This is a genomic window from Syntrophorhabdaceae bacterium, from assembly GCA_035541755.1.
In the GTDB taxonomy this organism is placed as follows: Bacteria; Desulfobacterota; Syntrophorhabdia; order Syntrophorhabdales; family Syntrophorhabdaceae; genus PNOF01.
This window is the reverse complement of record DATKMQ010000096.1, coordinates 1-57072: the sequence shown is the minus strand read 5'-3', so window position 1 is coordinate 57072 and position 57072 is coordinate 1. Positions and strand designations below refer to the sequence as shown.

Annotated in this window: 59 protein-coding genes and 1 tRNA gene (1 of these 60 only partly in view); 20 read left to right on the top strand and 40 right to left on the bottom strand. The window is 51.5% G+C overall.

Going from position 1 to position 57072, the window contains the following annotated elements; genetic code table 11:
* Positions 1-161, bottom strand: partial view of a bacteriohemerythrin gene (locus tag VMT62_09730; GenBank protein HVN96697.1) — the 5' portion only. The gene continues 253 nt to the left of window position 1, outside the view; only the first 161 of its 414 coding nucleotides appear in the window; the start codon lies at positions 159-161; the stop codon falls past the left edge of the window.
* A gap of 190 nt (positions 162-351) precedes the next feature.
* A complete protein-coding gene (locus tag VMT62_09725) occupies positions 352-1158 on the bottom strand; it encodes a hypothetical protein (protein ID HVN96696.1) in 807 nt (268 codons plus the stop codon).
* A 437-nt stretch (positions 1159-1595) separates the two neighbouring features.
* On the opposite strand from VMT62_09725, the gene VMT62_09720 reads away from it, so the two are divergent.
* Together VMT62_09720 and VMT62_09715 are read left to right on the top strand one after the other, a co-directional pair.
* On the top strand, positions 1596-2222 hold the full coding sequence (locus VMT62_09720; protein ID HVN96695.1) for a PEP-CTERM sorting domain-containing protein: 627 nt from the start codon (positions 1596-1598) through the stop codon (positions 2220-2222).
* A gap of 239 nt (positions 2223-2461) precedes the next feature.
* Positions 2462-2872, top strand: a complete 411-nt coding sequence (locus tag VMT62_09715; protein ID HVN96694.1) for a hypothetical protein — start codon at positions 2462-2464, stop codon at positions 2870-2872.
* A 57-nt stretch (positions 2873-2929) separates the two neighbouring features.
* Here VMT62_09715 and VMT62_09710 read toward each other — a convergent pair whose 3' ends face one another.
* From VMT62_09710 to VMT62_09700, 3 genes are all read right to left on the bottom strand, one after another.
* Positions 2930-3127, bottom strand: a complete 198-nt coding sequence (locus VMT62_09710) for a hypothetical protein (protein HVN96693.1) — start codon at positions 3125-3127, stop codon at positions 2930-2932.
* 514 nt (positions 3128-3641) lie between these two features.
* Positions 3642-4481, bottom strand: a complete 840-nt coding sequence (locus VMT62_09705; protein ID HVN96692.1) for a hypothetical protein — start codon at positions 4479-4481, stop codon at positions 3642-3644.
* A gap of 20 nt (positions 4482-4501) precedes the next feature.
* Positions 4502-5401 (bottom strand): IS1595 family transposase, encoded by a 900-nt coding sequence (locus VMT62_09700; protein ID HVN96691.1) that lies wholly within the window; start codon positions 5399-5401, stop codon positions 4502-4504.
* Positions 5402-5412: 11 nt separating this feature from the next.
* Here VMT62_09700 and VMT62_09695 point away from each other — a divergent pair, with 11 nt between their 5' ends.
* From VMT62_09695 to VMT62_09685, 3 genes are all read left to right on the top strand, one after another.
* Positions 5413-5556: a hypothetical protein gene (locus VMT62_09695; protein HVN96690.1), complete on the top strand. Its 144-nt coding sequence runs from the start codon at positions 5413-5415 to the stop codon at positions 5554-5556.
* A 256-nt stretch (positions 5557-5812) separates the two neighbouring features.
* Positions 5813-6580 (top strand): tetratricopeptide repeat protein, encoded by a 768-nt coding sequence (locus VMT62_09690; GenBank protein HVN96689.1) that lies wholly within the window; start codon positions 5813-5815, stop codon positions 6578-6580.
* 10 nt (positions 6581-6590) lie between these two features.
* Entirely contained in the window at positions 6591-6836 is a 246-nt protein-coding gene (locus tag VMT62_09685; protein HVN96688.1) for a hypothetical protein, read from the top strand.
* Positions 6837-6905: 69 nt separating this feature from the next.
* Here VMT62_09685 and VMT62_09680 read toward each other — a convergent pair whose 3' ends face one another.
* A complete protein-coding gene (locus VMT62_09680; GenBank protein ID HVN96687.1) occupies positions 6906-7220 on the bottom strand; it encodes a hypothetical protein in 315 nt (104 codons plus the stop codon).
* A gap of 45 nt (positions 7221-7265) precedes the next feature.
* On the opposite strand from VMT62_09680, the gene VMT62_09675 reads away from it, so the two are divergent.
* Positions 7266-7904 carry a site-specific integrase gene (locus tag VMT62_09675; protein ID HVN96686.1) on the top strand — a complete coding sequence of 213 codons (639 nt, stop codon included), beginning with the start codon at positions 7266-7268 and terminating at the stop codon, positions 7902-7904.
* Positions 7905-7931: 27 nt separating this feature from the next.
* On the opposite strand, the gene VMT62_09670 is transcribed toward VMT62_09675, so the two are convergent.
* The 17 genes from VMT62_09670 to VMT62_09590 all read right to left on the bottom strand — a co-directional run bounded on the left by VMT62_09670 (position 7932) and on the right by VMT62_09590 (position 26888).
* Positions 7932-8008, bottom strand: a tRNA-Arg gene (locus VMT62_09670).
* A 185-nt stretch (positions 8009-8193) separates the two neighbouring features.
* Positions 8194-9045 carry a prenyltransferase/squalene oxidase repeat-containing protein gene (locus VMT62_09665; protein HVN96685.1) on the bottom strand — a complete coding sequence of 284 codons (852 nt, stop codon included), beginning with the start codon at positions 9043-9045 and terminating at the stop codon, positions 8194-8196.
* Positions 9046-9087: 42 nt separating this feature from the next.
* Positions 9088-10653, bottom strand: coding sequence for a radical SAM protein (locus VMT62_09660; GenBank protein ID HVN96684.1), 1566 nt, complete (start codon positions 10651-10653; stop codon positions 9088-9090).
* A gap of 52 nt (positions 10654-10705) precedes the next feature.
* Entirely contained in the window at positions 10706-11650 is a 945-nt protein-coding gene (locus VMT62_09655) for a transposase (GenBank protein HVN96683.1), read from the bottom strand.
* A gap of 85 nt (positions 11651-11735) precedes the next feature.
* The gene (locus VMT62_09650) at positions 11736-12416 is read right to left on the bottom strand and encodes an ABC transporter ATP-binding protein (protein HVN96682.1); all 681 of its coding nucleotides are present in this window, start codon (positions 12414-12416) and stop codon (positions 11736-11738) included.
* On the bottom strand, positions 12409-13608 hold the full coding sequence (locus VMT62_09645; GenBank protein HVN96681.1) for a lipoprotein-releasing ABC transporter permease subunit: 1200 nt from the start codon (positions 13606-13608) through the stop codon (positions 12409-12411). The genes VMT62_09650 and VMT62_09645 overlap by 8 nt, the downstream gene beginning before the upstream one ends.
* Before the next feature lie 240 nt (positions 13609-13848).
* Entirely contained in the window at positions 13849-14325 is a 477-nt protein-coding gene (locus tag VMT62_09640; GenBank protein HVN96680.1) for a GNAT family N-acetyltransferase, read from the bottom strand.
* 155 nt (positions 14326-14480) lie between these two features.
* Positions 14481-15956, bottom strand: coding sequence for a lysine--tRNA ligase (gene lysS, locus VMT62_09635; GenBank protein ID HVN96679.1), 1476 nt, complete (start codon positions 15954-15956; stop codon positions 14481-14483).
* Between the two features lie 64 nt (positions 15957-16020).
* On the bottom strand, positions 16021-17286 hold the full coding sequence (gene rimO / locus VMT62_09630; protein HVN96678.1) for a 30S ribosomal protein S12 methylthiotransferase RimO: 1266 nt from the start codon (positions 17284-17286) through the stop codon (positions 16021-16023).
* Entirely contained in the window at positions 17276-18109 is an 834-nt protein-coding gene (locus tag VMT62_09625; GenBank protein ID HVN96677.1) for a TIGR02757 family protein, read from the bottom strand. Before VMT62_09625 ends, rimO begins: the two co-directional genes overlap by 11 nt.
* 200 nt (positions 18110-18309) lie before the next feature.
* Entirely contained in the window at positions 18310-19557 is a 1248-nt protein-coding gene (locus VMT62_09620) for an ABC transporter substrate-binding protein (protein ID HVN96676.1), read from the bottom strand.
* Between the two features lie 83 nt (positions 19558-19640).
* On the bottom strand, positions 19641-20690 hold the full coding sequence (locus VMT62_09615) for a branched-chain amino acid ABC transporter permease (GenBank protein HVN96675.1): 1050 nt from the start codon (positions 20688-20690) through the stop codon (positions 19641-19643).
* 3 nt (positions 20691-20693) lie between these two features.
* Positions 20694-21581, bottom strand: coding sequence for a branched-chain amino acid ABC transporter permease (locus VMT62_09610; GenBank protein ID HVN96674.1), 888 nt, complete (start codon positions 21579-21581; stop codon positions 20694-20696).
* A complete protein-coding gene (locus VMT62_09605) occupies positions 21578-23515 on the bottom strand; it encodes an AMP-binding protein (protein ID HVN96673.1) in 1938 nt (645 codons plus the stop codon). Before VMT62_09605 ends, VMT62_09610 begins: the two co-directional genes overlap by 4 nt.
* Before the next feature lie 17 nt (positions 23516-23532).
* Positions 23533-24327: an ABC transporter ATP-binding protein gene (locus VMT62_09600; protein HVN96672.1), complete on the bottom strand. Its 795-nt coding sequence runs from the start codon at positions 24325-24327 to the stop codon at positions 23533-23535.
* Positions 24328-24498: 171 nt separating this feature from the next.
* Entirely contained in the window at positions 24499-25323 is an 825-nt protein-coding gene (locus VMT62_09595; GenBank protein ID HVN96671.1) for an ABC transporter ATP-binding protein, read from the bottom strand.
* 26 nt (positions 25324-25349) lie between these two features.
* A complete protein-coding gene (locus tag VMT62_09590; protein ID HVN96670.1) occupies positions 25350-26888 on the bottom strand; it encodes an AMP-binding protein in 1539 nt (512 codons plus the stop codon).
* A gap of 323 nt (positions 26889-27211) precedes the next feature.
* On the opposite strand from VMT62_09590, the gene VMT62_09585 reads away from it, so the two are divergent.
* The 7 genes from VMT62_09585 to VMT62_09555 all read left to right on the top strand — a co-directional run bounded on the left by VMT62_09585 (position 27212) and on the right by VMT62_09555 (position 34455).
* On the top strand, positions 27212-28657 hold the full coding sequence (locus VMT62_09585) for a sigma 54-interacting transcriptional regulator (protein HVN96669.1): 1446 nt from the start codon (positions 27212-27214) through the stop codon (positions 28655-28657).
* A gap of 299 nt (positions 28658-28956) precedes the next feature.
* Positions 28957-30111: an ABC transporter substrate-binding protein gene (locus VMT62_09580; protein HVN96668.1), complete on the top strand. Its 1155-nt coding sequence runs from the start codon at positions 28957-28959 to the stop codon at positions 30109-30111.
* 217 nt (positions 30112-30328) lie between these two features.
* Entirely contained in the window at positions 30329-31210 is an 882-nt protein-coding gene (locus tag VMT62_09575) for a branched-chain amino acid ABC transporter permease (protein ID HVN96667.1), read from the top strand.
* Complete coding sequence (locus VMT62_09570) at positions 31207-32196, top strand: branched-chain amino acid ABC transporter permease (GenBank protein ID HVN96666.1); 990 nt, start codon at positions 31207-31209, stop codon at positions 32194-32196. The genes VMT62_09575 and VMT62_09570 overlap by 4 nt, the downstream gene beginning before the upstream one ends.
* A gap of 5 nt (positions 32197-32201) precedes the next feature.
* Entirely contained in the window at positions 32202-33011 is an 810-nt protein-coding gene (locus VMT62_09565) for an ABC transporter ATP-binding protein (GenBank protein HVN96665.1), read from the top strand.
* Complete coding sequence (locus tag VMT62_09560) at positions 33008-33718, top strand: ABC transporter ATP-binding protein (GenBank protein ID HVN96664.1); 711 nt, start codon at positions 33008-33010, stop codon at positions 33716-33718. The genes VMT62_09565 and VMT62_09560 overlap by 4 nt, the downstream gene beginning before the upstream one ends.
* Before the next feature lie 83 nt (positions 33719-33801).
* Positions 33802-34455 (top strand): flavin reductase family protein, encoded by a 654-nt coding sequence (locus VMT62_09555; GenBank protein HVN96663.1) that lies wholly within the window; start codon positions 33802-33804, stop codon positions 34453-34455.
* Between the two features lie 73 nt (positions 34456-34528).
* Here the strand turns inward: VMT62_09555 and VMT62_09550 are convergent, their stop codons facing one another.
* From VMT62_09550 to VMT62_09515, 8 genes are all read right to left on the bottom strand, one after another.
* Positions 34529-35128: a cytochrome b/b6 domain-containing protein gene (locus VMT62_09550; protein HVN96662.1), complete on the bottom strand. Its 600-nt coding sequence runs from the start codon at positions 35126-35128 to the stop codon at positions 34529-34531.
* Positions 35125-36807 carry a cytochrome c3 family protein gene (locus tag VMT62_09545; GenBank protein ID HVN96661.1) on the bottom strand — a complete coding sequence of 561 codons (1683 nt, stop codon included), beginning with the start codon at positions 36805-36807 and terminating at the stop codon, positions 35125-35127. The genes VMT62_09550 and VMT62_09545 overlap by 4 nt, the downstream gene beginning before the upstream one ends.
* A gap of 45 nt (positions 36808-36852) precedes the next feature.
* Entirely contained in the window at positions 36853-37497 is a 645-nt protein-coding gene (gene queE / locus VMT62_09540; protein HVN96660.1) for a 7-carboxy-7-deazaguanine synthase, read from the bottom strand.
* A gap of 10 nt (positions 37498-37507) precedes the next feature.
* Entirely contained in the window at positions 37508-38206 is a 699-nt protein-coding gene (gene queC, locus VMT62_09535; GenBank protein ID HVN96659.1) for a 7-cyano-7-deazaguanine synthase QueC, read from the bottom strand.
* A 9-nt stretch (positions 38207-38215) separates the two neighbouring features.
* On the bottom strand, positions 38216-38419 hold the full coding sequence (locus tag VMT62_09530) for a DUF2905 domain-containing protein (GenBank protein ID HVN96658.1): 204 nt from the start codon (positions 38417-38419) through the stop codon (positions 38216-38218).
* Complete coding sequence (locus VMT62_09525) at positions 38412-39086, bottom strand: epoxyqueuosine reductase QueH (protein HVN96657.1); 675 nt, start codon at positions 39084-39086, stop codon at positions 38412-38414. The genes VMT62_09530 and VMT62_09525 overlap by 8 nt, the downstream gene beginning before the upstream one ends.
* An 84-nt stretch (positions 39087-39170) precedes the next feature.
* Positions 39171-41249 carry an acetate--CoA ligase family protein gene (locus VMT62_09520; protein ID HVN96656.1) on the bottom strand — a complete coding sequence of 693 codons (2079 nt, stop codon included), beginning with the start codon at positions 41247-41249 and terminating at the stop codon, positions 39171-39173.
* 448 nt (positions 41250-41697) lie between these two features.
* Entirely contained in the window at positions 41698-42504 is an 807-nt protein-coding gene (locus VMT62_09515; protein ID HVN96655.1) for a DnaJ domain-containing protein, read from the bottom strand.
* A 191-nt stretch (positions 42505-42695) separates the two neighbouring features.
* Here VMT62_09515 and VMT62_09510 point away from each other — a divergent pair, with 191 nt between their 5' ends.
* Together VMT62_09510 and VMT62_09505 are read left to right on the top strand one after the other, a co-directional pair.
* Positions 42696-44387: a glutamine--tRNA ligase/YqeY domain fusion protein gene (locus VMT62_09510; protein HVN96654.1), complete on the top strand. Its 1692-nt coding sequence runs from the start codon at positions 42696-42698 to the stop codon at positions 44385-44387.
* A 242-nt stretch (positions 44388-44629) separates the two neighbouring features.
* Positions 44630-44902 (top strand): hypothetical protein, encoded by a 273-nt coding sequence (locus VMT62_09505; protein ID HVN96653.1) that lies wholly within the window; start codon positions 44630-44632, stop codon positions 44900-44902.
* 49 nt (positions 44903-44951) lie between these two features.
* Here VMT62_09505 and VMT62_09500 read toward each other — a convergent pair whose 3' ends face one another.
* On the bottom strand, positions 44952-45221 hold the full coding sequence (locus VMT62_09500; protein HVN96652.1) for a hypothetical protein: 270 nt from the start codon (positions 45219-45221) through the stop codon (positions 44952-44954).
* A 310-nt stretch (positions 45222-45531) separates the two neighbouring features.
* Positions 45532-45759: a hypothetical protein gene (locus VMT62_09495; GenBank protein ID HVN96651.1), complete on the bottom strand. Its 228-nt coding sequence runs from the start codon at positions 45757-45759 to the stop codon at positions 45532-45534.
* A 338-nt stretch (positions 45760-46097) separates the two neighbouring features.
* Between VMT62_09495 and VMT62_09490 the strand changes: the two genes are divergently transcribed.
* Positions 46098-46817 (top strand): FAD-dependent oxidoreductase, encoded by a 720-nt coding sequence (locus VMT62_09490; protein ID HVN96650.1) that lies wholly within the window; start codon positions 46098-46100, stop codon positions 46815-46817.
* Here VMT62_09490 and VMT62_09485 read toward each other — a convergent pair.
* Positions 46814-47062 (bottom strand): hypothetical protein, encoded by a 249-nt coding sequence (locus VMT62_09485; GenBank protein ID HVN96649.1) that lies wholly within the window; start codon positions 47060-47062, stop codon positions 46814-46816. The two genes, VMT62_09490 and VMT62_09485, sit on opposite strands and share 4 nt — an antisense overlap.
* A 358-nt stretch (positions 47063-47420) precedes the next feature.
* On the opposite strand from VMT62_09485, the gene dctP reads away from it, so the two are divergent.
* The 4 genes from dctP to VMT62_09465 all read left to right on the top strand — a co-directional run bounded on the left by dctP (position 47421) and on the right by VMT62_09465 (position 51345).
* Positions 47421-48455 carry a TRAP transporter substrate-binding protein DctP gene (dctP, locus tag VMT62_09480; GenBank protein HVN96648.1) on the top strand — a complete coding sequence of 345 codons (1035 nt, stop codon included), beginning with the start codon at positions 47421-47423 and terminating at the stop codon, positions 48453-48455.
* A gap of 20 nt (positions 48456-48475) precedes the next feature.
* Positions 48476-48964, top strand: a complete 489-nt coding sequence (locus tag VMT62_09475) for a TRAP transporter small permease (protein ID HVN96647.1) — start codon at positions 48476-48478, stop codon at positions 48962-48964.
* Positions 48961-50262, top strand: a complete 1302-nt coding sequence (locus tag VMT62_09470; GenBank protein ID HVN96646.1) for a TRAP transporter large permease — start codon at positions 48961-48963, stop codon at positions 50260-50262. Before VMT62_09475 ends, VMT62_09470 begins: the two co-directional genes overlap by 4 nt.
* 276 nt (positions 50263-50538) lie before the next feature.
* Positions 50539-51345: an enoyl-CoA hydratase-related protein gene (locus VMT62_09465; protein HVN96645.1), complete on the top strand. Its 807-nt coding sequence runs from the start codon at positions 50539-50541 to the stop codon at positions 51343-51345.
* Positions 51346-51426: 81 nt separating this feature from the next.
* Here VMT62_09465 and VMT62_09460 read toward each other — a convergent pair whose 3' ends face one another.
* The 6 genes from VMT62_09460 to VMT62_09435 form a co-directional block, all read right to left on the bottom strand.
* Positions 51427-52017: a VPLPA-CTERM sorting domain-containing protein gene (locus tag VMT62_09460; protein HVN96644.1), complete on the bottom strand. Its 591-nt coding sequence runs from the start codon at positions 52015-52017 to the stop codon at positions 51427-51429.
* Between the two features lie 421 nt (positions 52018-52438).
* Entirely contained in the window at positions 52439-53101 is a 663-nt protein-coding gene (locus tag VMT62_09455) for an alpha/beta fold hydrolase (GenBank protein HVN96643.1), read from the bottom strand.
* A gap of 54 nt (positions 53102-53155) precedes the next feature.
* On the bottom strand, positions 53156-53386 hold the full coding sequence (locus VMT62_09450; protein HVN96642.1) for a hypothetical protein: 231 nt from the start codon (positions 53384-53386) through the stop codon (positions 53156-53158).
* Between the two features lie 237 nt (positions 53387-53623).
* Positions 53624-55186: an ABC transporter substrate-binding protein gene (locus tag VMT62_09445; GenBank protein HVN96641.1), complete on the bottom strand. Its 1563-nt coding sequence runs from the start codon at positions 55184-55186 to the stop codon at positions 53624-53626.
* A 109-nt stretch (positions 55187-55295) separates the two neighbouring features.
* Positions 55296-55796, bottom strand: a complete 501-nt coding sequence (locus VMT62_09440; GenBank protein HVN96640.1) for a pyridoxamine 5'-phosphate oxidase family protein — start codon at positions 55794-55796, stop codon at positions 55296-55298.
* 349 nt (positions 55797-56145) lie between these two features.
* On the bottom strand, positions 56146-57072 hold a 927-nt coding region (locus VMT62_09435), incomplete at its 5' end, for an autotransporter outer membrane beta-barrel domain-containing protein (protein HVN96639.1).

Below are 57072 nucleotides of genomic sequence, written 5' to 3'. Positions count from 1 at the left end.
ACGAGCTTGATGAGTAATTGCGCAAGAATATTATTTTCCTGTTTGGCTTGAACGGCTTCAAGCAGCTCATTGATCATGTCGATCATCTTTTTGTGCTGCTTGTCGATCATCTCGATATTTACGGAAAACTTTTCGTCGCTCCATACTATTACCGGCATCATGAACCCTCCACGGTTTTGATGATGTGTGATAATTAATTATCGGAACAAAGTTTCATTTGATTAACAGAAGGTCAGGGGGGAGGCGTAAAATAGCGGGTAATAATTAAGGCTTTGAGTAGAGAATTTGTTTGAGCGAGGTTAAGCGTCGGGGCCCCGTTCATTAAGATCAGCGGGGCCCCTTAAAGAAATCCTACCCTCTGAAATCCTTAGGTATGGGGGCAAAGCCCTGGCCCTCGGGCCAGAGTCTGTTCTTGGGGCCGCACTGAATCACTCCTTTCTTGCAGAGTTCGGTACGCCATTCATATTTGAGGACTATCCTTTCAGCGAGTGTGCGCTCTGGTTCAAATCTGACCACACGGGACGGGGAATAGGTGGTTTCCCCGAAACCGGTACCCGCCTGTTCGCTCTTATCCCTCGTCTCGTAGGAGCGCTTGGCCGCCTCCGCGTGCTGGGAGGGCGCTGCTGTCGCCTGGTCAGGGGCCTTACTCATCCCCTGGTAATGCATGATTTCGGGAAGCTTTTCCTTGTAAACGGCGATGGCGATAGTTCCCATGGCCGAGGCGTCCGAAAAGACCTTCTCGGCGTAAGAATCGGACTGCTCTGTGAAGTAAAACCTGTTCGTGCGCTCCATGCCGGTACGCCAGCCTTCAAAGGTATTTGTGGTGTATGGTTCGATGATGTACATCCGCTCGCCGGCCCCAAGGTCTGATTTGGCGCCGCTAATGATGTTTCTTCCGTCAACTGCTACGACCACTCCCACGCGCCTGTCGCATCTGTTTGCCACCTCGATTGAGTATCGTTCACCCTTTACCGCCTCCATAAAGAAGTATTTGCCCTGCTCGCGTACACGCGGATATGTCCTGTAGCTCGCGAACTCATCGCCGGCGTCCGAGATGATCCGCACGTTGACGACGCCTGCATCGGCCACGTAGGCGCGTGCCGCATGAGGCTCGACCAATGCCAAAAACAACATAATGCATAATGCTTTCCTTACCATGATGTTACCTCCTTTTATTTGAACTCTATTCTTTTGACAACCGGAGGTATAAAAAAGTTCCCATGTTATGGAAAAAAAGCGCTCGGTAACGCAGCGGGACTCACGCGTTCATCGGATACATCGCCAGCTGTGTCCGGTTTCAAATAGTGTGGGGCTCACCCGCCTCATGGATTCACTCGTCTGCCAGACTATCCTCTTCTGGCTTAAGCCGCGCTGCCTCTTCATTTCCCAAACCGATCATTTCCACATATTCATTCTCGGCAAGCACCATTGGTACGGATTATGAGCGCAAAACTTCAATTTCCATAGACTGCCCTACGCTATTTGTAGTTATGGGAACGTATGCAATGCCCGATTCTTATCCGTAACACATCAATAATATTGGTTTTTAATGTCAGGTTGGGTCATGGCACGGTGGATGCATAAGTAATGATAGAATGAAACACGAACCAACATATACGAGAGAAATTGAATCCGGTGTCACAGGGATTTTGAAAACCGCTGGCTCGCCCGGGACCAGGATAATCATCTGCCTCGTGGCGGTTCTCTTTGTGTGCCTCACTGCCGCCACATCCTTCGCCTCGTGGTCTGTGCAGTTCTCCCAGGACCAGGTATGGGGCAACCATTCCGACAAATTAGACAAGATCGAGATATTCGATGTCTCGAGCACCGGCGGCAACATGGAAAACCCCGGCATGGGCCAATTCTCAAAGGGTTCATGGACGGTTGACATGCCCAATAGTAACTATTCGGTCGCTACCGAATCGGGCGTTAACAATTTCAGCTGGAACGTTTACCTTTCTGGAACCTCAACCAGTCCAACCTCCAATCCGATCACACTCGCTGCTCTGGCCTACATCAAAAACCAGGGCGGCTACTACGGGACCTGGATGACATACACCGCCTCAACGCAAACCTGGACCTTCGCGACTATACAGAACCTGAACCTCAACGATCCGCGTTTCAACAGAACCGCTTCCGCCGTGCCCGTTCCTTCGACGGTCCTTCTGCTCGTGACGGGCTTTTTAAGCCTTGCCGGATTACGGAAGAAATTAAAAGAGTAACCAATAGCAACTCCCATAATACCCCCCCCCACACAGGCAGGGTTTCGCGACCCTGCCCTTTTTATTTTCTCGCTGATCTCAAGCGACAGGCCCTTTGAACCCGTATTCATTCAAACGGTGTTTGATGTGTCCGGGGGAAGAAAGCGACACCCGATGTTGCGTTTTTCGGGACGCAACGATATGATATCGAAAGAGGCGGAAATCAGCGGTTCATATATCAATTGCTGGAGGGTGAACGTATGAAGGCCTGTCGAGAATGTCAGCATGAAGTATCGGAGCAGGCGGTTGTCTGCCCCCAGTGTGGCGCGCCATTTCCCGCACGCGAGAAGTGGGATGGGTACGGATTCGAATACAAGTCGGCGACCACTGTTCTCGGACTGCCGCTCATTCATGTCTCGTTCAAGTATCATCCGAACCGCGTTCCCGTACCAGCGAGAGGTGTGATTGCTATCGGGCAGTTTGCCTGCGGCATCCTGACCATCTCACAATTTGGAATCGGCCTCGTGAGCGTAAGCCAGTTCACCATTGCCGGCTGGGCACTCGCCCAGTTTGCCTTTGCCTACTCGTTGATTTCCCAGTTCGGCATCTTTATTCATGAGGGCCACGGCCAAATTGTCAAAAGCTTAATGAAACTGGTAGGACTATTCTAATAGAGCCCTTGAGCGAACGGTTCGCCAGCGAAATTGCACGTTCGCGATAAAAATTATCTATTCTTCGTCACGCAACATCTGCTGGTAAAAACCATTTCCGTCGAGTTCGCTTTCGTCAACTTCCAGGCACGACTCTTCGATTATTTCGCCCCCCAGTGCTTCAATGGCGCCCACCGTTGCTGGATGCACAGACGCTATCCCGATGTCAGTCCCGGGGAAATATTCGATGAAGTAATAAACTTTAACCTTCGCCATGGCTTAAGGCCTTCGCTTACGATCTACCCGCGATGCCGCCAACTCCTCATTTTCGCGACATATAGATGTTACACCCGTCCGTTCATCATGTCAATCAATGACGCGCCCGAGATCCGTGCTCTTTTCAAGAATTTTGTTATCCATGAAGTGGCGACAAGCTATTCCATGCCCGGCCGCCCAAGCCAAGAAGAAAGTCACCGAACTCCTGATTATGAATTATTGAACAAAAATGGGCCGGACAAACCGGCCCCTTGTTTCCTTCCTTTAAGAGGCACCCCAGCAACATAGTGATTTCACAGCGCCTTCAAATAGTATCGCTTTTTGACTGAAATCGTTACACGGCAAATCTTCCGAGACTAGGAAGATTTCAGATGGTATTCCATTGTCAGATTCGTGGGTTTCTGCCATACATTTTTGGTGATTGTTGCTTTCACGAAGGGACAGACCTATCGAGGGGTAACCCTCGATGAAGAAGTATGTCTTGGTCGTGGTGTTATATTTTTTTCTTGCGATTTTACTTCATATCGTTTCCAGTGGGGCAGAAGCGGAAGGATACCCCAAACTCATTCATGAGACAGAAATTCGTAGTATATTGCTTGTTCCCTTCTGCGCCATAGTATGTGATTTTTCCAACGGCATAATAGATTTGTCTTTGTGTCATAGAAGCAAAACCTCTTTTACCGCTGAAGCTGGCCATGATAGGCAACACTCGATTCGCATTGGGGGGCAATGCTGTTTTTGCGGGTTCGTTCAGTCGCTTCAGGGCCTCCATTTCTTTGAGAAGGGCTGGCGGAAGGTTGTTTTGTTTTGGTGGCGGAGGAGTGCTGCGCTGGACACTATCATAATCGGGAATGGGTTGAATGGCCTTCCGATTAGTCCAAGCAGAGTTGATTACCATCCGTATAGCGGGAGTTTTGCCCGAATTTTCTATTACACCAAACATCTGCCCAATTGTGATCGTTTCCGTGTCACCAGTACACCCTTCACAACGAACATCTTTCAGCCCCACCCAGGGTCTCCGATCTTGGCGTGCGGATTCGATTTGGGCAGCGAGAGCACCTTGGGCTGTGTTGGCAGCCTTATTAGCGATACCAGTAGCTTCTTGCATAGTTTGCCATTGAAGATAAGCAATAATGGCGTAAGCGACTATTGCGAGAAGGGTAAAAACCTCTATTCTAAGCTTCCACTTTTCAATGCGATTCTTCTTCTCTTGGTCGGCGCGATATGCGTTTATTACGGAGCTTGGAATTTGAAGTTTGGGCCGGAAAATTGGATGGGCACCATGATGCTTATTGCTGGCATCATTATTTGGGGTTTGGGTGTCCGGTTCTTTCTCCTCTGGAGTGTCAGCCATAACATTTATTGTACCGAAGTTCAAGCCGTCTTGTCTATCAATTCCTTAAACTCCATCTGTGGGGTATTCAAAAGCCTTATCATGGTGTCTTCAAACAGGTACGGATTCTCCCTGTTATTGAATCTCCAATCAAACTCATCAAGGTATGCATCCATATGCTTAGAACTAATCTGATGGTAAGAACCTACGATAGAACGATTGAAAAGCGACCATGCGCTTTCTACGCCGTTGGTGTAAGCGTTGCCCCTTCTCCATTCTTCGTTTCTGTGTTTAACAGATTCGTGCTTGTATTCGCCGTCAATCCTTTTGTATCCCCTGGCCTCGTCCGTCATAACCGTAGCGGTCTTATCTACGCGATCCTTGATGATCCCCACAAGGATTCTGGCCCCATTAGTGGGAATGGTCTTAGATTCAAACTTACCCTTTCTTTCAAGCAACCCTATTACTGCCTGTTTATCGTGTCTCGCTCTCTTTCTTCTCGGATCATAATTGCCGCCAACATAAGTTTCGTCTACCTCAACAACACCCTTCAGTTTTGGTTTGCTTTCTGTTGCCTCTTGCATAGCCTTTCTGATCCTATGGCAAAGATACCAAGCTGTCTTGTAGCTCACGCCAAGAGTCCTTTTCAATTGGTTGGCCGACATTCCCTTCTTGCTCTCTGTCATAAGATAAATGGCAAGAAACCATTTCCAGATAGGCAAATGAGAATCATGGAAGATTGTATTAGCAGTAGCCGTGAACTGATACCTACAGGCTTCACAATCAAATTTATGGCCGCTCTTAGCCGTTCTATAGACTTTAGGCGAGCCGCAACGAGGACATATGACACCATTAGGCCACTTTAGAGATTCGATATACGAGCGGCATTTAGATTCATCACCCTTGTATTGCTCAACGAGATCAATTAAATTAATATTCATAAGGAGCCTCCATGAAGAAAAAAGAGGAAGTCAAAAAACCACCAAAAAGGATGACGGCAGACGAAGTAATGTCCCACGTCTTCCATCCCGAAGTGGCAAAGCACTTGCGGAAACACATCGAAGACCACGACCAGAAAGCCAAACCCAAGAAGTAACTCACCATACTTTTAACTATAGCACAGATAGTTACCGTCGTCAAGTAAATAATCACCACATTTTTCTCTTGTCAGTAATGTTTATATTTGGTATAAACGATCATCCACATCATAGATAAACGCAAACGGACGCCTTGGGAAAAACTATTTGTTGGTTAATGGCGTACGATGGTCTGCCTGATAACAACGAGAGAAGCAAGGCGGCCGTTAACTTGATACGAATTCCTCTGATTGAATGCTGAGGAGGGTACGCGAAATGAACACGACAGCGCTTCCTGGGTTTTTGGTTCTTACCGTGTCTGTTCTGCTGATTTCGTCTTGTGCCGTTGCCCCATATAAAGCTTACACGGGCCCGGATTTACCACCAGACGAAACCGCACTGATCGAACGAGCCTCTATAGATATAGCTATTAAAAGCTGTGATGGCACAGAGGTAACCTCGGATGCAGTCACAGTCTTACCCGGAGATCATACCCTTGAGATGTCTTTTAACGAGGTAGGAAGATATTACGCGAGGAACACCTGTTTTCTGAAATTCACCGTTGAAGCAGGACACACGTACCGTATAGATAAGAGGTTTTCGTCCATCCCTGAAACGTATGAAGGATTTGTTGTTGATCAAAACACCGGAAAGCAGGTTGTGTCTGGTTGCGCCTACATCCCAGGAAACGAGAAGCAAATGCTGGCGTTCGTGGAAAAATCTATTAAGGAACATCCGAAGAATGCGACCCTTTGGGCGGCCAAAGGCAACGTACTCTTCAACCTGAAAAAGTATGATGAGGCCCTCTCAGCTTTTGAAACCGCGATCTCGCTTAATCCCGATTTCGCCGACGCATGGGCAATGAAGAGCTCGACCCTTGTATTCCTAAAACGATACGATGAGGCATTGATCTCCGTTGACAAAGCCATCCAACTCCGCCCAAATCAAATGGAATTAGAACGATTGAAGGACGCCATCATGAAGGCTTTGAGGCTAAGGACGGCAGGTAGCCATGCAGCGCGGGTCACGCAGGTCTTGCGCTAGGATAGGAAATATGAGAGGAGACGATATGATCAAACGTGCGTGGCAAGTGATACTGATACTGTTCATTGTTGCTACTTTCGGAGGCTGTTCTCTTCCACGTGTTACCCTTGACCAATCAAGCGCCAGTCGTATCAAGACCATAGGCATGCCGGAAATAAAGCAGCCGACCACTACAGGTATCAGTTGTGAACCAAATGCGGGTATATTGCCGATTACCAACACACAATTGAGACTTGTAGCAGGCAATATGCAGTGAATTTCAGTTCCGGAATGAGACAGTATTATATATTATACCATGTACCCGGGTGTTAACGGTATTGTGTTTCTACACTGAATATTTGAATCGCTGGATAAGTTCAGAGAAGCGGAAGCCCTTCTCATCCAAAGACGGCAATCCATCAAAGAAGGAAAGCAGCCTGAGATCAAAAGGATCGTAAATCATTCTTTCAACGACCTTGCGACAGAATATAGCAAATGGATGCAGCGTCAAAGGTCTTTCAGGGAGAAAGATTGCAACCTTAAGCAGCTTCAAGAGAAATATGGCGCTGTATCGCTCAGGCGTTTCAATACCATGATGCTCGAACACTACCAGACTGAACGTATACACAGAGGCAATAAACCCGCTACAGTCAACAGACATATTGCCTTGATAAAGCATATGTTCACAAAGGCTGTGGATTGGAACATGGTTGAAGAGGATGTATTGAAACGGGTTCGCAAGGTAAAGCTACTCGAAGAGAACAACAGAAGATTGCGGTATCTTTCGAAGGAAGAATGTCAAGCTCTTATCGATGCATGTGCGGATCATTTAAGACCGATAGTCGTTACTGCCTTAAATACCGGCATGAGAAAGGGAGAGATCCTGTCCCTGAAATGGGAAAACGTAGACCTGAACCATAAGTTCATACTTCTCGACAGGACAAAGAATGGGGAGAGAAGGGAAATACCAATTAACGCTACCTTACGGGCAACGTTGATAGGGATAAAGAGGCGGTTAGATATTTCTCATGTGTTCTATGATCAATTAACAGGCTCATCCTATGGCGATATCAAGAACTCGTTTAACGGAGCCTGTAAACGTGCAGGGATTAATAATTTTCGCTTTCACGATCTAAGACACACCTTCGCTTCTCATCTTGTTATGGAAGGGGTAGACCTTACGACAGTCTCAAGGCTGCTAGGTCACAGAGACTTAACCATGACCTTGAGGTATTCGCACTTATCACCATTACACCTGTCAAAGGCGGTTGATATTTTGGACAACGTTCTTAACAACAATACGAACTATACAAAAACTATACAATTGAGAGGGATTCAAGGGTGAGCATAAGGCGTAACTACTTGATATCATTGGTGCGCCCAGCAGGAATCGAACCTGCAACCTTTGGATTCGAAGTCCAACACTCTATCCAATTGAGCTATGGGCGCTTATTCGGGACGCCTTTATAATACCACAGGCGAGAGGCAAACGCACTCTTCTTTTGGTAGTGTCCTCATGAGGACACTACCCTTCTTTTCCCTCTCGGGCCTGTCTTCACCGCGCCGCAGAGGGAGTATCGCAGGTTTCATAGTGCACGGGCACTACACCGCTCAGGCTACCCTGTGGGTGATCGCTATTTCATCTCTAACAACGCCCAGGCGACGAAACAGGCGGTCTGGGTGTTCTTCTTCGGCTTGTTATCAAACTGGATGGGTGTGGCACTTGTATACGATCCATCGGCTTGTTGCGCGCCTTCGAGGTAATCAAGTGCGTTGTCCAAGTATTTCCTGTATTCGGTAAGACCGTTTAAGGCCATAATGACATAGGCCGTGATCTCCGGATCTTCGACGGATGCGGGCATCATGGAAAAACCGCCGGATTCCTTTCGGGTGCTCAAAAGCCAGGCGATGCCGTGCGCGACATAAGGCTCACTCGATTTAACGAGGTACATGCGCAAGGCCGTGAGCGACCTCGTGGTGCCGAGTGCAGTGGACGGTGATCCCCTGAACATGCCATAGCCGCCATCCTCGTTCTGGGAACCCTTAAGCCAGCCCACGGCCTTTTTCACAGATGGCTCGTCAGGGTCAAGCCCCGCTGCCTTGAAAGCAAAGAGCGCGCTCGCCGTGTGAAGTGTGGTGGGTTCGCCAACGCCCGCGACCCGCTGGAACCCACCGCCATTTTGCTCGGCCCCCTTGAGATACGCTATGGCCTTTTTCACCGCCTCTGGGCCCTCGCCTGTTTCGCTAAGCGCAATGATTGCGAAGGCGGTATGCGCGGCGTTATTGTTCCAACTCCCATCCGGTTTCTGGTCCTGAAGGATGAATCGAACGCCTTTCTCAATTTTATCGGCGCCGGTCCTGTTCATGGAAAGGACCTTCACGGCCCAGCTCGTGGGCTCCGTTTCGTAAGGAAATTCTCCCTTAAGTCTTGACCATCCCCCGCTCTCGTCCTGCGTGGACAGGATGTGGCTCTGCGCCTTATCCACGATTATGCGTCTCTTGTCATTCATTCCACGGATACCATATCACTATGCAAATTCGCCGTCAATACGGACGGGCTCACTCAAAAGAGGATTCATGGCGCGGCAAAAGAAAGGCGCATGATTCGACGTGAATAAGGGCGGCTGCCTGAGCACGATGGGCTTGATGGCAGAATGCTGTCTGAATTCTCTCTCAACGAAACTCCTCACATTACGTCTCGTCCATCCGTGCGGATGAACAAAATTCGTATACAACGAAAGATCGCCCTCATAGAAATCCGTTTGCACAAGGTCGAAAGATTCGGGGCTTAAACGGGGAAGGTTGAAGATCGCGACATTGAGAAAGTCGATGCAGGCGCTGTGCTTAACCGTAAAATCGAGAGTTCTTCGCGCCTTATCTTCGGATTCCCAGGGGGTGCCGAAGAGAAGGTAGACATAGGTGGCGATACCGGCATTGGACAGTGCTCGTAGCGCCCGTGATGTGGTTGAGACATCGTTTCCCTTGTGCATGGCATCGAGCACATCCTGGTTCCCGGATTCAACCCCCAGTTTCAGCATGACACAGCCCGAACGTTTGAGGGCCACGCAGAAATCAGGATCGGTAAGACAATCAGTGACCCTGGCAAAACCATACCAGGGCGCACCCGGAGGGTTTTCGGCAAATCCCCTCAATACTGCAGGACTCACGGCGTTGTCGGTCAGGTGTATGAGGGCCGGTCTTAACGCCTCGACGAGGCCTATAAGCTCGGGTGTCACCACACGGGCGGGTAGCTGCTCGTATCTATTGCCTTCGGCCTTCTCAGGACAGAAGGCGCACTTCCCCCAGTAACATCCCGATGAGCTGCTATACGGCATGATGAACCCGGGGGCAAGATATTTTTGGGAGTGTAGAAAGCCATAGGCAGGCCGCGAGCGGGCGCGTCCATGGCCCGTCTTACCGAGAATATTGAGGAGCGCCTCCTCCCCCGGGCCGGAGACCATGTAGTCTATCAGGCCACCGAAGCTATTCCTGAAGGTAGCTCTCTTCATCCACGATGTGACAAGACCGCCTCCAATGATGATCTTTAACGCGGGAAATCTTCTCTTCACGAACCCGATCATGGCAAAGCCGGAGAGCGCCTGGCTTAAAAAGGAGAGTGAGACGCCTATGTAGCCATATTGCCCCTTCTCAATCACGTCCGGGAGACGTTGAGAGAAGTAAGGGTAAAAAGGGTTTTTTTCGGGGTGCTCCGCGGCAGAGAGTAAATCGTCTGTTCTTGTCGGCGACAAAGACCGGTCTTCGTAGTCGGCGAGCGATATGCGAAGATCCTTATCCGTCGCCGACTTCTCCAGGAGTCGGTTGAGGTCGAGCACCGCCCGTTTATATCTGTCGAACCTCCCATAGAAACTGAGATTTCTCAGCGAATTGAGGTGTGAAGAAGCATTCTTTTTGGCCCGGCGCGTCCACGTATCGAACGCATCTACCGGCGCCTCGAGCTGATAGAGCATCCCTTCAAGGTTGGCATCGAGCAGTCCGTACGGTATGCCATGCGAGCCGAGCGCGCCGGCAAGTTGAGTTATACCTGCAGGTGGTTCGCATGGTTTTGTCGCTGGAGGGTGGATGAGCAGGATCATCGGTCACATGCCAGAGGAATGAGGCTATTGAGGGTGCGGGGGTTTTTCGGGGTCATCTCTTCACGTGTTTCAAGGCATCTTCTATTTTGCGCGTTTCCTTCCTGAGGTCGTTATCTTTACTCAGTCTATCGGCAAACCTTCTGTACACCTTGGGCACCGCCGAATAACTTATACCTCCGAAAAGTTCTCCGATCTCGTGGTTTGGGACCCCGGTATATTTCTTGACAAGATAGATAGCGAGATTCCTGTAAATGCCTTTTTGTAAGGAAGTCACGTCGGTGTCAAAGTGGGTACCGACCATTTTTATGATTTTTTCGGGCGAGACAGAGGCGGCCGATGCTCGCGGGCGGTCAACCGTTTTATGCTTGTTAGCTTCGATATCGAGCTTCCTCATGATCTTATTGACAAAGGGCCTATCCCCGAGAACCGAGCTCTTGAAAACATCATCGAAAGGATTCTTCAGTTCGACCCCCTTCGCAGAATCGATAAACCGCTTGTATTTCTTAAGAGGGGCCATGCGCCGGATAAGATCGCGGTGGACGAGCTCATCTCTCGTCTTGTAAATGTACGACTTATAACTGCTGAAGCGATACCGTTCCGGCCTCTTCACAACATTCGCCTTGACAGGCATGAGGTGGAGGTACCGGCTCAGCTCGAGGATATAGTTGTCGGGGTCTATGAGAACAGCCTTGAACCTTCCCCGAAACAAATGGCCCCTTCGGTGCTTTCTTTGATTAAAGTACGCGGCATACGATCCGTTAATGTGGTGCATTACATTACTCAGGTTGGCCTTCGGGGTCCCTGCGATGAGATGATATTCCTTCTTCAACAGGACATAACAATGAATCACAAAGCCGTATCTGTCTTCTGCTTCCTTCAAGCATTCTTTGAATCTTTGGTAATCCTTCTCCGTGACAAAGATACTCCGTTTCTCATTGCCCTTAGATGTTATGTAGTACAGGGCGTTTGCATATTCGATGCGTAGCGGCCGGGCCATAGGCTAAGACTAAACTATGACGGCGCCGTATGTCAAGGCATGGCACTACCGGGTAGCGGGCGAGACCCGTGAGCCACCACCAGTTTTACGCGAGGGACAATTCTCCGTCGACCATCCTGTACCGCTTGGCGCCGAAGGCGCCTATTTCAGGATCATGAGTCACAAGTATGAGGGTTGACGAAAGCCTTTTGTTCACCGAGAGGATGTAATCGAGGACTTCATGACCGGTTTTGCGGTCCAGGTTCCCGGTAGGTTCGTCGGCGAGGATCAGTTCCGGTTCGTTCACGAGCGCGCGTGCGATGGCTACGCGCTGCTGCTCTCCGCCGGAGAGCTCGCCCGGCTTATGGGTGCGCCTGTCCTCTAAGCCCACCACAGCGAGGAATTCTTCAGCTTTCCGGATGGCATCGGTCTCACTCACCCTTTTGATGAGAAGCGGCATCATGATATTTTCGATCACGTTGAAGTCCTGGAGAAGATGGTAGAACTGAAAAATAAATCCGACCTTCTGGTTCCTGAAGACGCTTTCTTCATCTTCCGAGTATTCACGGATATTTTTGTCCCTGAAGTAGACCTCCCCGGATGTTGCACGATCCAGGGCGCCGAGGATATGGAGAAACGTGCTCTTGCCCGCCCCGGAAGGACCCATAATGGTGATGAAATCGCCTGTGTCGGCGGAGAAGTCGATGCCCTTGAGGACCTGAACTTCTACGTTGTCTTTGTGAAAGACCTTTTTAAGCTCAGTCGTGCGAAGAATCTGATCACTCATACCTGAGAGTCTCCACGGGGTCGATCTTCGATGCCTTATACGAAGGATAGATAGTTGCGAGCACACAAATAACCGCAGTGATAAGGGCGATGAAGAGGATGTCAAAAACGCCTATCTTTGCGGGCAGTTTTGTAATGTAGTAGATGTCCTGAGGCAGTTTGAAGAGGTTCGTATATTTGATAATAAGACAGCCGACATATCCGCCCAAGGAGCCCATTACAGCTCCTATCACCCCGATAGTTATGCCTTCGACCATGAAAATCTTCATGATGCTCTGCTTCTTTGTGCCTATGGATTTGAGAATGGCGATGTCCTTTTTCTTCTCCATTACCGTCATAATAAGAGAGCTGATGATATTGAAGCTCGCCACAAGAATAATGAGCGCAAGGATAATATACATCATGAGCTTTTCAAGTTTCAGCGCAGAGAAGAGATTTCTGTTCATCTCCACCCAGGTTCTGGCAAAGTACTGGCTGCCAACCCTTTTTAGGATTTCTCTTCTCGCTTCGTCGGCCTTGTAGACATCGTCGAGTTTGACCTCGATGCCCGTGGCGCCGATGCCCATGATGCTTTCCACGTCGCTCAAGGACATGATCACGAGGGTATTGTCCACATCATACATGCCCGTCTCGAAGATTCCGCCCACGCGCACGCGGACCGTTTCCGGCATTGCGCCCATGGGTGAATAGCCGCCAAGCGGGACCATGAGGGTGAGGCTGTCCCCTCTGAACAGACCGAGACTTTTGGCCAGTTCCTTTCCGATGAGCACATCTGACTTCACGCCGAGCGCCTCGATGCTCCCCTCTTTGACCATGCTCCCCAGGAATTTCACATCCGCGGGATTGAGCCCTTTCACCGCCACACCGGCGAGCTGCCTGTTGCTCTCAGCCATGGCCTGAAAGGTGATGAAGGGAAAGGCATGTGAGACGCCTTTCACGCTTTTTATCTGTTCGACAATCCTCTGCGGCTCCCTGATTTCCCCGTTTAAGTTTAAAACGAGGATGTGAGGATTGATGCCGAGTATGCGCTCACGGATTTCATCCTGAAACCCCGTCATCACGGCTATGACGATAATGAGCGCCGTCACGCCGATGGCAATGCCGACAACAGCAATCCATGTGGTAAAGGATATGAAGGCCTCTTTGCGCTTGGAACGCAGGTACCTGAGCCCTATGGTCGTTTCGAAATCCATGTTTCTAATGTCTTATCATATGCGGGACTGGCTTTCAAGGAAAGGCCGGCAACGCCCTGCTTTAGCTCGCAGATCGCGATCTCGAAATCGTTTCATTCGCCTCCTCGATGAGAGCAATAGAATACGTATTATCTTTTTTTTACATGGGGTTTTGCATTTTGTGGCGCTCTATTTTACAGACTCTATTATTTAGATGTTAGAGGGTGTGGAGGTCTTCCCCATCGTGGTGATCTTTTTCCTTCAAGGGAGCAGCTTGTCGGATATCTTTCTCTTTGCAGCACGGTCCCTCATTTGCATCACCGTGAGCCTTTTTGCGAAGCCGAATCTTTTGTAGAATTTAAGCGCGTCCTCATTACCCTCGGCTATTGATACCCTCTTTGTGACGCAACGCTTTTCCTCAAGCCATATCAGGGCGGAAGAGGCAAGTTTTTCGCCGACCCCCTTTCCCCTGTATGCCTCCTCCACAAAAAGAGAATCAATTTCCCCGTTCAGCGCGTCAACGCTCGCCACGCAATAGCCGATGTTTTCACCATTGTCCTGCGCCACATAGGCGATGAGGCGATCGCGCTTTTTCAGGTCCTCCATGCGTTTTTCAAAGGTAAACTTGGCATAGTGCTCTTTGAAGTGTCTCGATGCGGCGAGATGATGGGCGTTCAGCTTCTCCCACAGCGGCTTAATGAGTCCTATCTCATTTCTGTCAATTGCTATGATTTTCACAGACCCCTCGTGGTTGCCGCGGTTATTTGCCGATTCGGATTTCAAAATAGAATGAGGCGACAAGAAGGAGCCGACGCAGGCGTACTTTCAGGTACGTCGAGGAGTGCGACGACGCAGGCAACGAGATTGTATGAAGAAGTCCGATTCGGCATTAGCTATGGGCGCAAAAGGGGAAAAAGGATTACTTCGCGTATAGAAGGACTGTCAGTAAGCACCATGGCCAGCCGGTCAATACCGATGCCTTCCCCAGCGGTCGGCGGCAGCCCGTACTCGAGCGCCATGATATAATCCTCGTCAAGGGCAGCCCCTTCTTCCCTGTCCTTGATCTGGTCCATAAATCTTTGTTTCTGGTCTTCGGGATCGTTGAGCTCGTTAAACCCGTTGGCGATCTCCATGCCCGCGATATACAGCTCGAAACGCTCCGTCACATCGGGGTTCTCTCTGTTCCGTTTGGCAAGGGGAGAGACCTCTACGGGATAGCGCGTAATGAAGGTCGGTTGAGTCAGCTTCTTCTCACAGAGTTCCTCGAAAATGGCCTCGATAAGCTTGCCTCGAGAGAGGCTTTCGGCGTCTTCGACGCCCAGGTGTTTGGCGTATCCCGATAGCTTTCCCCGATCATCAAGCAGTGCCGGATCGAAGGGCTCGGCCTCTTTCAGGGCCTCTTTCAGGGCTTCTTCCATGGTTATCCTTTTCCATGGCCTGCCGAAGGCGATCTCGTGCCCGTTATACGTGATGGTTGTGGTTCCGAAGAGCTCTTCAACGAGCGAAGACATCATGTCCTCGGTCATGTCCATGAGATCTTCGTAACTGGCGTAGGCCTGATAGAACTCGAGCATGGTAAATTCGGGGTTGTGTCGCACCGAAATACCCTCGTTGCGGAAATTCCTGTTGATCTCGAAAACCCGTTCAAAACCTCCCACCACGAGACGCTTGAGGTAGAGCTCAGGGGCAATCCTCAGATAGAGGTCCATGTCGAGGGTATTGTGGTGGGTCACGAAAGGCTTGGCCACGGCGCCGCCGGGAGACGGCTGCATCATGGGCGTCTCAACCTCCATGAAGTCCCTTTGCACAAAATAGCGTCGGATAAAATCTACGATCTGCGCTCGTTTTTCAAAGACGTGACGGGCCTTTTCGTTGACAATGAGATCGAGGTATCTTTTGCGGTACCGCTCCTCCACGTCTGTGAGTCCATGCCATTTTTCCGGCAAGGGGCGCAGGGATTTGGTAAGGAGTGCTACGCGCTCGGCGAGCACCGTGAGCTCCCCGGTCTTCGTTTTAAAAACACGGCCCGTGACCCCCACGATGTCCGAGATGTCAAACTTCTTGAATACGTCGTATGAAGGCTCTTTAAGCATGTCCTTACGCACGTAAATCTGTATTTTACCCCTTCGGTCCTGAATGTGGATAAAGGTGCTCTTTCCAAAATCCCTGAAGGCCATGATTCTTCCGGCAACAGAGACGGTCTCAAGCACCTTTTCCAGTTCGTCATGGCTCATGTCACCGAACCTTTTGCCGACCTCTGTGGTCGTGATATAAGGTCCCCGGTCCTGCGGATAGGTTTCAATTCCCAGTTTCTTAAGCGCTTCCTCTTTTTCTTTACGTATGGCCACTAATTCATTGATCGGTTCCATCGTAGACTCCTGTTTATCGCGTGGGCCTTAAAGCCGGTTAAGGCCCAAATTCACCATGCCTTTTTTAGGGTATTTCTACTATAACATCATAATCGAGGGTTTTCACTACTTTCCCTTGCCTGATTTGGCCGATCGCACATTCACCTTTAATGAATGCAATACCGTCTATGTCGGGGGCCTGCGTGAGCATGCGCCCTATCGTTGATCCGCCTTCCTTCTCCTCTACAACGACCTTCACCTGGCGACCCAGGAAACGGGAGAGCCGTCGCTTTGAGATCTCTTTCTGGATTTCCATGACGTGGCGAAAGCGCTCTCTTTTCAAGGTTTTCTTGACCTGCGGGCGCATCTTATATGCAGGGGTGCCCTCTTCTTTCGAGTACATGAACACGCCGAGCATATCGAATTCCCACTTCCGTATAAAGGCGCAGAGGTTCTGAAAATCCTCTTCGGTCTCACCGGGAAAACCTACGATCAGCGATGTTCTGAGCGTCACGTCGGGCATGGCACGCCTTATTCCTTCAAGAAGTCTTTCCAGGTCATTCCTCAAGTGTTTCCTACCCATGGCGGTGAGGATCTTATCTTCCGAGTGCTGAATAGGTATATCAAGATAAGGGATGATCTTCGGCTCATCTTTTATGAACCGGATAAGGTCCTCATTGCACCCTTTGGGGTGCAGATACATGAGCCTCAGATAGTAGTCGCCTTTGATGGTGAGCAGCGCGCTCAGCAATTGCGTTAACGTGGATGCGGCATCCCTGCCGTAAGCCGTGATGTCCTGACCGATAATGTTGATCTCCCGAAAGCCCGCGCTCAGAAGCCACTCAAACTCTCTCTTTACGTCTGCGATAGATTTACTCCTCAGACCGCCCCTGATGGAAGGAATCGTGCAATAGGTACACCGATTGTCGCATCCTTCCTGGATTTTCAGGTACGCGAGAGGGGGGCTCGTGAGCATCTTCCGCGGGAACGTTTCGGCAAACATGCCTTCTTTGGCGTAGACGCCCTCCTTCTCGATCAGCCGATGCGCCTCGGGGTAGCTGTTTCTCCCGAGAAAAAGCGAGACCTCCGGTAGCAGTTCTTTAAGCCTTTCTCCGTAGCGTTCTACGAGACATCCGGTAACGATAACCCTCTGGTGAGCGTAAGAGGCCTCTGTAAGGATCGTCTCGATCGATTCCTTGACGGAATCGCCGATGAAGGCGCAGGTGTTGACAATCACCGCGTCAGGGTCTTGATCGGAGATCACGTGTCCCGCGTTCGAAAGAAGGCCCACGAGATACTCCGATTCTACGAGATTCTTGGGACATCCGAGGCTGATCACTTTATAGTTCATAGAGCAAGCACACCTTGTTGCATCGGGGGCTTCTTGTTCCGGTACATCCGGCGCCGATGCCGATTCTATGGCATAGAAAAAAATCGTACTTTAGCGGGTCTTCGGGCGAGAACTTCTTGAGCGCATCGGTTATTTCAAAGGCCGCGCCATAGGACGGGGTAGCGCGCCTGGTAAAGCCTAAGCATCTGCCGATCTTGAAGATGTGGGTATCGAGCGGTATGACGAGATCCGATCTGTCGATAAAATCCCAAATACCGAGATCGATCTCGTCTTTTCTCACCATCCATCTGAGATACAGGTTCCACCTTTTCAGAGCGCTTGTTGCCGAAGGCTTGGGAAAGAAAAAGGTGAGCGCATCATCGTCATCGTCAAAAAGCTCCTTGCGAAGCTTAAAGAGGGTGGCCCTTGTGTCTTTTTCATAATACGTCCTGAACATACTCCCAAGCCCGCCGAAGTCATGATAGATCCTCCGCAGAGCTTCAAAGAGATATATGATCTCCTTATCCTTGTGAAACCGATAATAGAGTCCTTTGACACGCCTTAAGTCTCCTTGTTCGACGAACACGCGCAAATCCTTTCCCATTGTCAGAAAAAGTGCCTCAAGGAACCTTTTAAACACCTCTATTTTGCCATAGGCAAACTGGGAGGCAATAAAACCTGCAATTTCGATGCTGTCTTTGTCCCTGTAACGATGGACAAATTCAATCGGGTCGTTGCCCATAATATGCTTCAGATGTACCTTCTCTCTATCGTAGGCGTCTTTCAGATTAATGGTAGTTCCCTTTATGTACGCACATAGATCAAATCCGGATTGACGGCACATGCGAGCCGCTTCGTTAGAATTTACCTTGAAAACAGGATGAAATCAAATGCATGAATCGCTGCGTGCGATAAGGACGGGCTTCGCGGTACAAGACAGAAGTCGAAAACATATCCCGGGGAAGGTCCGGGGTTCAAAAAAACCGTGGGCCCTGTTTTTGGGCCCACGGATTGTAATTCAGCTAACGAGCGAAATGCCGGCTATTAGTAAATGCCTCGCACCGGCCAGACGCCGAGTTTTACGACCTTGCCGTTCTGGAGCTGGTCGACCCGGACCTTGTCAATGCCCTCGATCTTGCCTTTGCTGTAGTTGAGCGGGGTAGCGGCAATACCGCCGGTGTCGAAATTCTTGATCTGATAGAAACCGTCGTTCAGCACGTCGATGGGCTTTAACTGTTCGAGGGGCTTCTTGAGCATGGCAAGCCGTAACGCTTCAATCTGCGTCATAACCTCGATAAAACCTCCCATATACTGGCTGTGGCTCACGAATTTGTTCGGGTGGTACTTTTTCTGCAACTCGACCTCAAACTTTACTCCAGGGCTCTGATCATCCCAGGGAGGGAAACCGCCGGCCACGACAAATCCGTCGCCCAGCTTACCCATGGCTTCTGCAAACACAGGCAGATGGCTCGGCGTACCGCAGGCAAAGACTATTTTGTACGGCTGATACGGTCCCATACCCAATCTCACCATTTCCTTCACCGTGGGCTGTGAACCCGGGTTGACCATAATGCCCAGGGCAAGGTCAACCTTGTTTTCCTTGAGCCACATGAGCTGGGTCGTAGGAGGAGAGGTGGGAACGAGCGGCACGTACTGGATGCCGACAAATTCATAACCGATCTTCTCTAGATATGCCTTCATCTGCGGTATCTCGATGGACTTGCCCATGGCGTTGTCCGCGGTGAGATAGGCGACTCTCGGTTTTCTCCTTTCCTTCCAGTTCTCTTTGAACCAATCGGCTACAGCAGCCATATCATCGGTATAAATCGGGTAATAGGTGAGAATGGTTCCTGGCGGCTGCATGAGAAACGCGCCCGTAGACATGCTGGGTGCGCCGAAGCCGTCCTGCATGAGCCTGTCTTTGAGGGCAAGTGCCGTGGGCGAGCCTGACGCCCGGTAAACGAGCATTCCCTTGGCCTTAAGCTCCTCGTAAATGGAGAGGGCCTTTGCGGGCTGGAGCATATCGTCCCGCCACAGGAGTTCTACGGTCACGTCGCTGGGCCATTTCTCCTTTCGCCACGGGGCCAGGTTCTTTGTCTCGTTGACGTATTTCACATAGTCCTCATAGGCTTGCAAGATCGCAGCCGAATCCTCCGCATAGGGACCGGTAAGCGACATGGTGCCCCCCACATACACCGTTCTCCCGGCGGCCTGACCGCTTGGGGAAAACGCCAAGAATCCGACCAGCAGCACGATCACAAAAAACACGATCTTCGATCCGATTCTACCCATTTTCTTCCTCCTCCTTTTTTGTTTTATAGGGCTACCCTATTATGATACTTTCGATCGATCAAATCAACACTCCTCGCATGACCCTATTCTTCATGCGAGAAAGGCCACAGTCTGCAATATGTCTTGATCATCCCCCATCTGTGAGCAAGCCCACGGGATTCAAGAATCAGAAAGAGGATAATGACCATGCCCCGGGCGATAAGAGCCAGTGCAGCGGCTGCCTGAGCAGCCACGGCAGCGGAGAGGATAGGGCCGACCACCGTGATCAACTCATCGAGAAGTTTGAGCGATACGGCGCCCAAGATGGCCCCGGCGATGCTGCCCATGCCGCCGACAATCAGCATGCCTATGTACCAGACAGAATCCATGAACGGGAATTGGTCAATACTCGCTAAACCGTAGTAGTGAACGAGAAGTGCCCCGGCCACACCGGCGTAAACACAGCCGATAAAGAACGCCTGCAGTTTGTAGCTCCAAAGGCTGATCCCCATGACCTCGGCGGCAAGATCGTTGTCCCTGATCGCCACAAACGCCCTGCCTGCCCTCGTTCTCGTTATGTTGACTGCAAAATACGTGGCAATGCACGCAATGATCATTACGAGATAGTAATAACTCGCCTTGGTGTTAAATACAAAACTACCGATGGAGGGTTTTGGCACGGGCAGGCCGTCAGACCCGCCGGTGAAAGTTCTCGCCTGAAGTACAAGCCACATAATAATGAAGTGTGCGGCTATCGTCGCCATAATCAGATAAAAACCCCTGATTTTCAATGAAGGCAGGCCGAAGATCAACCCCGCCACGCCGGCCGCCAGAGCAGCACAAGGCAGAGCGCCAAAGAATGGCCAGCCATATTTTGCGGTGAGTATGCCGGAAACGTACGCACCTACCGCCATGAAACCCACGTGCCCCATGGAGATCTGGCCGCAATACCCCGTTAAGATGTTGAGGCCATGAACACTGATGATGGCGATACAGATCATGGTCATGACGGTGAGTATCCTGTCGCTGCAAAACAGGGGGCAGAGAAGAAGCAGGACGATGAAAGCGGCAAGAAGCGTCCATTGGGACCTGCCGTGGATAACAGCCATGTCCTGCGCGTAGTTTTCGTGAAAGGTTCCGCCACGTAAGCTCATTTGCTATATCCTTTCTATCCTGGCCATACCGAATAGACCGTAGGGCCTGAAGATGAGCACGAAGATCATTATTGCAAAGGGAAATACCTGGGCTAATCCTCCGCCCGGCAAGAGCGGATCCAGATAGCCCGCCGCCACATTCTCAAGCATGCCGAGTATAATACCGGCCACGATGGCCCCGCCCACAGAGTCCACACCGCCGAGCAAGACCACGGCGAAGGCCTTGAGGCCTATTTCAGCAAGCGGTATCATCACGCCTGACACCCCACCGAGGAGGATACCGCCGATCACCCCAACGACGGAGGCGATCACCCATGAAACCGCGTAAACCGTAGTCGCCCTGATGCCGAGACTCTGGACCACCTGAAGGTCCTCAGCGGTCGCCCGCATGGCGAGTCCGATCTTTGTGTACCGGAAAAGCAGTATGAGCAAGGTAACCGCGAAAACCGAAACCATAAGACCGATTAATGACTCCGGGGGCACCGATATCTGACCCAGTTTCAGGGTAAGCGTGGGGAGCACTCCGTGGTACGTCTTGTACTCTCCACCCCAGATCAGGGTCACAAGCCCCTCGAGCACCGTGGCTAAGGCTATGGTCATCATGATGATGGCAAGCTCAGGGTGGCCTACGAGCGGACGAAGACAAACACGCTCTATCACCATGCCGAGCAGGGCGGCCACTATTATTGCACCGAGCAGGGCGGCCCAGATCGGCAGATGAAAGGGTACGAGAAAAGTATAACCTACGTAACCGCCAATGAGCACGAAGTGTCCCTGGGCTATGTTGAACGCATTCGAGCATTTGAGAATGATCACAAATCCTATTGCGATGAGGGCATATACCATGCCGAGGGCAAAACCGGTTACGATCAATTGCAAAAAGAAGTTCATGCGGCCGCTCCTTTAATGGACATCACATTGAGCACAGTCTTTCGTACTCCCGTACCCCCTTCACGCTGGCGAGTCGGAGCGTCCACGGGTATCTCGGTCTTATCTTCATAGATTGCTTTGACAAGCCCGGCGTAACGCTCTTCCATATATGACGCCTTAAGCTTCCGAGTTCTCGTCAACTCACCTTCGTCGGGGCTAAATTCCTTGTGCAGGTTTACGAACTTTCTCACCCTTGAGCCTGCCGGCAGATCGCTGTTTATCCTGTCCACATCCTGCTTTATGAGCTCATACACCTCGGCCTTTTGTGCGAGCTCGGCAAATGTGTTAAAGGAGAGCCTCCTCTGACCGGCCCACCCGCTCACGGTATCATAGTTGATAACGATAACGGCGGATACGTATGCTTTATCGGGTCCGGCTGTAACCCAGGCGTCCTTAATATAGGGGCTCGATCTTAACCGGCACTCGATAGCCTGAGGGGCGAGCCTGACACCGCCCGTGAGCGCAACGAGATTCGTCTTCCTGTCCAAAAACACAACCTCGCCGTCTTTATTCACAAGACCAACGTCTCCGCTATAAAACCATCCGTCTCTTAACGCCTCGGCCGTCTTATTCGGGTCTTTATAGTAGCCGAGGAACATACCGGGTTGTCTGTAGATGATCTCGCCCTGATCGGTTATTTTCACCTCTGCTCCCTTAAGGACGGGACCAACCGTTTCCGGACGGATATCCTCATTGGCCGCTCCTGTCAGAGCGCCGCCTTCTGTCGTTCCGTAAATGCTTTTCAGGGGAAGATCGAGGGCATGATAGAATCTAAAGGCATCGGGACTCAACGTTGCCCCGCTCGTGTAACAGATCCTTGCGTTCGACAGACCGAGGCTCTTTCTCATGCGTCCTAAGAGGACGATATTTGCTATCATATGAAGTATTCTGAAGAATACCGTCGGTTTCTTACTTTGAAGCTTGAGATCGGCCATCCTGTAACCGACGGGCATGAAGAGGCGAAAAGCAAGCTTCTTTAATGCATCGACCCCGAGCATCATGGCCTGAACCTTGGCCGCCCGGCTCTCCCACAAGCGGGCCTCATGGAATACGATATTCGGCCCTATCTCTTTGTTGTCCCGTTCCTGGGTTTCAGGGTCTTCGGCAAAATTGAGGACGCTCAATGACAGGAGATGACACGCGATCCCGAACCACTGTTCGTTGATCCAGACGGGCGGCAGGTAAGGAACCACGTTATCGTCTTCGCGCCACGGATCAAGGCGCAGATAAGCCTCGGCTCCTGCCCTTATCGTTTTGTAGCTGTGGACAGCGGCTTTGGGCACATTTCCCGTGGTGCCGGAGGTATACACGAGAGCGCAGATGTCATCAGCCTTGCCGTCCTCCACATTTTTCTCGAAAAGTCCGGCATGCTCCCCATCGTACGCCTTGCCTAACTCCAGCACCTGCTTGTATCCCATCAAAATAGGCTCGCTATAGTGCGCGAGTCCTTTGTAGTTCCAGTAGATCACCTTCTTGAGAAGGGGGAGTTCATTCTTGATTTCGAGGAGCTTGTCAACCTGCTCCTGATCGGCAACCACGGCAAACGCAGCGCCGGAGTTTTTAGCGACGAATGCTATCTCCTCAGTGGAGGCATCGGAATAAACCCCCACGGGTATGCCATGATCGGCCTCGGCGGCTATCTCAGCGTTGTACCATTGCGGGGCGTTATCTCCAATGATAAGAAGCGCATCCCCGGCCTTGAAACCGAGAGACAAAAGGCCGAGCGCCAGGCATTTTACATCGGAGTAATACTCTCTCCAGGTGTAGGGCTGCCAGATGCCGTGGTGTTTATAGCGCATGGCTTTTTTGTCGCCATACTGCTCGCAGTTGTGTTTGAGTACTTTGGGCCAGGTATCGCCTTTTTCTCTGTAAGCCTCGTCCATCCCGGTAATCACTGCCTCCGTCTTATTTGTTAAGCAAGCCACCTCTTTTTTCGCCGGTAGTGCTTGATGTCACGATAGCTCTTTTTGGAACCTGCAGTCGATAGTCCCAGATAGAATTCCCGAACATCCTCGTTATCCCGCAGTTGTTCGGCCGGACCGGTCAAAACCACTTTTCCGTTCTCCATGACATAGCCGTCATCGGCAATGCCTAAAGCTGCCCTCGCGTTCTGTTCTACGAGGAGGATTGACATTTTCTGGTCCATATTGATTTTCTTTATGATCTGGTAGATCTCTTCTACCATGAGCGGCGCGAGACCGAGGGAAGGCTCGTCCAGGAGCATAAGCCTGGGTCGGGCCATGAGCGCCCGCCCGATCACGAGCATCTGCTGTTCGCCTCCGGATAAGTAACCGCTCACCCGGTTGCGCAGGTGCTTGATCTTGGGGATGTACCCGAAGACCATTTCCAGGTCGTTTCTGACTCCTGCGCGATCGTTTCGGCAGTAAGCTCCGACAAGCAGATTTTCTTCGACGGTCAAGTGTTCAAGCACCCTGCGGCCTTCCATTGCCTGGCTCACGCCGAGCGCCGCAATATCCTCCGGCCCATACTTGTCTAACCTCTTGCCGTCAAGTTCGATCGTACCGACGGTTACTTCGCCCTCTTCGGTCTTCAGCATCCCCGATATCGCTTTGAGTGTTGTGGTTTTGCCCGCGCCGTTTGCGCCGAGCAGGGCAGCGATCTTTCCATCACCGACAGTGAGCGATACACCCCGCAGCACCTGGATGACGTTCATATAGACAACTTCAATGTTGTTTACGTTTAGCATTCTCTCTTATCCACCCCAATCTTTTGTGTGCTCGGCTATCCCCGTTTGCAACCACTTTAAAGATCAAACGAACAGCCTAACCCGCCATTCCCATCTTCTACCATAACGAACCGTTACGCTATGCGGGTCCGTAATCGCATGTTACGGGCAATAAGAAACTTCTCTCTCGTGCTACTCCCCTTTTCCGAGATACGCGCTGATAACATCAGGATTGGCGCTTACTTCTGAGGGGGTGCCCTGGGCGATCTTGCGCCCGAACTCAAGAACCACGACCCTGTTGGCAATATCCATGACGACCCCCATGTCGTGTTCCACGAGGATGATCGACCTGATTCCGTCCCGCAGCACAGGCGTATTCGGATAAGTGGCGCCCTGACCCTCGAACAGATCGATGATGAAGCGCGCGATATCCTCTTTTTCCTCGAGGTTCATCCCGGCCATAGGCTCATCAAGGAGCAATACCTTGGGTTCCAGGGCGAGAGCGCGTGCAAGCTCTACCCTTTTTCGCATTCCATAAGGTAATAGGCCCACTACCTTCTTCCTTATCGGAGCTATTTCGAGGAAGTCGATGATCTCCTCTACGATCTCACGGTGTTTGATCTCTTCCTTAAGTGCCCACCCGAAGTAGAGCCCGCCGGTAACAAAGTTCTGTTTCATGAGAACATGTCTCGCTGCCATTATGTTATCTTCAGTGGATAGTCCGGTATAGAGCTCTATGTTCTGAAAGGTTCTTGCAATACCGAGTTTGGCGAGTTTATCCGGGCGCATGCGTGTTACTCTCTGCCCTTCGTAATATATCTCGCCCTTCTGGGGTTTGTAAAAGCCGCTTATGCTGTTAAGCAACGCGGTCTTACCGGCTCCGTTCGGCCCGATGATGGCGAGTATCTCGTTATGCAAGACGTTCATGCTCACGCTGGACAAGGCGCTGACGCCGCCAAAGCTGAGCGACAGGTTTTCGATGCGTAGTCTATCGTGGTTGCCTGTTTCCATATTCATAGCCCCAGGTCCCCCAATACCTGTTCTTATTTCTTGTTAAGTTTCTCGAGATACTCTTTCTTTATCTCCCGCTTCAGGATCTTGCCTGCCGCGCTCAACGGGAGTTTGTCGGTAATCACGTACTCCTTGGGTACTTTGAAAGGCGCCAGCTTGGTCTTTAGATAGGCCTTCACTTCGTCGGCGCTCACCTTCTTGCCGGCCTTGGGTGTGATGAACGCTGCAACCCTTTCGCCCCACTCTCTATCAGGGAGACCGATAACGGCGCATTCTTCAACCTCAGGTTTGGTGTATAAGGCTTCCTCGACTTCACGGGGATAGACATTCTCGCCGCCCGTGATGATCATATCTTTGAGCCTGTCCACGATGAAGACGTATCCTTCTTTGTCGCAGACACCGATATCGCCGGACCTGAACCAGCCGTCTTCGTGGCGTTTCTTCTCGGGATCGAGATGCCAGAAAGACTCTTTGGTTGCTTCAGGGTTATTCAGGTAGCCCTTCATGATGTTGGTGCCACGGATACAGATCTCACCCTCTTCACCGGCAGGCAAAACCGCTCCGGTGGAAATGTCCCTGATCTGAACCTCGACCCCGGGCACGCTCGTTCCGATGGACCCGACCACATGCCGGTAATAGTGGTTATAGGTGACAGCTGAAGCTGATTCCGTCATTCCGTATCCCTCATAGATCGTGAGTCCAGTCCTCTCCTTCCATTGCCGGACAACTTCCGCCGCCATGGCTGCGGCCGCAGAAAAGCAGTACCGGACTTTTCCCAATTTCTGTTTCAAATTATCGAGAGATAATAGCCTCACGTATGCCGTGGGCACGCTGAAGAGCTTGGTTATGCGGCCGGCCTCGAGCAGACTGAGGACCTTATCCATATCAAAGGTGGGGAGGAGCTCAAGAGACCCTGCACTCAAGATTGTGGCGTTCATGACATGCATTTGTCCGAAGACGTGGTTAAACGGGAGATAACAGATGGCCCTGTCCTGCTCGGTAGACCGTTCGCTAAAAGCCACGTTGTGCGCCGACGTGTTGATATTCTGGTGGGTCGTCATCACGCCCTTGGGTATACCGGTAGTTCCCCCTGTATAGAGGATGGCTGCTGTGTCCTTACGGTCACGGTAGACAGCTTCAAATGAAGGCGAGCCCGCATCAAGAAGCTTTTGAAAGGACATATCGCCATTAGGGCAGATGGCCGTTTTAATGCCGTCGGCTCCTCTGAGACTCTGAATATCTTTCAACCGTTCGTCGGCGGTAAGCAGTATTCTCGGTTTGGCATGGTCGAGGAGAAGACGGAGTTCATCCGGAGAAAGTGACGCGCCGAGCGTAACCGCCACAGCGCCGGTCTTAAGGATACCGAAATAGAAGACGAGCCAGTCAATGGAGTTGGGTGCGCATATGCCTATGTGATCACCGGCCTTGACCCCCATCTTGAGAATGGCCGTGGCAACACGATTTGCTGCCTGGTTCATTTCTGAATACGTCATTTCCTTTCCCTCTGAGATTAATGCGGGACGCTCGGGAAAGTAGAGTGCGGCTGTTTCCAAGTTTGTTGCAACGTTCATGATGCGACTCCTGTAAGAATGAGATTTACGTTATATGCTAAGTACAACTCGATTTCTTATTTTCGGTATAATAGTTATATGGGTTGGTTCGAAATGTCAAGAAAATTTCATATTGTATAAATGTATAATATTATTTCCCATGGGGCGCACAGCCGCGCCTCGTCAGGTCTGATCTTCGAGTGTTCTGTAACTACAAGTTATACGTTTTATCACGGGCTTCATTGAACATTCTTTCCAAAAGGCCGTGTGGCGTAACCGATGCGCGGATGTCAATGGAACGGTATTTGCTTACTCATTTCATAAGAGGTAGAATACCGGAAATTATGAAAACATCTGAGCTCGACCGTGAAATTACTCAGTTGAAGAAACGGATACGGGAGCTTGAAGAGAGAAACCGTGACCTGATGGGCATGATCGAGAATACCCATGACGCACTCTGTATCGTTGATGGAGAAAGCAGATTGCTCATGGCAAATCCCGCATTTGAGCGCGTCATGGAAACAAGCAATTCAGAAATCGTGGGAAGAAAGATCCGTGATCTCGTAAAAGAGGGCATGTCCGATACGGGTGCATCGCTGCACGTCATCAATACCGGGAAACCGCAAACGGTCGTCATTAAAATGAGAAGCGGCAAGGAAGTTTTGAGCACCGGGGTTCCGGTTTTTGACCAGAATGGAAAGATCGACAGGATCTACTGCAATCTCCGGGACATAACTGAACTCAACAGGCTGAAGGAGGAATGCGCCCAGTCCCAAAAACTCATCTCCAAGTATCTCGTGGAGCTTAACGAAGTGAAAAGGCTCCGCACCATGCGCTCCCAGTTCATTGCGCACAGCAAAGAGATGAAACAGATCATGGAAACGGTTTATCGCATTGCCCGCGTGGACACAACGGTGCTACTGCTCGGAGAATCAGGGGTAGGCAAAGACCTTATAGCACGGATACTCCACGAGGCAAGCCCCAGAGAAGAGATGGGCACATTCATAAAGATCAATTGCGGCGCAATTCCGGCAGACCTTCTCGAATCGGAACTATTCGGCTATGAGCCGGGAGCCTTTACGGGCGCGAGCAAAGAAGGCAAAGCGGGTTACTTTGAGATAGCCGACAGGGGGACCCTTTTCCTTGATGAAATCGGCGATCTTCCCTTACGACTTCAAGTCAAGCTCCTCACCGTGATCCAGGACCAGGAGATAACCCGTGTGGGCGGGGTCAAACCCAAAAAAGTGGATGTGAGAATAATCGCCGCCACCAACAGAGACCTTGAAAAGATGGTGAAATACGGGAAATTCCGGGAGGACCTCTATTATCGTCTGAACGTGGTGCCTGTGTTGATACCGCCTCTTCGGCAGCGCAGGGAGGACATACCCTTTCTTCTCGTTCATTACCTCGACAGGTACGGCAAGAAATACGGCCTGGAAGCAAAGCTCACCAAGGACGTTGTAGATATCCTGTGTTCATACAGATGGCCGGGAAACGTTCGGGAGCTCGCAAACCTGCTCGAGCATCTTCTGGTGGTCACAAACGAACATCTCATCAAACCTGAGCATCTGCCTAAGAAGTACTCGGCTTTAGGCGGCACGGCCGAGGACGAACGGGAAAACCTGGCGGATATAAGATCTTTGAAGGATGAAGTGAGAAAGCATGAACAAGCGGTTATCAAACGGATACTCGGTCAGGCGAGCACTCTTGAAGAGGCCTCACAAAAACTGGGCGTGAGTATCTCAACGCTTACCCGCCGTCTGCGCTTGATCAGATTTGACAGTCAATAATGACCATGCTGTTTCTTCATTGTATTTAACGGTCTTATGAGATCACGGACGGTGGCAACCCGCTAAGCCGTGGTCATTTATGACCATGATCGCCAAAGATCTTTTGCCCCTCACCCGGATTATTACCTTCACTTCGCCAAACGTGTTCATCGCGCCGGAACGGCCTTAGTCAAGGAAAAAAGTCTCTCTGTTCTCATCTATTTTGCTTGACAGCGCGGACACGATACATCAAAATGTGCTGTAGGTATGTTTCTTGCATTTTCTGTGAACAAAATTTCACCGAGAAGGGGGTATGCGCAATGAAAAGATTCAGTATCATAGCGGCATTAGTACTCGTATCATTCTTTTTTTTGACCAATAGCGGGGCCCTGGCCCAGACGGCCAAGCCGTACAAGATCGGATTCATCTGCCCGCTGACCGGCTCCCTTTCCTGGCTCGGAGACTACATGAAGAAAGGAGCGGAACTGAAAGTCGAGATGATTAATAAAGCCGGTGGAGTCAACGGCCGCGCTCTGCAGCTTATCACCTACGACGACCAGTCCACCCCGGAACAGGGCACCAGAGCAGCCCAGAGACTCATCGCCTCGGACGGAGTGATCGCCCTCATGGGAACGGGTACGGCCACGGTCTCCGGCGCCGTTTCATCAGTCGCAAACAAGGAGAAAATTCCGGCGATTATTCAGTCAGGATACGAGCTTTCCGAAAAAGAGACGTTCACCTTCAACAACGCCCACAAGACTGACTATGCTATGAAAAGGCCCCTCGCATATTTCTCTAAACACGGCATAAACAAGGTCGCCCTTCTCATGCCTATCGGCCCCCTGGGCGAGATCGGCTCAACTGTGATCCGGGATAATGCCCCCACTTACAAGATCACCATTCTCGGCGAGGAAAAGTTCGATATAAAGGCGCCGGACGTGACGGCGCAACTCGCCAAGCTGCGCAGCCTCAACCCTCAGGCCATCTTTTCCTTTTGCACGGGAGAGCCCGCGGCGCTTGTGGCCCGCAACATGGCCCAGATGGGTATGGGCAACATTCCTCTCGTGGTATCGCACGGCAATGCGAGCCCCGGTTTCTTAAAACTGGTGGGCCAGACCCCGGCATACGTGATTGTTCCCGCGGGTAAGATCGTCCATCCCGAATCAATCGCAGCCAATGACCCGAGCAGAAAGGTCATCATGGATTTCGCCGCCGAGTTCCAGAAGAAGTACGGGGAGCCTGCAGTTTACTATGCGGGCCAGCAGGCAGACGCGGTCGCCCTTATTGCAGAGGGGCTGCGCATTTCCAAGTCCGATGATCCGGTCAAGCTTCGCGACGCCATTGAGAACATCAAGAACTTTCCCGGCTGCAACGGCATGTACAACATGTCGCCCAAGGACCATCAGGGCAATCGCATGGAGGACATGGCCCTCTTTACGATCAAAGGCGGGAAGTGGATCGGGCTGGAAGAATAGATTGGCGTGTCGCTTTTCTCTCTCGCATTACGTGATGAGAGAAGAAGCATGGGTATTCAACGGGAGGATCGCTCTACGCGATATGGAAAATGCGTTCTCGCGAGGGCAATCTTCCCTGTATTTTCGGACGTGACCACCAAATGAGGGCTGTTGAACGGCAAGGGGTTTTTTTTGAAAAAAGCTAATCTCGTTGCCGGGGAAAAAGACAGGTCTGTAGATGGGTGAATACTCACACCTCATACAGTTTCTCTTCAGCGGCTTAACTTCCGGCAGCATCTATGCCTTGATGGCGGTAAGCCTTGTCATCGTCTATAAGGTCTCTCAGTTGATCTGTTTTGCCCAGGGAGAGTTCTTCGTAATCGGCGCACTGACCATGACGACGCTCGTTTCCAAAGGTGTTCCCATGCCTTTTGCCTTCGTGCTCGCAACGGCGACGGCAACGCTGCTCGGCGCACTCGTGGAACGCGTGCTCATCAGGCCCATTCAGGATTCGGGGGTCGGCACTTTGATCGTCATGACCGTTGCCATATCGCTCACGCTCAGGGGAGGCGCCCTTGTCATCTGGGGCAAGGAATCCCACATACTCAAGCCCTTTACCGAGGGCAACCCCATCCAGGTGTTCGGGGCGACATTGATGCCGCAGGTCATCTGGATCATCGGTATCACCGTGGTGGTCCTCTTTTTAATCTGGTTCTTCTTCGAGAAGACAACCCTCGGGGTGGCGATGAGGGCATGTTCGGAGAACCGTCTCGGCGCGAGCCTCATGGGTATCAGCACGCAAAAGGCCGCTCTTTTCTCCTGGGCATGGGGATCGGCTATCGGCGCTTTAGCGGGTATGGCTGTGGCGCCGCTCCTCTTCATGCAATACGGCAGCGGGGTGATGCCCATGGTAAAGGGGTTTATCGCCATGTCCATAGGCGGGCTTGCGAGCATTGTGGGGGCTGTGGTTGCGGGATTGCTTCTCGGCCTTGTCGAGTCCTATACGGTCGGCCTTATCTCCTCTCAGTTCTCTGACCCGATCGTCTTCACCATTCTGATTCTCGTGCTCATATTCCGGCCGAACGGGCTCTTCGGCGCAAAGTGGAGCCGCGAGGTATGAAGAGACTTTCGAGGCTCTGGTGGATTCTCGTGGTCGGCTTCATTGCGCTCTACCCTCCCACACTGGGGGGTATGTCATCATACAAATGTGGAATCCTCATTTTTATCGGCATATACATCATCCTTGCCGTGAGCCTTGATCTGCTCATGGGCTACGCGGGGCAGATATCGGTGGGCCATGCGGCCTTCTTTGCCATCGGTGCCTACGTATCAGGCATTATGACCGCACGGTACTCGATAGCACCCGTAACGGCTATGGTCTCAGGGATGGCGCTATCGGCTGGTGTTGCCTGGGGCATGGGTCGGCCCGTTCTCGCACTCAAAGAGTACTATCTTGCCATGGCCACGCTCGCTTTGAATGAGATCGTCGTTACCCTGATCGTGGGGCTACATGGACTAACTGGCGGCGCATCGGGGTTACGGGATGTTCCATCATTCAGCATAGCCGGCTTTACGTTCGCGAGTCATGTGAGCTACTACTATTTTGTCTGGGCTTTAGTGATACTCGTCGTAATCTGTAGCCTCGCCGTGGTGAAGTCTTCCTTTGGGAGAACGCTGCTCGCAATCCATAGCGACGAGACCGCAGCCAAGACCTTCGGCATCGACTGCGCCAGGTACAAGGTGCGTATCTATGTGCTCTCGGCCGTCTTCGCCTCTCTTGCCGGATCTCTCTTCGCTCACTATATGGGATTTCTGGCCCCTGAAGATTTTGGCGTCAATACATCGATCAACTTGCTCGTTATGCTCTTTCTCGGTGGGACCGGGACGATCTTCGGCCCTGCGCTTGGGGCTATATTTCTCAAATACCTTCCCGAGCTGACCTACAAGTTCCAGGATTACGAAATGTTGATAAACGGCGTGATTCTCATTGCGGTGCTCGTTTTCATGCCGCGGGGGATTTATGGCTTTTTCACTTCTCTAAAAAAACGTCTCTTTTCACGGGAGCCAGGAAGCCATCAAGAGATGAATGGGACATCGGGACAGTAAGATACATGACAGATGCGTTAGAAAAAGATAAGACGATCCTCAAAGTAACGAATATCACGAAAACCTTCGACGGCGTTCGCGCCCTGGATGGGGTCGGCTTCGGCGTCACGAGGGGTCACATAAAGGCGCTCATCGGCCCGAACGGCGCAGGAAAAACGACTCTGCTCAATATCATTAACGGGCTACTGGTACCGGACAAGGGATCGGTTTCATTTGAAGGGCGCGAACTTGTGGGTCTTACGACAGACCGCATAGCCATGCTCGGTCTCTCCAGGACGTTCCAGTTAATCAGGCTCTTTACGGTGAATGAAGCCACGGTGCTCGATAACGTGATGTTGGGCGCCCACAAGCATATCCGGCCGACCATATCGGAGGCCATCCTTTTTCGTTCGCGGGCTCGTAAGGTGGAAAAAGCCATGCGGGAAAAGGCCATGGACTTGCTCCAGTTTGTAGGCATGGCACACGCCGCGAAGATGACGCCGCTCTCTTTGTCTTTCGGAAACCAGAGAATGGTTGAGCTCGCCCGTTCTCTTATGGCCGACCCCCTTCTTCTTTTGCTCGATGAACCGGCCTCGGGTCTTAACGACACGGAAGTCGAACATTTCATGGAGCTTCTCTCGGCTATCAGGAAACGAGGTGTAACGATCCTGCTTGTAGAGCACAATATGAAGCTCGTGATGAACGTTTCCGATGATATTGTGGTCATCGATTTCGGAAAATATCTGGCTCAAGGTGACCCTCAGGCAATATGCTCCAACCAGCAGGTCATAGAGGCCTATCTCGGAACCGAATGCGGTATCGGGGGCCATCCATGATGTTGAATACGGTCGATATTCACGCGGGATATGGCAGGGTCGAGGTGCTTAAAGGCATCCACATCGAGATCGGTGAAGGTGAGATCGTCTGCCTTTTGGGCGCCAACGGCGCGGGCAAATCAACCTTTCTCAAGGTGATCTCGGGCCTCATCGCTTCCGCCAGCGGAAGTATTTCTTTCATGGGCCGGGATATCACACGAAGAAAACCGAACGAGATCGTTAAGGCCGGGATCAGTCATATTCCCGAGGGAAGACAGATATTCGCCACGCTCACCGTTCAGCAGAACCTGCTTCTCGGCGCCTACGTGCATGGGAGCAAGAAGGCCGATCTCGACAGGCTCTACCCCTTTGTCTTCAACCTGTTTCCCATATTGGAGAAGAGATTTACCGGCAAAGCAGGGTCTTTGAGCGGAGGCGAACAGCAGATGCTCGCCATCGCCAGAGGCATTATGGCGCAACCTAAGCTTCTTTTGCTCGATGAGCCGTCTCTTGGACTGGCCCCTATTGTAGTCAATAATATTTTCGACATCCTGAAGGATTTGCGGGCAAAAGGCATCCCCATTCTTCTGGTGGAACAGAATGTTGCGGCAGCCTTGAGAATAGCTGACAGGGCATACGTTGTAGAAACGGGCAAGATCGTGGGGCATGGAAAAGCGGATGAGCTTTTAGGAAACGACGAAATTAGAAGACGATATCTCGGGATGTGACGGCGTGAGAAAAACTGCTGAGTCGCCATTATCGTGTGGCGGAAATCAATGACTCGTGCGTGAGCACATGGAGGACACGGATAATGTATTACGATCCTGAAAAGAACGATCACAACCTCCCGCACAACCCTTTCAAATCGTGCGTGGTACCCCGGCCCATCGGCTGGATATCGACAGTCAGTCGGGAGGGCATACATAATCTCGCGCCCTACAGCCAGTTTCAAAACCTTACGTATGATCCGCCCTACGTGATGTTCGCAGCCAATCAGAATACGCTCGGCAGACGCAAAGACTCGGTGGTCAACGCAGAAGAAACCGGCGAGTTTGTTTACAATATGGCTACCTATGAACTTCGTGACGCATTGAATAAGTCGGCAGCAGAGGTTCCACCCGGTGTGGACGAATTCGACCTCGCGGGCCTCACCAGGGCGCCCTCAGTAAAGATCAAACCGTGTCGCGTTCTCGAATCTCCGGTGCAGTTCGAATGCGTCTATCATGAGACGCTGAGGCTGCCTGGAAGGGGACTTATGGGCACCGCCGATATTATCATCGGACGCGTCGTGCTCATACACATTAAGGATGAAGCAATCCGTCCTGACGGCCGTCTCGACATAATTCGAATCCGTCCGCTGGCGCGCCTCGGTTACTACGACTATACGACTATTGATTCGGTATTTGAAATGGTCATACCCGGTCGGAATGACGCCCTCCTCGAGGGCCTCGAGGGAACGACCTGACAGTCATCCTAAGGCAACAGACTGATCAAATATCGCTTGAAACATACCCAGGTCTCTCGTATCAAGCATCACATCATTTCCCTGTTATTATGTTCTTCAAATAGGCTGTGATCGTCTTTCCGAGGGTTGCCATGTAGATATGGACCACAAGAAAGATAAGGAGCAGGTATGCGGCTGCTACGTGCAGTGCGTCGAGTATCCTGAGTCCTCCTATGGCATTGATGGATCGGAAAAAGTAGAGGATATCGCTCAGCATAATACCCGTTATCGCGATAGCCGGTACGAGAATAAGCATGACCGCACCGTATGATATTTTTTGAAGCACGTTGAACTTTTCCCTCTCGGAAGCAGAGAACGGGTTTGGCGCACCCTTAAAGATAGAGTACAGGTAGAACGCCGCCTGATGAGGTATCTCCTTGAAGTCTCTGCCACGAGGAAAGTAATATCTCATGGCGCCCGTCACTATACCCCAGATAAGCCAGAACAAAAATGAGATGATAAAGGAAAACCCCGCGTACTTATGCACGGCCGTTGCAGTCCCATACTGCGAAAACAGGGAAAACCCGGGCGCCCTGAGCTCAATGCCGGTTACCGCGAGACCCACAAAGAGCAAAGCATTCACCCAGTGCCAGATTCGTATGGGAAGCGGATAGAGTGAAGAGACCTTTTTCATCGCCTGAATATAATCCTTCCAAGAATATGTATGATAACCGCGAGAAGAATAATGCCGATGAGTGCAATTCCCAAGACATCAATCCACTTGAGACCGAGGCCTCTCATGAAGTCGGACCGGGATTTACCCCGCGTCTTGAAGAAATTCGTGATATCACGTCCCTTTATCTTTTGCTCACCGAGAAGACTGAAATCGGTGAACAGGGAGACGGGTAATGCTCCGAGCGTTGTCCCCTTCACCGGGACATATGCCGCTCCCTCTTTTTCAGGAATCACAAGGTACATGGATTCGTAAAAGGGGGCGTCCTCTGAGTGGCACGTAGCACATACCCGTTCTCGCGTTCCCTTGGAAGAGTAATCGTGATACACCTTTGTCACAATGATCGAGCTTCCCACAGCGAGATCTTTCTTATCTTTCTTCTTGAGCTCCATGAAGAAATCGGACAGTTCTTGAGAAGTAATGGAACGGTCCTTGTTTATATCGATGTGTGATGTGATATCGCTCGCGTCGGCGAACAGACCCCTCAAATCTGCATAGGTCAGGGCCTTGTTTGTAGTGCCTTCCCGTAAACCGAAATAGAAGACGATGCTTTTCGTAGACTTCGGGCTGTGACACGTAGAGCATTCGAGATAATTGAAATGCAGGGCGGCATTGGGAAGCCAGCTGTGTCTTTTCAGGTAATCCTGGTGGCACCTGGCACACACATTGAGTCTCTCGGTCACGTTCAATTCCCTGTATGGGGTGACGCTGTGCGGATTGTGACAGTCCGTGCATACGGTAGCCCCGGATGAAGCGTGCGATGTGTTCTTATAGACGTCGTAGGTTTGTCTATGACAGTTTACACAGACCTGATCATCGATACGAGCCTGCGACGTATGGCAGTCGGCACACTTTACCCCCCGTTTACCATGAACGGTTTTCTTGAATTGTTCCACCGAAGGCAGCTTAGGAATGAAGAGCTGCGGCAAAACCGGCACTTCAAAAGACGCAACACCGGAAACCTTGAGCACGCCCCTCTTGAACAGGCTTTTCTCACCATGGCAGGTGTCACACGATACCGCTGTCCTCTTTATGCTGTGCGCGTCGCCCGGACTCGCGTATTTGGTGTCCACGGTGTAGGTGTCCTTCTGAATAAGTCCCAAGAGACTGCTCCACTCGTCCTTATCGACCACGTTGTTGTTATCGAGGTCCACGTCGCTTCTCGTAAAGGGCTTTCCCTTCTTCACGGCAATCGTCACGTCGACCGTGCCCTCATGAACGCGAGCGTGGCAGGCCACGCACGCGAGTACGCTTAAATGCTTCTTCTCCGACGGCAACGATCTGTGCGAGACTGTTGTGTGGCAAAAGACGCATTCAGTCTTGTCTTTGTCGGGGAAATGTACGTTGTGGCAATCCGCACACTTAAGATTACTCGACGCATGGACGCTCTTCTCGTACGTGGCGGGGATATCCTTATGACATGAGGAACAGGCCGGTTTCTCGAGCTTTCTTGCGTGAGGCACGGTCTTTACGTCCTGGTGACAATCCGTGCAGGAGGTGCCGTCGTGATGAGTCTCCTTATACTGAGCGTGACATCTTAAGCATACATCCGCCGATACACTCGCCCCGTGGGTAAGCTCCGGAAACAGGATAAGAAGAAGAATGAGGACAAATATGATCTTGATGCTATCAGACCTCATGTATCTTGTAAACACGTGCCGGCTTTGCATGACAAATGCTTTTCCTTACGGTATGCCCAATATTTTATGCGTCTGAAGACTTAATCGCCACCGCGGGTGTGAAAGACAGTACTCGATGGCGCCCCTCACGTTCTTTTCTCTATCCGGACCGTGCTCGGGCTGCAGCAGGAAGTGCTGAAAATCGAGATTCTCGTATAGATCAGGGGAAGTCCCTTGCTGAGGATAGACGAGCTTTAACTCATTGCCGGACACAACAGCAAGCCTGGCACGTGCCTTGGGGCTCACCGTTATCCAGTCTATACCCTGAGGAATGGGCAGGGTGCCATTGGTTTCTATGGCGATTTCCAATCCCTTTGCGCGGAGCGTGTCCACAAGCAGGCGATCGACCTGCAATGCCGGTTCCCCGCCCGTGAGCACCACAAGTGGATTACGCCCCGAGTGCGCGCCCGCGGGCGGCACTTTGACGATTGCGTGAGCGAGTTCACGGGCATCTTTGAAAATCCCGCCACCGGGGCCGTCTGCGCCCACGAAGTCAGTATCGCAGAATCCGCATAGGGCGCGGGCGCGGTCTTCGACTCTCCCCGACCAGAGGTTACATCCGGAGAACCTGCAGAAGACCGCGGGCCTCCCGGTTTGTACCCCCTCGCCCTGAAGCGTATAGAATATCTCTTTCACGGTATAGACGCTCATGATCCGTTTTCTACCTTTTCTGATACGGCGCAGGATCGGCGAGCCCGTTCTCCTGAAAACCTTTGAGCCTTAAGATACAGGCATCGCATACCCCGCACGCAGCCCCTGAGGCCGATGGGTCGTAGCAGGTTACGGTCTTGGAAAAATCTACGCCGAGCGCCATGCCTTGCCTCACAATCTCAGCCTTTGTCAAATCGATGAGCGGCGTATGAATGGCGAATGACCTCCCTTCAACACCCGCCCTGGTAGCAAGGTTGGCCATCTGTTCGAAGGCGTGGATATACTCCGGCCTGCAGTCAGGATATCCGCTGTAATCGAGGGCGTTGACACCGATGAAAATGTCCTCTGCCCCGATGACTTCAGCCCAGGCAAGCGCGAAAGAGAGGAATATCGTGTTACGGGCCGGCACATACGTTACGGGAATATGGCCCGAGATTTCCTCGGGTCTGCGCCGCTTGGGCACCGGGATGTCGTCGGTAAGAGCAGACCCTCCAAAGCTTCTTAAGTCGATATCAAGGATTACATGTTTCTTTACCTCAAAATTTCGGGCGAGCGTTTTTGCCGCAGCGATCTCTCGTTCGTGTCGCTGCCCGTAACGGAAGGTAAGGGCATACGTTTCATATCCTTCGAGGCGCGCTATGGCTAAGGTTGTAGAAGAATCGAGCCCGCCGCTCAAGAGAACAACCGCCTTCTTTTTCTTCTGTCCCATTGAAGAGTCCTATTTTTTAAATATGGAGAAAAGGATCGTGAAAATGATACTCAAGATGATGCTTGTGGTGATAGGAAAATAAAAACTGAACCGTTCTTTTTTGATGTAAATGTCGCCCGGTAATCTGCCAAGAAAAGGAATCTTGTCCGCAAACATGAATGCAAGCCCCATGGCGATAAGAACAACACCTGCAAATATCAACATTTTACCCATGGCCGGCATCGATCCCTCCGTAGCGCTCTTTTTCGCTGAATATACACCCGCAGTACTGCTGTCGATACATGTTGAGGGCTTTAGATGTTTGAACGCCTTCCTTCCAGCCAACCCTGAAGTCCTGGTAAAGAAACGGGATGCCGTGCTCGGCTGAAAGTTCCTCGCCTATATCGCGTATGTCATCATGCCGTTGGTATTTGCTGTATAGAAGCGTGGTGGTTATGGCGTCGGCCTTGTGCTCGATCGCCTTTTTGAATGTCTTCTCCAGTCGCATTCTGTAGCAAAAGCGGCAGCGATCTTTGCCATAATCCAGCGCGCCCCGCAAGAACGCGGCCAGGTCATATGCCGTATCCACGTCAAGGGGCAGCGCCACGAACTGCGCGTAATCCTTGAGCGTGGCAAGCCTCCTCATAAACTCGGTGAAGGGATGGATGTTCGGATTAAAGAAGTATCCGTATACGTCTACTCCTTGTTCGCGCAACTCTTTCAATGGATATATGCTGCATGGCGCGCAGCAAATGTGCATGAGGATCTTTTGTCGGTCATTACGGGGATTGCCCGTACGCTTTTCCCCCTTCATGTTCTCACGGACCATAGAGCACCCAATTAATTTTACCATTACGGCAAGGTTTTTTCCATCAGGGCGCGTGAACACGGTAAAGCCCATACATCGGAGGACCTCCCGGATAGCTATCCGGGAGGTCCTCCGATCGCCGTACGTGGGTCAGCAAGCTCGCGCTTTTTTCTCCCCCTACAATATTATTCTCGCATCGACAGCGCAGGCACGGTCCTCAAAGGCGATAACCGGATTGAGGTCTATTTCGCGAATGTCAGGCACATCAATCATGAGTTGGGAGACGCGCTCAATAATCTCTGCGAGGCGCTCCCGATCGACTCCCCGCTCACCTCGTACCCCTTTGAGTATTGGCGCAGCCTTTAAAGAGAGGATCATCTCACGCGCTTCAACATCGGTGATGGGGGCGAGTCTAAACGCCACGTCGTTCAATACCTCGACATATACCCCGCCCATGCCGAACATGATAAGATGCCCGAGTTCCGGATCGGCTTTGGCGCCCACGATAACCTCTTTGCCACCTTCGACATGCCTTTGAATGATAAATCTCAGATCGGGGGCGCGGCAGGTTTTGCCGATCCTTTCTATGGCCTGGGCGAGGTGGGCTTCATCGGACAGATTCGTCACTACCGCACCCATCTCACTCTTATGCAGTATGCTTTGGGAATCGGCCTTGATAGCAACGGGAAATCCTATTTCCCGTGCGGCAATCAGCGCACCCGCTGCATCCTTTGCGACTTTCCAGTCGGCAACAGGGATCCCGTAGGCCCGCATGATTTCGTAAACATCATCGGCTGGAAGTCTCGCCTGGCCGATATTTCGCGCCTTATTCACGATAGCCTGTGCCTTCACCCGATCCGCATCGTGAAAATGTTTGATTCTGCCGGCCTGCCTTCTGCGTATCTCGCTATAGCGGGTAAGCGAGACGAGCACTCTCGCCGCCGTCGAAGGAAAATCATAGCAAGGCACGCCGCCTTTTCTTAAGATGTTCACGGTCTCAGCGCAGCCCTCTTTGTCCGTCATGAGTGTACAGACGATCGGTTTTCTCTTGAACCTGTTCACCTCCACGATCTGGCGGGCGATGGCCCCGTGATCCACAAAAAATGGCGTGACCATGCTGATATAAATGCTGTCGATAGCATCGTCATCCATAAGCGCATCGAGGGCGGCCCTGAAGTGGTCGGCATTGGCCGTGGCGAGCACGTCCACGGGGTTTCGCACGGTCACCTCCTTAAGAAGCTTTTCTGTGAGGATCGCTCTTGTCTTCTCAGAAAGAGGCGGTGTGGTAAGAGAGCCGCTGACGAGCACGTCCGTGGCAATGACGGAAGGCCCCCCGGTATTCGTTATCACGCCCACCCGCCTGCCTTTTGGTAATGGCTGCGTGGTGAATACCGCTGCTGCCTGACAGAGCTCCTGCTCATCGTGGAAACAAAGAATACCGGCCTTTTCAAAGATAAGGTCTGTCGTGATATCCTTCTTCGCAAGGCCGCCCGTGTGGGATGCTGCGGCCCTGGCGCCCTCTTCAGTTCGACCCGCTTTCATGGCAAGGATTGGCTTTTTGGCTACAACCTTTTGTGCGACTTTGAGAAATGTGTCGGGGTCACGCAGGCCCTCCACGTAGAGTACGATCGCCTGGGTCCCCTCGTCCTCGCCGTAGTATTTGATGATTTCCGGTATAGACACATCGCAAGCGTTTCCGTTTGAGGCATACATCCTTGTTCCCACGCCCATCTGGAATAGACTCTGATGCAACAGTTCGGCCACACCGCCGGATAAGGCGATGAGAGAGACAACACCGGGATTGGGCTTGGTGAAGGTGAAGTTGCAGTACGCCCGGGACTCGGCCGCTGTATTGATTATCCCCTGACAATTGGGGCCGAATATTCTGATATTGTGTTTCTTAGCCCGGGTCATACAGTCCTGCTCAATCGCCTCCCCTTGAGCGCCAGTCTCGGCGAATCCCCCGCCATTGAGAATCACAAATTTAACCCCCTTCCGGCCGCATTCATCGATCACCGGGGGCACGGAGGCAGCCGGTATAGGAAGATGCACTACATCAACGTCCGTTGGAACGTCGAGAATAGATTTATATGCTTTCACTCCCCGTATCTCGTCAACTTTGGGGTTAATCGGATAGATCTTTCCGGTAAAGCCAAAATCAACCAGGTTCTTGATGATCCTGTTGCCCACATTGAGCTCTTTTGCTGAGGCTCCCACTACCGCTACTGCCTTTGGTCTGAATAAGGCGTCTAACATAATTACTTCCTCCTTGTTTATTTTTGAACGTCTTTTACGGCAAAAAAAAGACCCTGAACGGTTTGATCCGCACAGGGCCACAATGATACTGAATAGGGGCCTAAGGCGGATGTGCGCGGTAATAATAGTAGTAATAGTTGTTGTATTCGTTTCGGGTATGTTCTAAGAAACCATTCTCAACTGACACAAAAATCGATTCCATATGGACTCCGATCTTAATCACTGCGTTCACTCGTTCGGCACACAAAAAAAGCCGCAGGCTTTACCGCCCGCGGCTTTTGATCAGCATATGACTCCAATCAACCTGCAGGCAGGGCTCTCCCTCTGTTATAGTAATAGTAAACCTGCACTGATTGATCTAACCGTTTCATTTTGCCCGAAGATATTATGTGATTTGATGCTCTTTGTCAACGATTTCCTGCTAAACTATTCTTAGCCGCTTCCTTTCTCATGGCTTAAAAAGGTTTCTGATTCTTTGCAAAACCGGTCTTTGTATCTCCACTCTTAAATAAAGATCGCCAGGTATACCCCCATTCTTGCCTTGCCGGCCTACGCCCTTTAACCGGATCGTTTGACCGTTGCGTATCCCCGGTGGAATCGTAACAAGGAGTTGTCTTGACCGTACTTTGTCTCTATACGTTACCTTGCCTCCCTCGTCGGCGAGACGGGCGCTCACGACCATTACATCATAACGGTCCTTGCCGGCTTCGGGAAATTCCACGCCGGTCATCTTTTTCAAGGCGAACTTGAGCAGCTTACCGAAAAGTCCTGGGAAAGCCCCTGAGATCGGCTGCATTTCACGGCGCTCGCCACCGCCAAACAGTGGGCCGGAGAAGATAAAACCCCGCGCGGCAAATCCGGGTTTCCCCACTTCGAACGTGCGAAAGCCCTGACCATATGAGGCCCTGAATACGTCCTCGAACCCGCGAAAACCAAATGACCGGGCCATCTCCTCAAAAATCTGACCGATGTCAGAGCCCCTGAAAATGTCCTCCTCAGTGTAGCTCTGTCTGAAACGATCGTAAGCGGAATAACCGTACGATTGACGCAACCCATCATAACGGGCGCGCTTTTCAGGATCGGAAAGCACGGCATAGGCTTCATTGATCGCCTTCATGCGCTCGACGGCCTGTGTGTCCCCATCGTTTCTGTCCGGATGATACTGGAAGGCGAGCCTGCGATACGACTCCTTTATGTTTTGAGCAGATGCCTCTTTATCTATCTCAAGAATCTCGTAGTAATCTATCTGATCCATAGTTCGCAATATCGTTTGCGTGTATCTTTCCTGTTTTGCATTACAATATACTTCATTTCCCGTGCTCCCGCCACTGTCGCGCCCGCCGGTCTCTTGCATGAACGCGCTACATATGGTACAAAATTAATCATAGCAGCCATTCCCGACAGATCATAGCAGGACAGGGGAAAAGGTGCAAGGAGTGCAAGGATATGGGCGCAACAGATGCTTCAGGCACAACTGACTTCATTCGCGAGATTATTGAAGAGGAGAACAGGACGAGTAAGCACGGTGGACGCGTGGCCACACGCTTTCCACCGGAACCCAACGGTTATCTCCATATAGGGCACGCAAAATCGGTCTGCCTCAATTTCGGCATCGCCGCTCAGTATGGCGGCACCTGCAACTTAAGAATGGATGACACGGATCCCGCGGGCGAGTCCCTGGAATTCGTGGAATCGATCATTCATGACGTGCACTGGCTCGGGTTCGATTGGGCCGACCGCTTGTTTTACGCTTCTGATTATTTTGATAGGCTCTATCAGTTTGCTGTTGAACTCATTAAGCTCGGCAAGGCATATGTGTGCAGTCTCAGCGCCGATCAAATCCGCGAGTATCGGGGTACCCTCACCCAACCTGGCAAACAGAGCCCTTACCGGAATCGCACGGTTGAAGAAAACCTGGACATGTTTGACCGCATGCGCGCCGGGGAATTCCCCGACGGCGCCCACGTGCTTAGAGCCAAGATCGATGTGGCGTCACCGAATATCGTCATGCGCGACCCGGTTATCTACCGCATCAAACGGGCCCCTCATTATCGAACGGACGACACGTGGGTCATCTATCCCATGTATGATTTCGCGCATTGCCTTTCCGACTCCATTGAGATGATCACCCATTCGATCTGCACGCTGGAGTTTGAAAACAATCGCCCGCTGTACGATTGGATCGTGAACGAGCTCATCGCCGGGGAGCGTCCGAGACAAATCGAATTCGCCCGCCTTAACGTGAGCTATACGATCTTGAGCAAACGCAAGCTCATCGAGCTCGTGGAAAAGAAGTATGTTACGGGCTGGGATGATCCGAGGATGCCCACGGTAGCCGGTATGAGAAGGCGCGGTTACACACCGGAGGCAATCAGGGCCTTTTGCTCTGTCATCGGCGTGGCCAAGAATGAAAACCTCGTGGATATCGCCCTGCTCGAGAGCTGTGTGCGTGACGACCTGAACGAGCGCTCACCCAGAGCCATGGCGGTTCTTAGACCTCTGCGTGTGGTCATTGACAACTATCCTGACGGACAGACGGAAGAATTTGAATGCGCCAATCATCCGCAGAAACCCGAGATGGGCACACGAAAGGTCCCCTTTTCCAAAGTGCTCTATATCGAGCAAGAGGACTTCATGGAGAACCCGCCCAAAAAATATAAGCGCCTTGGTCCTGGCCGCGAGGTGAGACTGCGCAGTTCTTACGTGATTAAATGCGTGGATGCGATCAAGGATAGCGCGAGCGGAGAGGTTCGCGAGCTGCACTGTACATATGATCCTCTCACGCGAAATGCCCAGCCGGCAGATGGGCGCAAGGTGGAAGGAGTGATTCACTGGGTCTCGGCGGAGCATGCCGTGTTAGCGGAAGTCCGTCTGTATGATCGGCTCTTTCAGGTCGCCGACCCGGCAGATATCGGGGACGACCTCCCTAAATACCTGAATCCGGCCTCACTGGAGATACTGAGCGCCTGCCCTGTGGAGGCAAGTCTTAAGGATGCGGCGCAGGGAAACAGGTACCAGTTTGAGAGACTCGGCTATTTCTGCGCCGACGCCAAAGATTCGCTGCCGGGTAAACCTGTGTTCAATCGTATCGTGGCGCTGCGCGATTCATGGGCCAAGGCCGGCCAGGCAAAATCCTGACCGTAAGCGCACCGCTCGTTTGCCTGAATTGTAGCAATCGACGTGGCTTGAACCACGGCTTTGCCAGACCAATAGTCTCTTTCTTAAGTCTTCTGAACCCGGGTTTATCACCTACCCGGCAGGTTTGTATGGTCACAAGCTGTCAGTTGACGCCATCCGCGTGTCATAATGATTCCGAGCGAGCATATAAATACGTTCAAATAGTGCATATCTTTTGATAGGCAGCGCCGAAGGTCTTAATAATGCGGTGGGATGCGACGGACGTAGAATGTTACAGCGGATACCGGGCCGATGAACGTCCTCAGGCCCTGGTATTTGAAGAGAAACGCTATCAAATATCAGAGATTATCGATCGGTGGTATGAAGGAGGACTTGGTGCTTCGCGGCCTCGAGTCGACTACTTCAAGGTCAGGACCACTGAGGGCGGCCTCTTTCTTATTCGTCACCTTTCGCTTTCTGACTCGTGGTCAATTCAGCAATATAAGGACCCTGCTTCTATCATTGGGGTCTCGTGACGCATCGCCGCGACGCGCACAATTTCATCTTTAATCCTTCCATGACGCCTCAACCCCTCTGCCCTTCTTTTACATCGGGCTCAGGCCATCTATCGCGCGCATCCTTCTTCATTGCGGGCTCTGCATCAAAGATGATACAGAAAGATTCCTCGGAGAGCACCGCGACCATTTTCCCCGTTCTCACCACATACTGCCCGGGCATGACACGCGTCCCGTTTTCCAGAAACGCGCATCCGGTGGATTCTCTCACGTCCGTAATAGCCACACCAGGAAACCACTGGGTGGCCTCAATTTCCTTTCGTCTCTGATACCTGGCCATGACGGTCTCCTCCTTTTGCGGGATTGTACCTCTTTCCCGGTGTTTTTACGAGCCCTCTCTTAACCTTGTGAGGGGGTCGGTTTAGGATCGATCCGAGCGCGAAGGTCATCAATTGGAGGGATCTCAAGAGAAAGCGATACGTTATATGACGCGAGGCAAAGCAGCTAGCCCGGGCCACGTCTCTTTTATGAGCCAACAGGCACGTAAAGGCCATGCGATATTTCTATGAGCGTGCGCCGGGGGAGAAACCGCGGGCTTACGTAGAGAAACAAAATGCAGGGCAATTTCTTCCTATGTTACGTTTTAACCGCTATCTTATCAGTTCCGAACAGATCTTGGACAAAAACATCAGCTGCCGGTTAATCAGACCTTTTTCGGTATACAGCACGACATCCGGAGCGCCCGACTTCTTGAGATACTCGTATCGGTCAAGGCTCGACCCAAGCAGAGAAAGGTACTGACGCAATGACTGCATCTTAAGATCGAACTCCCGAATCTCCGTGGCATTTTCTGTTCTCTGTTCTGCTGGCATGTTCATATTTTTTCCTCCTGTTTGGTACTTGGCATATCAGATATACAAGAACCGTGCCAGTTCTACGTGCGTTCTAACTCACTGATATCTTAAGCGATGTATCGACTGGGGGAGACTGTCCCACACAGAAGCCTACATTATTTGTGGTATGCGCTACGTTTATCGTTGGTGGTAGGAGGGTCCGGTAGCGGTATGGAAATATCCGCGCGGTACGTGGCAACAAAAATTGATGAAATGAGGGCGCTTACGCACCTCTTCATTGCCGCCGTAATCAATTAACCGTTGAAATCTCCGGCCATATTGATAATATTCTCTATGGAACAAATCCCGCATTCGGAGGACACATGAATTACGAGACGCAATTTACGGAAAGACAGATGGTGGGCCGGGAGATCATGCTCTTCTTCGTGAGAAAACCTGAGAATTATCAGTTTCAGGCGGGCCAGTACTCTTTACTTACTGTCCCGAATCTGGGGTTCAAAGATGATCGGGGACTCAAAAGGGCATTTAGCATTGCCTCGTCCCCCCTGGAAAAGGACCTGCTCTTTGTGGTCAAAACGAGCGACAGTGCACTAAAACGTACCATGAGCGAGATGCATGGCGGCACTACAATAACCATTGATTCACCAATAGGAAACCTCACTCTGCCCGACGATACAACAACTCCACTCGTTTTCCTTGCCGGCGGCGTAGGGATCGCGCCCTTTCGAAGCCTCATACTTTACGCATCGGTCGCCCGCACGGGACATCGCATAACCCTGTTCTATTCGAGTCAAAGGCCTGAGGATACCCCATTTCTCGCTGAGTTGAGCGACATCGCCCAAAAAGATCAGAACATATCGGTCATTCCCACGATGACGAGGCTCTCCGACGGCAACGGCTCATGGACAGGTTATACGGACAGGATCAATCCTCAAATGATCATGGAGGAATGCGGCGAGTGGCAGAGCGCCATCTATTATGTTGTGGGGCCGCCTCCCATGGCCCAAGCCATGCAGGAGACGCTTAGGGCCATGGATGTAGGACCCTTACGGACAAAAATGGAGCTATTCACGGGATATTAGGCGTCTCGTCCCATTGATTCGGGGATTTCAGATTGAGGGTGAGCGTCTTGCGCTTGAGCAAGATATCCAAGACGGGCAAGGACCGTCTCCGCTTCCAGTAATAGCCTCCGGAGATTCTCGCTCTCTGACAGGCCCACCTTGATGAGATGTGCTGCGATGGCGAGGTCAGTGCGGGCCCTGAAAAGTTCGACCTGATTGAGAAAGGCCGGATCCCGGGTGTGGACGGCCGTAAGGTACGAGTTCATAAAGATCTTTTCCGGAACCGTCCGGGTTGAGAATTCCGATACAATCGGTCAATACTAATTACTATGATTTATGTCATAGAATTAAATCATTGTATCCACAGAATAGATGGTGCGACTATGTGCCAGGGACTGAAAAAGGGGTATCAATAGCCTTCCCCGACCTTAAAACGAGACAGAATCATAGGGTTTCTAGCGGAATGTGTTACTGGCCGGCTCGCTGGAATACAGAAGAGGAACAAGGGTTTCTACGCGGAGTGTTCCACTAATGTCCGAACTGGACGGGAGAACGTCCGCATTCAACGGGTTTGTCCTGTCCATGTTCGAAAGAACAACGCCATTCCGGCAAGGGGGTTCAAAAATGAGAAGGGTTAAGGCATATTTCCTGTTTTTTTTGGCGTTTACGGTATGTGGGGTTGTCTTTTCTGTTGCTCCTGCTCAGGCGGCGGATAAGCCCATCGAAGTGAGACTCGCTCACATGTTTCCCGTGGGCTCACCGTCCCACCAGATTATGGAAGCTTGGGCCAAGAAGATTGCCACCGATAGCAACGGCCGGCTCACGGCCCGGATCTTCCCAGTAAATACTCTTGTCCCCGCGCCAGAACTTGTCGACGCCGTCGCCAGCGGAACTGCCGACATGAGCTTCGGTTTTCGTTACGCTCCCAAGGGCCAGCCTCTCGGGGTAACCTTCCCGTTCATTCTCGGGGCCCCTGATGTCATCACGGCAACGAAGGTGTACGATGATCTTTGGAAAAAGTTCCCCAAGGTCATGGCCGACGAGTGGAAAGACGTGAAAATTCTCTGGCTTACCTCCAGCATGTTCCAGGCGCTGCACACGAGGAAGCCGGTCCGAAGCCTTGACGATATGAAGGGGCTTCAGATCAGGGTGCCTTCGCCCGAGATGGCCATGATGATGAAAGACCTCGGCGCAACACCGGTCTTCATGTCTACTGCGGACTTCGTTATAGGCATGGAGAAGAAGACCGTGGACGGCGGTACCATACAACCCCAGGCCGTTGAGGACAACAAACTCGCCGGTAATCTCAAGTATATGCTCGACTTGAGCCTTGGAGCGCCCACACCGGTATTTGCAATAATGAACAAGGATTTCTACGGCAAGCTGCCGGCGGACCTCAAAGCAGTTATCGACAAGAGTTGTGATTGGGGAAAACAGGCAACGGTTCAAATGTGGGTCGATGCGTGGGAGGAGGTAAAAAAGTACTATAAGACAGAGGGTGTAGAGATTGTCACTTTGCCATCGCAAGAACGTGCCAAGGTGGTATCGATTGTAGAAAAGACCCGGGACAAAGTCGGGCGGGAACTCGACGCGAAGGGCATTCCCGGCACCGAGGTAGTGAAATATATTAGAGAGCGGGTCCAGCAATACGCAAAATAGCGACACGGAGGGCGAAAGCCATGAAATTTTTCTCGAAATTTGGACGTATTGTCGGCGCGGCTCTCTGTGTAATAGGCGCTATCCCGTTGATGATCATGATAATTATCGTCACCGGCAACAGCGTGGGGCGCGCCCTTTTTCGTACACCTATCACCGGCACCATTGAGATCGCCGGCCTCGCGGGGGTAATTGTGGTCGCCGCAGCAGTCGGCTTCACCGCGCGGGAACGGGCCAACGTGGCGGTCGACGTCCTGATGACCCGCTTGAAACCTAAAACCAAGAGGGTTTTCGACAGCGTCACTTCGGCCCTCAGCCTTGGCGCCGTGCTCTTTCTCCTCTATGCGGTCATCCTCGACGCTTTCAAGTCCGTCAAGCTGCAGGACGTAACAATGACGATGAGTATCCCCACGTCTCCGTTCAAATTTACGTGGGCGGCCGGCGTATTCATTCTTGCCTGCTTTCTCGTGGTACATCTGATCAGGGCGATCAGAGGGAAGGACGAGCCATGACCCCTATAGAGACTGGCACAGTAGGCGTTATCCTGCTTCTCGTACTCATGTTCGCCGGTCTACCGATCGGTTTTGCGATGCTGCTCGTGGGCTCCATCGGTTTCATGTTCATTGTGAAGCTGAGCGGGGCCCTTCATATCCTCGGCAGCATTCCCTATGGGGTTATCTCCAATTACGATTATTGCGTGCTCCCACTCTTTCTTTTCATGGGCACGGTCATACTCAACGCGGGCTTCGGCCGATCGCTCTTTCGACTTGCCCGGGTTCTCACCCGACGCATGCCCGGCGGTCTGGCGATCGCGACGATCTTCGCCTGTGGGGTGTTCTCTGCCATCAGTTCGTCCAGCATCGCCTGCACGTTGACAATCGGCCTCATCGCCATTCCGGAAATGAGGCGCTACAAGTATGACGATGCGTTAATCGCCGGTTCGATGGCTTCCGGCGGCACCCTGGACATACTCATACCGCCCTCCGGTGTCTTCATTATCTACGGCATAATGACCCAACAGTCCATAGGCAAGCTCTTCATAGCGGGGATCGTACCCGGAATTATCCTTTCTCTCATGTTCATCGGTGTTATATACATAATGGTCAAGCGTAACCCCAGCCTGGCTCCTCCCGGGCAAACCTTCTCCTTCAGTGAAATGATATCGGCATTTGGGGAGTGTATCGACATATTGGCCCTGACTGCACTCGTCCTCGGTGGGCTTATGGTCGGCTGGTTCACGCCCACGGAAGCGGGAGCGGTCGGCGCGTGCGGCGCCACGCTTTTGTCTCTCATAAGAAGACAGCTTAGCTGGCAGGGATTTAGAGAGTCGGTCATCGATACGATGCGCAACACAGGCATGATCTTCATCGTGGTAACGGGGGCCATGATTTTCAATGCCTTCTTTGCGGTGACCACCATACCTATGGAGCTCGCCGGCTGGGTGAGCACTCTTCCTCTCCCTCCCGTCTTAATTATGCTCGTCATCTTCTTGATGTACATCCTTCTTGGCACCTTCCTTGACGAACTCGCAATGATACTTCTCACCCTTCCCATCTTTTTCCCTGTGGTCACAAAGCTCGGTTTTGACCCCATTTGGTTTGGCGTAATCACCGTGCTTGTCGTCCAGATGGGTATGATAAGCCCGCCGGTCGGGATGACAATGTTTATTGTGAAGGGTATCGCTCCGGACATTCCGTTGGAAACGATTTTCAAAGGCGTTTTGCCTTATACGATCGCCGTGGCGGTTATCATGCTTCTGCTCCTCGCATTTCCCCAACTAGCTCTGTTCCTGCCGCGGTTGATGGGGTAAGCGGGCATTCCCGCCGCAATCTGTCAGATCGGGTACCGGGAAAAGCCTTGCGAATGGCTATGCCTGTGCCATAGACCAGGACATCATCCGCGCCTCCGGTAGAAACCGTCCGACCGGCTAAGACCACAAAATGCTCAGGTAGACCGGCACTCTTTCTTAGTTGCCTGAGTGCTAGGACCGATGAGTGGTAAGGTCTTCGCCTATGTGAAATCTCCAATGGCTATTGGATGGTGAGTCTGCTATACTGAGGCAAAAATATGAGGATGGTCCCGTAATATGCAGGTTTCCCGTGAAGTGAGTGACAAGCACGTTCTCTATGAAGTGAAAGACAATATCGCATACATCATACTCAACAGGCCTGAGAAGAAGAACGCATTCAGCCCCGAGATGATAACCTTGTGGAGGCAAGGCCTCGAGCAAGCGAAGAGAGATGATACGGTGCGCGTCATCATTGTCACGGGAAAGGGTGATACCTTCTGCTCTGGCGGGGACATCAAAGATATGGCGGACGGTAAGCTGCAATCCTGGGATATGAAACGTTTTCTTTGGGAGGGCGTCCACCGTATTGTGCTTACCCTCGAGGACCTCGACAAGCCCGTCATTGCAGCAATCAACGGGCACGCCATCGGTGCAGGCCTGGATATGGCGCTCATGTGCGATCTTCGAATCTGCTCGGACCGCGCAAAGCTTGCGGAATCTTACATCACCATGGGACTCGTGCCCGGCGACGGAGGGGCCTATTTCTTGCCGAGGATTGCAGGTCAATCGAAGGCCCTTGAGCTGCTACTGACAGGCGATGTACTGAGCGCCGAAGAAGCCCTAAAACTGGGCATCGTCAACCGCGTTGTGTCTCACGAAAAGCTCATGGCAGAAACTCTTACGCTCGCCCGCAAGATCGCGGACAAGCCTCCGCTCGCCGTACGTATGATGAAGCGTGCCGTGTACCAGGCGCAAACCTCGAGCCTCAGCGCACATCTGGACTATATATCATCGCAGCTCGCACTTCTCTCCGAGACGGAGGATCACATCGAGGCTGCAAAAGCTTTCCTCGGTAAACGCAAACCCGTGTTCAAGGGCAAATAGTAGCACGGGATAATATAAGCATCGTCACTCGCTGCAAGACGTTTGCGGAATTGCCTTGTTAAACTCCTGTAAATGTCAGCCTCATACTTTCCTTTTTCTGCGAATCAATCCAAGGACCGCCAGGCCGGAACTCAAAAGAGGCAGGGCGGCGGGTACAGGCACCGGGGCAAATGACGTTGGTATCGCGTAGACGCTATTGTCATTTCCAGAAAAATCCAGGCGCAGCTCTGTGCCCTGACCGGATGCAACAGACGCGGCAATGTCCTGAAGTGTGAGCGCCAACGTGGGCTGAACAGTCCCCCCAGTTCGATTTAATGAAATGAAATAGAGAGAGTCGTTTATCCTGTTATCCAGGCTGGCATTGATCGCGGTTAACCCAGGGACAGTAATGACAGATCCGTCATTTGTTATCGTGGATTCTCCGTCGAGATACACGCTTTTCACCGCGCGATAGATTTCCCCTTCTAGAATACCTGCCTGATCATCGATTATGTAATCAATCACAATATTGGCTCCGGGACTCGCAAAAGGTGGTGGTACGAAAGAAGAACCATATTTGTTGATCGCCGTTGCCTGGAGCTCCCAGGTCTGTAAAGCCGCCCCGATACTGCTTGTTGCCAGGAGAATGGTCACTGCGAGCATGAATGATTGCACTGCTTTTACGGATTTCATTTCTGACGAACCTCCTTAAATGAGTATTGCCTTACCCACATTCGTCACCTTTGTTCCATATCTGATGCCCGATGCCGTCCATGTACGGATGTGCGAGCATTCTCATAGAACCCCGGTTGCTCAGTGGGCCGGGCTTAAACATGACGCCTGCCAGCGTTCTGCGGCCTCTACTTATGCCTCAGTGATTTCCGTACTTATTAAAGATTACTGATGTCCCCAATAACTAGCTTATTATCTTTGAAGGGTGGGCAAAAATCAAGAAAATAATCGGTCAATCAATAATCGAGGCCTTCTGTACTCCTGTGTGTCAAATATTATTAAGTGTCGGGGGTATTTTTGTCGCACGGCGAGCAACCCTTATTTTTCAGTAAAAAAATGCGAACCCGATCTACTAACCAAGAATCGGATTCCTGGGCAAAGATTATCGCTGAAACTTTCCATTTTGTAGGAAGTAAAGACATTGGGCCATTACCGTTCGATCGTTCATTATGAACGGATGAGACACATGAACAACAAGAAAATCGGTCATGCCATCAATTTTTGCACTCTCAACTGATACTTTCCCGTCATCTTTTCCCGGAATCATCAGGGAATTGATCCAGTTTATGCTCCTGTCCCCTGTAATTACCCCTAACTCGAAATTCACTTTTCCCAACGTCTGAGTAATGCCATCTTTATTTGTAGCCAGCTCTCTTCCTGCGGGGCCATTTATATATCCAAAAATCCACAAACTCCCGAGTTTATCTACCACTTCACTTCCATGGTTAGGAGGGCTCAGCATAACAACGCGTCCCAAATTGGGGAGAGGATAGTTTTTTTGGATATAACGCAGAATAATCCCTCCCATGGAATGAGTAATGAAATCAACCTTTTCAGCGCCGGCTGTTTTCAATATGATTTCATCCCTGATTAAGCGAGCCAGTTTGGATATCCCATATTTTCTCGAAGGATAGTCGATGTTCAGTACTTGATAACCTTGCCTTAACAGATATTCTTCCAGTCCCTGCATGGAACCACTTGTTCTTGCCAAACCGTGAAGGAGAACGACATAGTGAGAGGAGACGGCATAGCCTTGCGTGGACATGAGAAGCACTACAATGATTACGAATGGCCTGAGCCGGTTTATTGAAAGACTCACTTATACGGTAATCGACGAAGTGCGCACCCGGGCGCCTGGAGGATTCTTCCTTCTCTCCGGTCCACCATAATCACCGCCGATCCCGCGAATGGGATCGTGGACAATGTCTACCCATCTTTTCTCGGATGGACGATAGAACCGTCTCACATACTCGTCTTTGAGCAGCTTCTCAAGAATACCAGGACCCACATAATCGTAATGGTCATCTTGATACTGTACATGAAGTATCATTTTCGCGCCCCCATCTACATCGGCTCAACATTTGAGTTCCTCTTTAATCATATGATTCTTGCTTTTTAACTGTCAAGGGGGTATTTTGGTTGGGTATTGGCTTCGGCCTCGCGGGATGCACCCCTGACACGAATGTGGTCTTATTACACACCTTAGGAGGCACTTCCCCATTTTTTGGTCTACAAGAAGATCCGTGCGAGGCCGACTTGTAATGGATTGTCTGCTGTCCGTCCATCTTCACCGCTCAATCCATGCCTCCTCAGGCGTGGAACCCACCCCGTTCGGGGTCTCGTAGAAGCCGTGATTGTGAAGATATGGTTTGGACACGGCGAAGAAAGATTGGGCGTAAAGTATGATCTGCAGGCAGTGTGTGTCGATCATACTTTTCAGTGCTTCCCTGGTCCACTTCTGTTTTTCCTTGAAATTCTGGGCGGTATTAGCGCGCTTAATCGCTTGTACGTAATCTTCCGGTGCGAGCATCTGGGTGAAGAACGGCCCGCCTCCACTGTACCTCTGTAAGAGTGCGGCGGCCGTCTCCGGGTTGGGCATCAGATCCCCCATTGCCAACCCTTCCCATTTCCCGCCTTGAAGAACGGCCTGGTTCCATCGGCCGGTTTGGGCGGGCTCAAGCTCCGCATCGATGCCTACCGCCTGCAAATATCCCTGCACAGCGGCAAATAGCTGGTCTGCCTCCGGGGTCGTCCGATAAATAAGCTTCGTCTTGAAACCTTTTGGGTAACCTGCTTCGGCGAGGAGTTTGCGGGCCTTGGCGGGGTTATAGGGGTAACCGATTATGGACGGATTGAAAGCCCAATGGCCCCTGTACGCCCACTGATTTGTCACCTCCGCTTCACCATGGAAAATAGATCTGACCACGGCATCTTCGTCAATGGCATACTGTGCTGCCTGTCTAACCTTCAGCTTGGCAAAGGGTGAGACGGGATTCGCTGAATCAGGTACAAGGGCAGTGACCCCTGAGCCGGCCCGGCGCCTGGTGACCAGAGCGCCCCCTTTTTCAAGATCGGTCACATCCTTTGCCGCGACCCACAGGATGAGGTCCAGCTCTCCCCTTTTGAAGCTCAGCGTCCGGGTGTTGGAGTCGGCTATGGGAATCCATTCGATGCCGTCCAGATATGGTTTTCCTTTTTGCCAGTAATTTGGAAACTTCTTGTATATGGTTCGTACGTCCTTTTCCCAGCTCACGAACTGGAAAGGTCCGGTGCCCACCGGATGCGACATTGCCCATTCCTCGCCATTCTTCTTGCATGCGGTGGGTGATATGATCATACCGAGTGTCAGGGCAAGGCTGCTCGTCAGTGTATTGTCCCATTCCGAAAGGTTGATACGCAACGTTTCAGAATCGAGCACATCGATTGACTTGATCTTTTCGGTCCCCTGACTTTTGGCCGCGAGATGCTCTTCCAGGTTCCACTTCACAGCCTCGGCATTAAAATCCGTTCCGTCATGAAACTTGACGCCCGTCCTCAGTACGAGCGTCACCGATTTTGAGACCGCATTTTCTTTGAAACTCTTGACGAGCCATGGCACCGCCCTCCCGGTCTTGTCTATGCGAAAGAGCGTCTCGACCGCCGGGGATGCCTGCTTGATACCATAAACCCTGAGCAATTTAGGTGGATAGCCGATAGAAATCCCATCTGTCTGGTCGGACATTCTCATAACACCCCCGTATTGGGGCGATTTGGCCAATCCGTCCCACACCGGGCAAAAGACGGCTATCGAGACAAGGCAGACCATAAGTGCATGGCGCCAGAACCTCACGATCGTTACGTCCTTTCTCATCACGTTGCACCTCCGTCACGGCAATCTCTGCTACACAATTATCTTATAGCCATAGCCAGTTAAAAAGCCACGGCCAGGTACTATAGCATGGGTTCAGTCCCGCCTACGATCAGGCTTCCTCCCACTCATAGAACTCGGTTGCCTTGGCATCCAATTCTCTTCTTGCCGTCATCCTCTCGACATGCATGACTACCGCTCTCGTTTCCAAAAACGATGATTCCTTTGGCTGATAATGTTCCTTTCCATAATATTTCATGAACCGGACGAACACGTCCATGAGCTCCTTTTCATCCTCGACGCACCGCGCCTTGCCGTAGGCAATGATACTCTCCCATTTCCCGTGGCAATTATTCCTGTCTCTGAAGTCATCGGGAGTTCCATAATATTTCATGATCGTATATGCCGCGAACGGGTTTGTCTTTATATAATCGATCTTCTTCCCGCCCACAGCGCAGTGAAAATAGAACCTCCCATCTTCGTAGGCGTGGTTCATGGGCACAGCGTACGGTTCATTTTCGCGGCTTAACGACAGCACGCCATGGTATGTGCCCCTGATAATATTCTCGCATTCCTCGTTATTCTTTTCCGAAGGTTTGATCCTGTATTTCATCGTGGTTCCGTTTTATTTGACAATTCGTCCACAGCTCGTCTTAAGTCGCCCGCTTGTGAGACGACCTGCTACACAAAATTGTTTGTGCAACCGGACGCGGTCGTCGTGGATGCGCCGGTTGAAAAGTGCTCTTCATATTCATGCCTCACGCCTCATATATAACATACCGGCATACTAAATTCAGTTTCTTAACATGCTTCGTCGCATTGCGGGAAGAAAAACGCCTGATACTACCGTGTTCACCGCACAATATGGTGACAACAGTTGATTGGATTGAGCGAGGCGAAAAGAACTACCATGATCTTTGCACCAATCCGGATGCGAAAATAGGGCCAGATGGTACGTAAGATCAGAATTGGAAACGCAATTGTCCCACGATGCCGTGGGACTGGTATTTGTTTCTGAATTCGCCGGTGTATTTGAGCGCGGTCGAAAATCCATTGTTATGGATAAAGGTCAAACCGGCTCCCACCGTCACTCCGTACTTTTCCACCCCCTGTCCTTTCATGGTAAGGGTCGCGTCGGGGGAACCTGAAAAAGAGGCCGTAATTACCCGGTCGTCGATATCAAAATCATAATTCAATGCTGCAGTCACTTCGGGAATCAGGTTGCCCGATTCGGTCTTGAATGCCCGCGCAACACGTAGTCCCAATTCGGAGACAAGCGAATCCGTTTTGCTCCGGCTGACCGTCAGGTTCAGGCTGTCCGCACCTATTTCGGTAAAGCCCTCTTCGTTCAGATACACATATTTCAAAGAACCGAAGGGACCTATAGCCCATTTATTTACATCGAACACGTAACCGCCACCCAGATAAGCTGAATATACGTCCCCGTTATGATCACTACGGGCCGTTCTCTGCATGGATCCGATGGAGAGGTAACGATAATTATTGTAGGCGTTTCTCCCATACGAGAGGGCGCCCTCTGCATAGGCATGAGTGGTAAAATAGGTCCCATAGAGCGAAGCGATCACACCGTTGATGTCGGTCTCTCCCATGTGCTCATCGAGACGCACAGAGGTTCTCGAGTGGGCAAGGCTAATGCCGGCCATGAGATGATCAGAAAGCATCCGATCAAACCCCAGGGTTCCCCCGTATAGATTGTAGTTGTACCCGCTGAATCCGGATGTCTCATCCTGATAGCCCCATTGCTCGTACCCGTTAAGCCAGAGACCGCTTTTCTGTTGTGACTGGGACAACTCGCCGGGCTTGAAGAAACTCGCCACGGCCTCACTCGATCCTGCGAGCGCAAGGAGGAAAGGCTTGTTTGCCTCGCC

Coding starts and splice junctions, on each gene's coding strand:
- VMT62_09725 (HVN96696.1), bottom strand. CDS start 1,158: ATGGTAAGGAAAGCATTATGCATTATGTTGTTTTTGGCATTGGTCGAG.
- VMT62_09720 (HVN96695.1), top strand. CDS start 1,596: ATGAAACACGAACCAACATATACGAGAGAAATTGAATCCGGTGTCACA.
- VMT62_09715 (HVN96694.1), top strand. CDS start 2,462: ATGAAGGCCTGTCGAGAATGTCAGCATGAAGTATCGGAGCAGGCGGTT.
- VMT62_09710 (HVN96693.1), bottom strand. CDS start 3,127: ATGGCGAAGGTTAAAGTTTATTACTTCATCGAATATTTCCCCGGGACT.
- VMT62_09705 (HVN96692.1), bottom strand. CDS start 4,481: ATGGCTGACACTCCAGAGGAGAAAGAACCGGACACCCAAACCCCAAAT.
- VMT62_09700 (HVN96691.1), bottom strand. CDS start 5,401: ATGAATATTAATTTAATTGATCTCGTTGAGCAATACAAGGGTGATGAA.
- VMT62_09695 (HVN96690.1), top strand. CDS start 5,413: ATGAAGAAAAAAGAGGAAGTCAAAAAACCACCAAAAAGGATGACGGCA.
- VMT62_09690 (HVN96689.1), top strand. CDS start 5,813: ATGAACACGACAGCGCTTCCTGGGTTTTTGGTTCTTACCGTGTCTGTT.
- VMT62_09685 (HVN96688.1), top strand. CDS start 6,591: ATGAGAGGAGACGATATGATCAAACGTGCGTGGCAAGTGATACTGATA.
- VMT62_09680 (HVN96687.1), bottom strand. CDS start 7,220: ATGTCTGTTGACTGTAGCGGGTTTATTGCCTCTGTGTATACGTTCAGT.
- VMT62_09675 (HVN96686.1), top strand. CDS start 7,266: ATGGTTGAAGAGGATGTATTGAAACGGGTTCGCAAGGTAAAGCTACTC.
- VMT62_09660 (HVN96684.1), bottom strand. CDS start 10,653: ATGATCCTGCTCATCCACCCTCCAGCGACAAAACCATGCGAACCACCT.
- VMT62_09655 (HVN96683.1), bottom strand. CDS start 11,650: ATGGCCCGGCCGCTACGCATCGAATATGCAAACGCCCTGTACTACATA.
- VMT62_09650 (HVN96682.1), bottom strand. CDS start 12,416: ATGAGTGATCAGATTCTTCGCACGACTGAGCTTAAAAAGGTCTTTCAC.
- VMT62_09645 (HVN96681.1), bottom strand. CDS start 13,608: ATGGATTTCGAAACGACCATAGGGCTCAGGTACCTGCGTTCCAAGCGC.
- lysS (HVN96679.1), bottom strand. CDS start 15,956: ATGGAACCGATCAATGAATTAGTGGCCATACGTAAAGAAAAAGAGGAA.
- rimO (HVN96678.1), bottom strand. CDS start 17,286: ATGAACTATAAAGTGATCAGCCTCGGATGTCCCAAGAATCTCGTAGAA.
- VMT62_09625 (HVN96677.1), bottom strand. CDS start 18,109: ATGTGCCGTCAATCCGGATTTGATCTATGTGCGTACATAAAGGGAACT.
- VMT62_09620 (HVN96676.1), bottom strand. CDS start 19,557: ATGGGTAGAATCGGATCGAAGATCGTGTTTTTTGTGATCGTGCTGCTG.
- VMT62_09615 (HVN96675.1), bottom strand. CDS start 20,690: ATGAGCTTACGTGGCGGAACCTTTCACGAAAACTACGCGCAGGACATG.
- VMT62_09610 (HVN96674.1), bottom strand. CDS start 21,581: ATGAACTTCTTTTTGCAATTGATCGTAACCGGTTTTGCCCTCGGCATG.
- VMT62_09600 (HVN96672.1), bottom strand. CDS start 24,327: ATGCTAAACGTAAACAACATTGAAGTTGTCTATATGAACGTCATCCAG.
- VMT62_09595 (HVN96671.1), bottom strand. CDS start 25,323: ATGAATATGGAAACAGGCAACCACGATAGACTACGCATCGAAAACCTG.
- VMT62_09590 (HVN96670.1), bottom strand. CDS start 26,888: ATGAACGTTGCAACAAACTTGGAAACAGCCGCACTCTACTTTCCCGAG.
- VMT62_09585 (HVN96669.1), top strand. CDS start 27,212: ATGAAAACATCTGAGCTCGACCGTGAAATTACTCAGTTGAAGAAACGG.
- VMT62_09580 (HVN96668.1), top strand. CDS start 28,957: ATGAAAAGATTCAGTATCATAGCGGCATTAGTACTCGTATCATTCTTT.
- VMT62_09575 (HVN96667.1), top strand. CDS start 30,329: ATGGGTGAATACTCACACCTCATACAGTTTCTCTTCAGCGGCTTAACT.
- VMT62_09570 (HVN96666.1), top strand. CDS start 31,207: ATGAAGAGACTTTCGAGGCTCTGGTGGATTCTCGTGGTCGGCTTCATT.
- VMT62_09565 (HVN96665.1), top strand. CDS start 32,202: ATGACAGATGCGTTAGAAAAAGATAAGACGATCCTCAAAGTAACGAAT.
- VMT62_09560 (HVN96664.1), top strand. CDS start 33,008: ATGATGTTGAATACGGTCGATATTCACGCGGGATATGGCAGGGTCGAG.
- VMT62_09555 (HVN96663.1), top strand. CDS start 33,802: ATGTATTACGATCCTGAAAAGAACGATCACAACCTCCCGCACAACCCT.
- VMT62_09550 (HVN96662.1), bottom strand. CDS start 35,128: ATGAAAAAGGTCTCTTCACTCTATCCGCTTCCCATACGAATCTGGCAC.
- VMT62_09545 (HVN96661.1), bottom strand. CDS start 36,807: ATGAGGTCTGATAGCATCAAGATCATATTTGTCCTCATTCTTCTTCTT.
- queE (HVN96660.1), bottom strand. CDS start 37,497: ATGAGCGTCTATACCGTGAAAGAGATATTCTATACGCTTCAGGGCGAG.
- queC (HVN96659.1), bottom strand. CDS start 38,206: ATGGGACAGAAGAAAAAGAAGGCGGTTGTTCTCTTGAGCGGCGGGCTC.
- VMT62_09530 (HVN96658.1), bottom strand. CDS start 38,419: ATGGGTAAAATGTTGATATTTGCAGGTGTTGTTCTTATCGCCATGGGG.
- VMT62_09525 (HVN96657.1), bottom strand. CDS start 39,086: ATGGGCTTTACCGTGTTCACGCGCCCTGATGGAAAAAACCTTGCCGTA.
- VMT62_09520 (HVN96656.1), bottom strand. CDS start 41,249: ATGTTAGACGCCTTATTCAGACCAAAGGCAGTAGCGGTAGTGGGAGCC.
- VMT62_09515 (HVN96655.1), bottom strand. CDS start 42,504: ATGGATCAGATAGATTACTACGAGATTCTTGAGATAGATAAAGAGGCA.
- VMT62_09510 (HVN96654.1), top strand. CDS start 42,696: ATGGGCGCAACAGATGCTTCAGGCACAACTGACTTCATTCGCGAGATT.
- VMT62_09505 (HVN96653.1), top strand. CDS start 44,630: ATGCGGTGGGATGCGACGGACGTAGAATGTTACAGCGGATACCGGGCC.
- VMT62_09500 (HVN96652.1), bottom strand. CDS start 45,221: ATGGCCAGGTATCAGAGACGAAAGGAAATTGAGGCCACCCAGTGGTTT.
- VMT62_09495 (HVN96651.1), bottom strand. CDS start 45,759: ATGAACATGCCAGCAGAACAGAGAACAGAAAATGCCACGGAGATTCGG.
- VMT62_09490 (HVN96650.1), top strand. CDS start 46,098: ATGAATTACGAGACGCAATTTACGGAAAGACAGATGGTGGGCCGGGAG.
- VMT62_09485 (HVN96649.1), bottom strand. CDS start 47,062: ATGAACTCGTACCTTACGGCCGTCCACACCCGGGATCCGGCCTTTCTC.
- dctP (HVN96648.1), top strand. CDS start 47,421: ATGAGAAGGGTTAAGGCATATTTCCTGTTTTTTTTGGCGTTTACGGTA.
- VMT62_09475 (HVN96647.1), top strand. CDS start 48,476: ATGAAATTTTTCTCGAAATTTGGACGTATTGTCGGCGCGGCTCTCTGT.
- VMT62_09470 (HVN96646.1), top strand. CDS start 48,961: ATGACCCCTATAGAGACTGGCACAGTAGGCGTTATCCTGCTTCTCGTA.
- VMT62_09465 (HVN96645.1), top strand. CDS start 50,539: ATGCAGGTTTCCCGTGAAGTGAGTGACAAGCACGTTCTCTATGAAGTG.
- VMT62_09460 (HVN96644.1), bottom strand. CDS start 52,017: ATGAAATCCGTAAAAGCAGTGCAATCATTCATGCTCGCAGTGACCATT.
- VMT62_09455 (HVN96643.1), bottom strand. CDS start 53,101: ATGTCCACGCAAGGCTATGCCGTCTCCTCTCACTATGTCGTTCTCCTT.
- VMT62_09450 (HVN96642.1), bottom strand. CDS start 53,386: ATGATACTTCATGTACAGTATCAAGATGACCATTACGATTATGTGGGT.
- VMT62_09445 (HVN96641.1), bottom strand. CDS start 55,186: ATGAGAAAGGACGTAACGATCGTGAGGTTCTGGCGCCATGCACTTATG.
- VMT62_09440 (HVN96640.1), bottom strand. CDS start 55,796: ATGAAATACAGGATCAAACCTTCGGAAAAGAATAACGAGGAATGCGAG.